The 49077-nt window shown below is 36.1% G+C and carries 56 protein-coding genes, 1 pseudogene and 1 riboswitch; of the genes and pseudogenes, 39 read left to right on the plus strand and 18 right to left on the minus strand.

Translation table 11 applies throughout. The features are described from left to right. The first annotated feature begins 352 nt into the window (after nucleotides 1-352). The 6 genes and pseudogenes from moaA (at nucleotide 353) to mobB (ending at nucleotide 5161) form a co-directional block, all read left to right on the plus strand. Nucleotides 353-1369, plus strand: coding sequence for a GTP 3',8-cyclase MoaA (moaA, locus tag H7K77_RS03810; protein WP_186576393.1), 1017 nt, complete (start codon nucleotides 353-355; stop codon nucleotides 1367-1369). Between the two features lie 27 nt (nucleotides 1370-1396). Then, nucleotides 1397-2410, plus strand: coding sequence for a MoeB/ThiF family adenylyltransferase (locus H7K77_RS03815; protein WP_186576394.1), 1014 nt, complete (start codon nucleotides 1397-1399; stop codon nucleotides 2408-2410). 62 nt (nucleotides 2411-2472) lie between these two features. Next, a pseudogene (locus tag H7K77_RS03820) lies at nucleotides 2473-3700 on the plus strand (molybdopterin molybdotransferase MoeA); the annotation flags it as partial. Between the two features lie 15 nt (nucleotides 3701-3715). Further along, complete coding sequence (locus tag H7K77_RS03825) at nucleotides 3716-4189, plus strand: molybdenum cofactor biosynthesis protein MoaE (protein WP_186576396.1); 474 nt, start codon at nucleotides 3716-3718, stop codon at nucleotides 4187-4189. Further along, nucleotides 4186-4419, plus strand: a complete 234-nt coding sequence (gene moaD / locus H7K77_RS03830; RefSeq protein WP_186576397.1) for a molybdopterin converting factor subunit 1 — start codon at nucleotides 4186-4188, stop codon at nucleotides 4417-4419. The genes H7K77_RS03825 and moaD overlap by 4 nt, the downstream gene beginning before the upstream one ends. A gap of 244 nt (nucleotides 4420-4663) precedes the next feature. After that, the gene (mobB, locus tag H7K77_RS03835; RefSeq protein ID WP_186576398.1) at nucleotides 4664-5161 is read left to right on the plus strand and encodes a molybdopterin-guanine dinucleotide biosynthesis protein B; all 498 of its coding nucleotides are present in this window, start codon (nucleotides 4664-4666) and stop codon (nucleotides 5159-5161) included. On the opposite strand, the gene H7K77_RS03840 is transcribed toward mobB, so the two are convergent. Then, nucleotides 5158-5883 carry a Crp/Fnr family transcriptional regulator gene (locus tag H7K77_RS03840; protein ID WP_186576399.1) on the minus strand — a complete coding sequence of 242 codons (726 nt, stop codon included), beginning with the start codon at nucleotides 5881-5883 and terminating at the stop codon, nucleotides 5158-5160. The genes mobB and H7K77_RS03840 overlap by 4 nt on opposite strands. A gap of 168 nt (nucleotides 5884-6051) precedes the next feature. Here H7K77_RS03840 and H7K77_RS03845 point away from each other — a divergent pair, with 168 nt between their 5' ends. Together H7K77_RS03845 and H7K77_RS03850 are read left to right on the plus strand one after the other, a co-directional pair. Then, nucleotides 6052-6633 carry a molybdenum cofactor guanylyltransferase gene (locus H7K77_RS03845; protein WP_186576400.1) on the plus strand — a complete coding sequence of 194 codons (582 nt, stop codon included), beginning with the start codon at nucleotides 6052-6054 and terminating at the stop codon, nucleotides 6631-6633. A 13-nt stretch (nucleotides 6634-6646) separates the two neighbouring features. Then, the gene (locus H7K77_RS03850) at nucleotides 6647-7030 is read left to right on the plus strand and encodes a YbaN family protein (RefSeq protein WP_186576401.1); all 384 of its coding nucleotides are present in this window, start codon (nucleotides 6647-6649) and stop codon (nucleotides 7028-7030) included. A 119-nt stretch (nucleotides 7031-7149) separates the two neighbouring features. Here H7K77_RS03850 and H7K77_RS03855 read toward each other — a convergent pair whose 3' ends face one another. Beyond that, on the minus strand, nucleotides 7150-7656 hold the full coding sequence (locus H7K77_RS03855) for a phosphatidylglycerophosphatase A family protein (protein ID WP_186576402.1): 507 nt from the start codon (nucleotides 7654-7656) through the stop codon (nucleotides 7150-7152). Between the two features lie 208 nt (nucleotides 7657-7864). On the opposite strand from H7K77_RS03855, the gene H7K77_RS03860 reads away from it, so the two are divergent. From H7K77_RS03860 to thrB, 4 genes are all read left to right on the plus strand, one after another. After that, nucleotides 7865-8842, plus strand: coding sequence for a protein kinase family protein (locus tag H7K77_RS03860; RefSeq protein WP_186576403.1), 978 nt, complete (start codon nucleotides 7865-7867; stop codon nucleotides 8840-8842). 230 nt (nucleotides 8843-9072) lie between these two features. Further along, on the plus strand, nucleotides 9073-10365 hold the full coding sequence (locus H7K77_RS03865; protein ID WP_186576404.1) for a homoserine dehydrogenase: 1293 nt from the start codon (nucleotides 9073-9075) through the stop codon (nucleotides 10363-10365). A gap of 3 nt (nucleotides 10366-10368) precedes the next feature. Beyond that, nucleotides 10369-11430, plus strand: a complete 1062-nt coding sequence (gene thrC, locus H7K77_RS03870; protein ID WP_186576405.1) for a threonine synthase — start codon at nucleotides 10369-10371, stop codon at nucleotides 11428-11430. After that, nucleotides 11427-12332 (plus strand): homoserine kinase, encoded by a 906-nt coding sequence (thrB, locus tag H7K77_RS03875; protein WP_186576406.1) that lies wholly within the window; start codon nucleotides 11427-11429, stop codon nucleotides 12330-12332. Before thrC ends, thrB begins: the two co-directional genes overlap by 4 nt. Before the next feature lie 156 nt (nucleotides 12333-12488). On the opposite strand, the gene H7K77_RS03880 is transcribed toward thrB, so the two are convergent. Next, nucleotides 12489-12722 carry a NifU family protein gene (locus tag H7K77_RS03880; RefSeq protein ID WP_235988825.1) on the minus strand — a complete coding sequence of 78 codons (234 nt, stop codon included), beginning with the start codon at nucleotides 12720-12722 and terminating at the stop codon, nucleotides 12489-12491. 180 nt (nucleotides 12723-12902) lie between these two features. On the opposite strand from H7K77_RS03880, the gene H7K77_RS03885 reads away from it, so the two are divergent. The 4 genes from H7K77_RS03885 to H7K77_RS03900 all read left to right on the plus strand — a co-directional run bounded on the left by H7K77_RS03885 (nucleotide 12903) and on the right by H7K77_RS03900 (nucleotide 14862). Continuing rightward, complete coding sequence (locus H7K77_RS03885; RefSeq protein WP_186576407.1) at nucleotides 12903-13229, plus strand: YuzD family protein; 327 nt, start codon at nucleotides 12903-12905, stop codon at nucleotides 13227-13229. Nucleotides 13230-13311: 82 nt separating this feature from the next. Continuing rightward, entirely contained in the window at nucleotides 13312-13548 is a 237-nt protein-coding gene (locus tag H7K77_RS03890; RefSeq protein ID WP_186576408.1) for a YuzB family protein, read from the plus strand. 32 nt (nucleotides 13549-13580) lie between these two features. Continuing rightward, nucleotides 13581-14438 carry a diaminopimelate epimerase gene (gene dapF / locus H7K77_RS03895; RefSeq protein WP_186576409.1) on the plus strand — a complete coding sequence of 286 codons (858 nt, stop codon included), beginning with the start codon at nucleotides 13581-13583 and terminating at the stop codon, nucleotides 14436-14438. Between the two features lie 64 nt (nucleotides 14439-14502). Then, the gene (locus tag H7K77_RS03900; protein ID WP_186576410.1) at nucleotides 14503-14862 is read left to right on the plus strand and encodes a HesB/IscA family protein; all 360 of its coding nucleotides are present in this window, start codon (nucleotides 14503-14505) and stop codon (nucleotides 14860-14862) included. Between the two features lie 108 nt (nucleotides 14863-14970). Here the strand turns inward: H7K77_RS03900 and H7K77_RS03905 are convergent, their stop codons facing one another. Beyond that, nucleotides 14971-15804, minus strand: coding sequence for an MBL fold metallo-hydrolase (locus tag H7K77_RS03905; protein ID WP_186576411.1), 834 nt, complete (start codon nucleotides 15802-15804; stop codon nucleotides 14971-14973). 121 nt (nucleotides 15805-15925) lie between these two features. Continuing rightward, nucleotides 15926-16912 carry an NAD(P)/FAD-dependent oxidoreductase gene (locus tag H7K77_RS03910; RefSeq protein WP_186576412.1) on the minus strand — a complete coding sequence of 329 codons (987 nt, stop codon included), beginning with the start codon at nucleotides 16910-16912 and terminating at the stop codon, nucleotides 15926-15928. 261 nt (nucleotides 16913-17173) lie between these two features. Between H7K77_RS03910 and H7K77_RS03915 the strand changes: the two genes are divergently transcribed. The 3 genes from H7K77_RS03915 (at nucleotide 17174) to H7K77_RS03925 (ending at nucleotide 19900) form a co-directional block, all read left to right on the plus strand. After that, on the plus strand, nucleotides 17174-18388 hold the full coding sequence (locus H7K77_RS03915) for an NAD(P)/FAD-dependent oxidoreductase (protein ID WP_186576413.1): 1215 nt from the start codon (nucleotides 17174-17176) through the stop codon (nucleotides 18386-18388). Nucleotides 18389-18817: 429 nt separating this feature from the next. Next, nucleotides 18818-19129 carry a YuiB family protein gene (locus H7K77_RS03920; RefSeq protein WP_186576414.1) on the plus strand — a complete coding sequence of 104 codons (312 nt, stop codon included), beginning with the start codon at nucleotides 18818-18820 and terminating at the stop codon, nucleotides 19127-19129. Between the two features lie 81 nt (nucleotides 19130-19210). Beyond that, on the plus strand, nucleotides 19211-19900 hold the full coding sequence (locus tag H7K77_RS03925) for a 3D domain-containing protein (protein ID WP_235988826.1): 690 nt from the start codon (nucleotides 19211-19213) through the stop codon (nucleotides 19898-19900). A gap of 67 nt (nucleotides 19901-19967) precedes the next feature. Here H7K77_RS03925 and H7K77_RS03930 read toward each other — a convergent pair whose 3' ends face one another. The 3 genes from H7K77_RS03930 to deoD all read right to left on the minus strand — a co-directional run bounded on the left by H7K77_RS03930 (nucleotide 19968) and on the right by deoD (nucleotide 21916). Next, nucleotides 19968-20441, minus strand: coding sequence for a divergent PAP2 family protein (locus H7K77_RS03930; protein ID WP_186576415.1), 474 nt, complete (start codon nucleotides 20439-20441; stop codon nucleotides 19968-19970). A gap of 235 nt (nucleotides 20442-20676) precedes the next feature. Continuing rightward, nucleotides 20677-21063 (minus strand): hypothetical protein, encoded by a 387-nt coding sequence (locus H7K77_RS03935; RefSeq protein ID WP_186576416.1) that lies wholly within the window; start codon nucleotides 21061-21063, stop codon nucleotides 20677-20679. A 145-nt stretch (nucleotides 21064-21208) separates the two neighbouring features. Next, nucleotides 21209-21916 carry a purine-nucleoside phosphorylase gene (gene deoD, locus H7K77_RS03940; RefSeq protein ID WP_186576417.1) on the minus strand — a complete coding sequence of 236 codons (708 nt, stop codon included), beginning with the start codon at nucleotides 21914-21916 and terminating at the stop codon, nucleotides 21209-21211. A gap of 274 nt (nucleotides 21917-22190) precedes the next feature. Between deoD and H7K77_RS03945 the strand changes: the two genes are divergently transcribed. The 3 genes from H7K77_RS03945 to H7K77_RS03955 all read left to right on the plus strand — a co-directional run bounded on the left by H7K77_RS03945 (nucleotide 22191) and on the right by H7K77_RS03955 (nucleotide 24306). Then, nucleotides 22191-22454: a phosphocarrier protein HPr gene (locus H7K77_RS03945; RefSeq protein ID WP_186576418.1), complete on the plus strand. Its 264-nt coding sequence runs from the start codon at nucleotides 22191-22193 to the stop codon at nucleotides 22452-22454. A 177-nt stretch (nucleotides 22455-22631) separates the two neighbouring features. Continuing rightward, on the plus strand, nucleotides 22632-23120 hold the full coding sequence (locus H7K77_RS03950) for a cation:proton antiporter regulatory subunit (RefSeq protein WP_186576419.1): 489 nt from the start codon (nucleotides 22632-22634) through the stop codon (nucleotides 23118-23120). A 13-nt stretch (nucleotides 23121-23133) separates the two neighbouring features. Further along, complete coding sequence (locus H7K77_RS03955) at nucleotides 23134-24306, plus strand: cation:proton antiporter (protein ID WP_235988827.1); 1173 nt, start codon at nucleotides 23134-23136, stop codon at nucleotides 24304-24306. Between the two features lie 39 nt (nucleotides 24307-24345). Here H7K77_RS03955 and H7K77_RS03960 read toward each other — a convergent pair whose 3' ends face one another. After that, complete coding sequence (locus H7K77_RS03960) at nucleotides 24346-24726, minus strand: kinase-associated lipoprotein B (protein WP_186576421.1); 381 nt, start codon at nucleotides 24724-24726, stop codon at nucleotides 24346-24348. A gap of 95 nt (nucleotides 24727-24821) precedes the next feature. Between H7K77_RS03960 and H7K77_RS03965 the strand changes: the two genes are divergently transcribed. Both H7K77_RS03965 and H7K77_RS03970 read left to right on the plus strand, forming a co-directional pair. After that, on the plus strand, nucleotides 24822-25043 hold the full coding sequence (locus H7K77_RS03965; protein ID WP_235988828.1) for a hypothetical protein: 222 nt from the start codon (nucleotides 24822-24824) through the stop codon (nucleotides 25041-25043). A gap of 674 nt (nucleotides 25044-25717) precedes the next feature. Further along, a complete protein-coding gene (locus H7K77_RS03970; RefSeq protein ID WP_186576423.1) occupies nucleotides 25718-26299 on the plus strand; it encodes a superoxide dismutase family protein in 582 nt (193 codons plus the stop codon). A gap of 30 nt (nucleotides 26300-26329) precedes the next feature. Here H7K77_RS03970 and H7K77_RS03975 read toward each other — a convergent pair whose 3' ends face one another. Both H7K77_RS03975 and H7K77_RS03980 read right to left on the minus strand, forming a co-directional pair. Then, nucleotides 26330-27493 (minus strand): MalY/PatB family protein, encoded by a 1164-nt coding sequence (locus H7K77_RS03975; RefSeq protein WP_186576424.1) that lies wholly within the window; start codon nucleotides 27491-27493, stop codon nucleotides 26330-26332. An 81-nt stretch (nucleotides 27494-27574) separates the two neighbouring features. Next, the gene (locus H7K77_RS03980; protein ID WP_186576425.1) at nucleotides 27575-28429 is read right to left on the minus strand and encodes an alpha/beta fold hydrolase; all 855 of its coding nucleotides are present in this window, start codon (nucleotides 28427-28429) and stop codon (nucleotides 27575-27577) included. A gap of 385 nt (nucleotides 28430-28814) precedes the next feature. Between H7K77_RS03980 and yugI the strand changes: the two genes are divergently transcribed. Further along, entirely contained in the window at nucleotides 28815-29219 is a 405-nt protein-coding gene (gene yugI / locus H7K77_RS03985) for a S1 domain-containing post-transcriptional regulator GSP13 (protein WP_186576426.1), read from the plus strand. 63 nt (nucleotides 29220-29282) lie between these two features. On the opposite strand, the gene H7K77_RS03990 is transcribed toward yugI, so the two are convergent. Then, nucleotides 29283-29522 (minus strand): DUF378 domain-containing protein, encoded by a 240-nt coding sequence (locus tag H7K77_RS03990; RefSeq protein ID WP_186576427.1) that lies wholly within the window; start codon nucleotides 29520-29522, stop codon nucleotides 29283-29285. Nucleotides 29523-29712: 190 nt separating this feature from the next. Here H7K77_RS03990 and H7K77_RS03995 point away from each other — a divergent pair, with 190 nt between their 5' ends. After that, nucleotides 29713-31059, plus strand: a complete 1347-nt coding sequence (locus H7K77_RS03995; protein ID WP_186576428.1) for a glucose-6-phosphate isomerase — start codon at nucleotides 29713-29715, stop codon at nucleotides 31057-31059. Nucleotides 31060-31210: 151 nt separating this feature from the next. Continuing rightward, nucleotides 31211-31612: a YugN-like family protein gene (locus tag H7K77_RS04000; RefSeq protein WP_186576429.1), complete on the plus strand. Its 402-nt coding sequence runs from the start codon at nucleotides 31211-31213 to the stop codon at nucleotides 31610-31612. Here H7K77_RS04000 and H7K77_RS04005 read toward each other — a convergent pair. Both H7K77_RS04005 and H7K77_RS04010 read right to left on the minus strand, forming a co-directional pair. Beyond that, nucleotides 31604-32605 carry a potassium channel family protein gene (locus tag H7K77_RS04005; protein WP_186576430.1) on the minus strand — a complete coding sequence of 334 codons (1002 nt, stop codon included), beginning with the start codon at nucleotides 32603-32605 and terminating at the stop codon, nucleotides 31604-31606. The genes H7K77_RS04000 and H7K77_RS04005 overlap by 9 nt on opposite strands. Nucleotides 32606-32751: 146 nt before the next feature. Beyond that, nucleotides 32752-33300 (minus strand): thioredoxin family protein, encoded by a 549-nt coding sequence (locus H7K77_RS04010; RefSeq protein WP_186576431.1) that lies wholly within the window; start codon nucleotides 33298-33300, stop codon nucleotides 32752-32754. Nucleotides 33301-33442: 142 nt separating this feature from the next. Here H7K77_RS04010 and H7K77_RS04015 point away from each other — a divergent pair, with 142 nt between their 5' ends. Together H7K77_RS04015 and H7K77_RS04020 are read left to right on the plus strand one after the other, a co-directional pair. Further along, a complete protein-coding gene (locus H7K77_RS04015) occupies nucleotides 33443-34534 on the plus strand; it encodes a M20/M25/M40 family metallo-hydrolase (protein ID WP_186576432.1) in 1092 nt (363 codons plus the stop codon). 78 nt (nucleotides 34535-34612) lie between these two features. Next, a riboswitch (FMN riboswitch) is annotated at nucleotides 34613-34761 on the plus strand. A gap of 149 nt (nucleotides 34762-34910) precedes the next feature. Further along, on the plus strand, nucleotides 34911-35498 hold the full coding sequence (locus tag H7K77_RS04020; protein ID WP_186576433.1) for an ECF transporter S component: 588 nt from the start codon (nucleotides 34911-34913) through the stop codon (nucleotides 35496-35498). Nucleotides 35499-35704: 206 nt separating this feature from the next. On the opposite strand, the gene H7K77_RS04025 is transcribed toward H7K77_RS04020, so the two are convergent. Together H7K77_RS04025 and H7K77_RS04030 are read right to left on the minus strand one after the other, a co-directional pair. Continuing rightward, the gene (locus H7K77_RS04025) at nucleotides 35705-36091 is read right to left on the minus strand and encodes a hotdog fold thioesterase (RefSeq protein ID WP_186576434.1); all 387 of its coding nucleotides are present in this window, start codon (nucleotides 36089-36091) and stop codon (nucleotides 35705-35707) included. 63 nt (nucleotides 36092-36154) lie between these two features. Next, nucleotides 36155-37102: a 1,4-dihydroxy-2-naphthoate polyprenyltransferase gene (locus H7K77_RS04030; RefSeq protein WP_186576435.1), complete on the minus strand. Its 948-nt coding sequence runs from the start codon at nucleotides 37100-37102 to the stop codon at nucleotides 36155-36157. Nucleotides 37103-37349: 247 nt separating this feature from the next. Here H7K77_RS04030 and H7K77_RS04035 point away from each other — a divergent pair, with 247 nt between their 5' ends. The 6 genes from H7K77_RS04035 (at nucleotide 37350) to H7K77_RS04060 (ending at nucleotide 44403) form a co-directional block, all read left to right on the plus strand. Further along, nucleotides 37350-38738: an isochorismate synthase gene (locus H7K77_RS04035; RefSeq protein ID WP_186576436.1), complete on the plus strand. Its 1389-nt coding sequence runs from the start codon at nucleotides 37350-37352 to the stop codon at nucleotides 38736-38738. Further along, nucleotides 38739-40484, plus strand: a complete 1746-nt coding sequence (menD, locus tag H7K77_RS04040) for a 2-succinyl-5-enolpyruvyl-6-hydroxy-3-cyclohexene-1-carboxylic-acid synthase (RefSeq protein WP_186576437.1) — start codon at nucleotides 38739-38741, stop codon at nucleotides 40482-40484. 4 nt (nucleotides 40485-40488) lie between these two features. Continuing rightward, a complete protein-coding gene (gene menH / locus H7K77_RS04045) occupies nucleotides 40489-41295 on the plus strand; it encodes a 2-succinyl-6-hydroxy-2,4-cyclohexadiene-1-carboxylate synthase (protein WP_186576438.1) in 807 nt (268 codons plus the stop codon). A 19-nt stretch (nucleotides 41296-41314) separates the two neighbouring features. Then, complete coding sequence (gene menB / locus H7K77_RS04050) at nucleotides 41315-42133, plus strand: 1,4-dihydroxy-2-naphthoyl-CoA synthase (RefSeq protein WP_186576439.1); 819 nt, start codon at nucleotides 41315-41317, stop codon at nucleotides 42131-42133. A 238-nt stretch (nucleotides 42134-42371) separates the two neighbouring features. Further along, on the plus strand, nucleotides 42372-43847 hold the full coding sequence (locus H7K77_RS04055; protein WP_186576440.1) for an o-succinylbenzoate--CoA ligase: 1476 nt from the start codon (nucleotides 42372-42374) through the stop codon (nucleotides 43845-43847). Nucleotides 43848-43869: 22 nt separating this feature from the next. Then, a complete protein-coding gene (locus tag H7K77_RS04060; RefSeq protein ID WP_186576441.1) occupies nucleotides 43870-44403 on the plus strand; it encodes a GNAT family N-acetyltransferase in 534 nt (177 codons plus the stop codon). A 37-nt stretch (nucleotides 44404-44440) separates the two neighbouring features. Here the strand turns inward: H7K77_RS04060 and H7K77_RS04065 are convergent, their stop codons facing one another. Next, nucleotides 44441-45691, minus strand: a complete 1251-nt coding sequence (locus H7K77_RS04065; RefSeq protein ID WP_186576449.1) for a Y-family DNA polymerase — start codon at nucleotides 45689-45691, stop codon at nucleotides 44441-44443. A gap of 278 nt (nucleotides 45692-45969) precedes the next feature. Here H7K77_RS04065 and H7K77_RS04070 point away from each other — a divergent pair, with 278 nt between their 5' ends. After that, the gene (locus H7K77_RS04070) at nucleotides 45970-46812 is read left to right on the plus strand and encodes an ABC transporter ATP-binding protein (RefSeq protein WP_186576442.1); all 843 of its coding nucleotides are present in this window, start codon (nucleotides 45970-45972) and stop codon (nucleotides 46810-46812) included. A gap of 51 nt (nucleotides 46813-46863) precedes the next feature. Here H7K77_RS04070 and H7K77_RS04075 read toward each other — a convergent pair whose 3' ends face one another. Continuing rightward, nucleotides 46864-47118: a DUF6154 family protein gene (locus H7K77_RS04075; protein WP_186576443.1), complete on the minus strand. Its 255-nt coding sequence runs from the start codon at nucleotides 47116-47118 to the stop codon at nucleotides 46864-46866. A 172-nt stretch (nucleotides 47119-47290) separates the two neighbouring features. Here H7K77_RS04075 and H7K77_RS04080 point away from each other — a divergent pair, with 172 nt between their 5' ends. From H7K77_RS04080 to ytkD, 3 genes are all read left to right on the plus strand, one after another. Continuing rightward, nucleotides 47291-47599: a hydrolase gene (locus H7K77_RS04080; protein WP_186576444.1), complete on the plus strand. Its 309-nt coding sequence runs from the start codon at nucleotides 47291-47293 to the stop codon at nucleotides 47597-47599. A gap of 187 nt (nucleotides 47600-47786) precedes the next feature. Then, nucleotides 47787-48407, plus strand: coding sequence for a hypothetical protein (locus tag H7K77_RS04085; RefSeq protein WP_186576445.1), 621 nt, complete (start codon nucleotides 47787-47789; stop codon nucleotides 48405-48407). Between the two features lie 21 nt (nucleotides 48408-48428). Continuing rightward, nucleotides 48429-48905, plus strand: coding sequence for an RNA deprotection pyrophosphohydrolase (ytkD, locus tag H7K77_RS04090; RefSeq protein ID WP_186576446.1), 477 nt, complete (start codon nucleotides 48429-48431; stop codon nucleotides 48903-48905). The last annotated feature ends 172 nt before the right edge of the window (nucleotides 48906-49077 follow it).

A 49077-nucleotide genomic window follows, 5' to 3' on the forward strand; every position in this document is an offset into this window, starting at 1 on the left:
GACTCCTGTGGGAAAAGCAACAGGTGAAGACCCCACAGGAAGCGGGTTTCTTCCGAGGAGGCTGAGGCGTTGCCCACGGAAAGCAACTGCCCGGAGCGGAAATCAACGTTGCACTCATCCTTTTCAAGCTGAACATTACACTATGACGGATTTTATCTCAAGTATGAAGTTGAAGGATATTGTATGGAGTGTAAAATTATAGTGGTTAAGTAAGTTAACTAAACAATAAAGAACGTTGCTACCTTTGTGGCAACGTTTTTATCAAAAATTATCTGTAATTTATTTGATGAGGATGACTGGTCCTTCCTGGTACTTTGGTTACAGAAAAAATTTAGGTAATAGGAGAGATCCCATGACAAAACCAATGTTACAAGATAAATTAGGGCGCCCACTGCAGGATTTGCGAATTTCGGTGACGGATCGTTGTAATTTTCGCTGTACGTATTGCATGCCAAAAGAAATATTTGGTAAAGACTTTGCCTTTATGCCTAAGGACCATTTGCTGAGTTTTGAAGAGATTGAACGGCTAGCAAGAATATTTGTTGATTTGGGTGTTAAAAAAATTAGATTAACTGGTGGGGAACCGTTATTAAGAAGGAATCTACCAGAATTAATTCAAAAGCTAGTAATGATTGACGGCTTAGAAGATATTGGTTTAACTACGAACGGTGTTTTGTTAGGGAAGATGGCAGAAAAACTCAAGACAGCAGGACTAACAAGAGTAAATGTCAGCTTAGATGCACTGGATGATGAATTATTCCAATCTATTAATGATAGTGGCATTAGTTCTAAGCGTGTCTTAGAAAGTATTGAACAAGCTCAAGCAGCGGGGTTAGAAGTTAAAGTGAATATGGTTGTCAAAAAAGGGATGAATGATCAGGAAGTAATCCCAATGGCGAAGTATTTTAAGGAGAAAGGAATTACGTTACGATACATCGAGTTTATGGATGTTGGCCAATCAAATGGTTGGGATTATAGTAAAGTAGTTACAAAGAAACAACTCTTTGAGCAATTAAATGAGGACTTTCAACTGGAACCAGTCGATCCAGCTTATCTTGGTGAGGTAGCAAAACGATACCGCTACAAAGGAACAAATAGTGAAGTAGGCTTCATTACCTCTGTATCTGAGTCATTTTGTTCGAGTTGTACACGAGCAAGAGTCGCAGCAGACGGCAAATTTTATACTTGTTTATTTGCTTCAGGCGGATTTGATTTAAAAGAAGTTATAAGATCAGGTGCAACAGACGAAGAGCTGAAAGATACGATTATTCCTACATGGAAAGAACGAGGAGATCGCTATTCAGATGAACGTACCGAGGAAACAGCAAAAAATAGAAAGAAGATAGAAATGTCATATATTGGTGGTTAGAGAGTCATCAAAGGGGGGGATTTATAAATGGATGATAGATATTCACGGCAAACGTTATTTAAACCGATAGGGAGCAGTGGTCAAGAAAATATAGTAAATAGTCATGTTCTTATTATTGGCTGTGGTGCATTAGGATCGGCAAATGCAGAAGCTCTTGTACGTGCTGGAGTAGGGCGTGTGACTCTGATCGACCGGGACTATGTCGAAAATAGTAATTTACAACGTCAGCAGCTTTATACAGAGAAAGATGTGCTTGGTCAGTTGCCCAAAGCTATCGCTGCAAAAAGGCATTTGAGTTTAATTAATGCTTCAGTTGAAGTTACTGCCCATGTTATGGATGCTACTAGCCATTCCCTTGAACCTATCCTTAACGATGTAGACGTAGTCATCGATGCAACAGACAACTTTGACATTCGGTTTATCATGAATGATTTGATCCACAAACATAACATTCCATGGATATTTGGTTCTTGTGTTGGAAGTACCGGGATGAGTTATACCGTACTACCTAAAGAAACACCATGTCTCCATTGCCTATTAGCTGCTGCGCCAATGTTTGGAGCAACATGTGACTCAGTTGGAATTATTTCGCCAGCTGTTCAAATGGTTGTTGCCCATCAGGTAACAGAGACACTCAAACTAATAGTAATGGATCGTTCGTCATTACGGAATAAATTAGTTACGTTTGATTTATGGAATAATCATTACCAAACTATTAAAGTAGGCCGTGCGAAAAAAACAGATTGCCCTACCTGTGGGGAAAATCCTACTTATCCTTATCTTAACTATGAGGTACAAACAAAGACTGAGGTTCTTTGTGGACGCAATACGGTCCAGATTAGAAGTGGCCTAAAAGAACAGTCTTTAGAGAGCTTGGCAAAACAGTTGGAAAAAATTGGTCCGATTAAGCTTAATCCATTTTTGTTATCAATCGAATATAGAACTTATCGAATAGTCTTTTTTAAAGACGGTCGTACGTTTATTCACGGAACAAATTCTATTGAAGATGCAAAGAGAATATATTATCAGCTAGTAGGATAGGGAGGCAAATCGTGGTAGAACGAAGGAAACCAATTAAAATCAAAGAAGCAGTCGAGAAAGTGATGAGCAATGCTAAACCCGGTAAAGTCATTCATCTACCAATTGAAGAATCTTATGGACATATATTAGGAGAAGATTTAATAGCAGATCACGATGTGCCCGCATTTGACCGATCTCCCTATGATGGGTTTGCCATCCATTCTAAATCAACCTTTCATGCATCTAGGGATAAACCAGTGGAATTAGAGGTTGTTGGGGAAATTGGTGCAGGAAGTGTGTTCAACGGACATGTTGAGGAAGGGCAAGCAGTTCGGATCATGACAGGTGCACAGATTCCAGACGGTTGTGATTCGGTTGTGATGATAGAACTTGTTAAAGAGATTGATCGAAAGACGATTGAGATAAACCGACGATTCAAAGCAGGCGACAACATATCGTTCCAAGGAGAAGACACGAAAAAGGGAACAATTCTAGTTCGAAAAGGAACATATATTAATCCTGGGATTGTTGCATTACTAGCTACTTTTGGTTATAAAAAAGTCCCAACAAGTTCTATGCCTAATATAGGAATTATCGCAACTGGTAGTGAATTATTAGAAGTAGAGGAAGAATTAAAACCAGGTAAAATACGAAACAGTAATGCCTACATGATTCAGGCACAAATTGTTAGGGCAGGAGGTAATCCCTTTTATCTAGGGCAATTTAGTGATGACTTTTCAATCTGTTTGGAACATGTGAAAAATGCGTTAGATAAAGTGGACTTTCTTATTACCACCGGTGGCGTATCTGTTGGTGATTATGACTATCTACCAGCCATATATGAAGAACTAGGTGCAAACGTGTTATTTAACAAAGTTGGGATGCGTCCAGGTAGTGTGACTACTGTTGCTGAGAAAGATGGGAAACTACTGTTTGGATTATCTGGCAATCCGTCTGCTTGTTATGTCGGTTTTGAACTATTTGTTAGGCCTGTTATCCGAACTTTTTTACAAAGTAAATTTGCCTTTGTTAAACGTGAAAAAGCTTTACTCGGTTCAGATTTCATGAAACCGAATCCTTTTGATCGGTTTGTAAGAGCAGATCTAACCTATCAAAATGGAAATCTATTGGCTACACCAACCGGCTTGGACAAGTCCAATGTTGTTTCCTCTTTAGGATTAGCAAATAGCCTTATTGTGTTACCGGGGGGGACAAGAGGCTATCAATCTGGTACAAAGGTGGATGTGCTTTTACTAGAAGACCAAAGAGGGACGACAATGGACAACTTTTTATCATATGAGAAAAGAAGGTAGGGAGGTTATCGATTTGTCTGAAAAACTATTTAATGTACAAGAAAAGCCTATACAATTAGAAGAAATCGTTAAAAAGGTGGAATCGAGTAATGCAGGTGCTATTACTACCTTTATTGGAACAGTAAGAGAGTGGACGAAGGGGAAACGAACTGTTTATTTAGAGTATCAAGCATACGTTCCTATGGCGGAAAAAATGCTCGCTCAGATAGGTAGTGAGATTCAAGCGAAATGGGAAAATACAAAGGTTGCCATAACACATCGGATTGGTCACTTAGACATTTCAGACGTAGCTGTTATTATCGCTGTTTCTTCCCCTCACCGGAAAGCTGCATACGAGGCAAACGAATATGCGATCGAGCGTATTAAACAAATTGTTCCGATTTGGAAAAAAGAACAGTGGGAAGATGGAGAAGCATGGATTGGAGATCAATTAGAAAGGGTAGCCTATCAGGAAGGAAAGCCTAAAATAAAGGATGAGGATCGTTGATAAATTTATTGTTTTTTGCTCATTTACAAGAGGAAATTGGGAACGACAAGATAAAGCTAGAGACTGATAACATTACGGTCAAACAATTAAAGGGCATACTAAAAACTGACTATAATCTAAGTCAGATGGATCAGGTCATGGTTGCCATTAATGAAGAATATGCATTAGAGGATGATATAATAAAAAGTGGCGATACAGTAGCTTTAATTCCACCTGTCAGTGGTGGGTGAACTTAACTTTTCACATGCTATTTTATTGAACGAATATGAAACTAGTAAAAGCACAAAACTAAATAAGTAAATAAAAGGCTAAACAGTAGTTATCGACTGCTGATTAGCCTTTTGATTTTTCTTCAACAGACAAAAATTCTAGTGATCTAAGTCTAAGCAGTATAGTGCGTGACATATTTCACTACACATTACAGAAAAACTGATAGAATAGAACGAGAAACACGGATGGAAAGTAGGGATATCAATGAAAATCATCCAGGTTGTTGGCTATAAAAATAGTGGTAAAACTACAGTTTCCAGTGGGATAATAAAGATGCTTACGAAAAAGGGGTATAGAGTAGCTTCTTTAAAGCATCATGGACACGGTGGAGTTCCATTAGGACTTGAGGATACAGACAGTGAAAGACATCTTAGGGCGGGTTCTGTTCTTGCTGGTGTGGAAGGTGAAGGACATTTAAATTTAAGTGTGCAAGATATGGATTGGAATATGGAATCGTTAATTGGAATCTATAGAGCCATGCATACAGAAATATTGGTGATAGAAGGGTTTAAGCAACACAACTTTGGCAAAATTGTGTTGCTAAGGAATCAAGAAGACAGTCATTTATTAAATAACTCCAGTAATATTAAGGCAATTCTTGCAGAAGAAACACTCGAAAATGTAACACACCCAATCTTCCATAATAATAACGATTTATATAATTGGGTGGAGAATAATCTTTCTATTTTCAAAAATCATTAGAAAATATTACACACTTCAATTGGGCAGTTCTCACAACCAATTTCATCTCTAAGAAACTGTATATCTTTAATTGTTATTTTTCCATCTTCATCAATATAGATGATATCAAGTTTTCGCAATTCACTAAGCATACGATTAACACTTTCTCGGGTTGCAGCACAAAACTTACCTAATTCCTGATTAGTGAGGATCATCTCGATTTCAATGCCGTCCGATGTTGTATTACCATAGCTATTTGCTAGACGAATCAGAGTAGAATATAATGCACCCTTTTTACCATTCAGCAATAGGTCACGTATTTTAGACTGAAACTTACGCATATGGTTACTGACCCATTTCATAAATTCGATGGTAAGTTGGCCATTTAGAGCTAGCTCTTTCTCTAATTTAACTCTATTAACGACTAGTACTTCTCCATCTTCCAGGACTTTACCGCTCAGCAAAAATTTGGGATCATCACAAAACAATGTTAGTTCACCAACTATATCATTGCTTTTACAAATGCGGAGTGAAAGTTCTTTCCCCTCTGAGGTAATTTTGCCTACTTGTACTAACCCAGATTTTAAAATATAGATCTCTTGTGCTTCCATACCTTCCTGAAAAAGATACGTATCTTTATGGATTTTTTTTGACACTCCAAGCTTTTCTAATAATTGTCGTAATTCATCTGATAGATAGTCTTGTTTAGTTATTTTTTGTTTTTCAAGTAAAGCGGTTTGCATTGGGATCACCTCTGAACTTTTATATACCATTTGGTGTAAAAACTATATAAACTTATTTTAACACTCAATTTATCTTATATTAGTAATTGAAACTTACAATATTGTGACTTTTGTATATCAATAAGATTTATATTGTATGCTAAAAGCTAGAAAGGAAAGTGCTATAAGATGACTTATACTATTGTCGGAGTTCTAATTGCTGGAGGGGAATCTAGGCGATTTGGATCTCCAAAGGCATTTGCAACAAGAAAAGGCTTACCATTCTATCACTATTCGAAACAAGCCTTGGAAGTAGTATCCGATGAGGTTATTATAGTTACAAGCAATTTATTAAAAAACAGTTTTGAACGGGACCAAGATAGCGCACATATAATTTGTGATTGTAGCGAGTTTAGTGGTGACGGGCCATTGGCTGGAATTTATACAGCAATGCAAGAAGTTCAGTCAGAGTGGTATATGGTGTTACCAATTGACATACCTTTTATTGATTCACTTGTAATGAAGGAAATCGTGGCAAATAGGCATGGACTATGCGAGGCCGTTATTCCGTTAGTAAATGGAAGAACCCAGCCATTGATTGCTCTCTATCATTATTCAGTCAAGGAGAAAATTGAAAAGCAATTAGTGGAGAATAAAAAATCACTAAAGCAATTACTAGAGCATTTAAAAGTAAATTATATCGAGATCGAGGATGAAAAATCATTTGTAAATATCAATACCAAGGATGATTTCGGTAAATACGTGGACTAATGGAGAGATAGAAATGACAAGCGTTAGAAAAGTTATTCTTATTATTTGTGGCTTGGTTTCGTTATTAATGGGTGTACTAGGCATTATTTTACCGTTACTACCAACGACTCCCTTTTTATTATTATCCGCGTATTGTTTTGGTAAATCTTCTAAAACCTTACATGATTGGTTACTGCATAATAAGGTATTTGGTGACTATATTAAACAATTTCGTCAAGGGCAAGGGATACCACTGCGTGCAAAGGTGATAATATTGCTTATGTTATGGGCAAGTGTCATTTATTCTATTGTAATGATCCCCTTTTTATTGGTGAAAATTATGATGGCAACAACGGGTATATCGATATCGTATTTTGTGATATTTCATAAACGTTTTCGAACTAAAAAACAAATCTAAACCAAAAACCTGAGAGTAATAGTCTCTCAGGTTTTTTTGATATAAGAAAGTATAAAAATCAGAGATGTCTAGCTTCGGGCGCCTACCCCTTGAGGCCTGTGCTTTTCTTATGATAAAGGTTAGGAATCCATTTCTTGTTCGTGTGCTGCACCATGCGCCAATCTACTAGAGGCAGCTGCTGCAATTGCACCAACGATATCATCAAGGAATGTATGACAATCTCCACTACTTTTATCATTTAATTTCTTTAAAATTCCTGGCTTCTGTTTATCGATATAACCGTAGTTTGTAAAACCTATTGATCCGTACACGTTTACGATCGAAAGAGCAATGATTTCATCGACTCCATAAAGACTCTCATCTGTTTCAATTGTTTCTTGTAAAGGAGATTCCAACTTTTTTTGTTCAGCAAGTACATCTAATTGTATGCCCGTTAAGATAGCGTTTTGTACTTCTCGTTTCATTAATACACGATCAACATTCTCACGACAAATATCCATAGACAAGTTGTCATGATATTTATGTTGCAAGTAGTAGACCAATTCAGCCATGTCGTCCACAGTAACACCACGTTCTGTTAACCATGCTCTTGCTTTTTTCTCTAAATCAGATTGACTTCGACTCATTTAATCACACCTTATAATATATTCTACTCTTTAGTATACCCATCGTGTATACGTATCAATCAACTTGTTCGATTCAGTTTTTTTATATTAATTATTAGAATGGTTTCATAATATGAATATATCAGGTATTTTTTCGTTTTACTGAATAGATATAGAAGTACAAATAATTGTAACGTAGACTTAGATTGTTTGAAAAGGGGAGATAGATGTGTTAGATGTTATCGCCAACTATGTAGAAAATTTCCACGGTGAAAAAACAAAGATAGATGGACACGATGGATATATTCAGGATAATACGGTTTATTTTGTTTTACCCAAATTGCATGATGAGGTTATTCATTATGAACAGAAGACGGTTAGTGACTTTTTGATAGATCAAGGTCTTGATAATGTCGTCACACCATTACTCAACTTTCAGGGTCAAATAACCACTCAAGTTAATCATACAGAGTATATAGTATGTAGTAGTAATTTAAAACGTGACAATCGAAACATACTTGTAGATGGCCAATTAATGGCAATACTACATAAATCAGGAGCTGAGTATCCATATGAACCCCAATACTTATCAAGTTATGGAAAATGGAAGGATTTATGGCAAAATAAAATAGATTCCTACGAAGGGATTTATCTAAACAAAATAAAAGAAAGGCCTGTTACAAAGTACCAAAGATTATTTATTGATACTTTTCCATATATAATAGGACTATCTGAGAATGCACTACAATACTTACAAGAAACGGAAAGTGAAAGAAGATACCACGAAGGAGATCAAGGTACAATTGTATTTCAACGTTATGCTAACCAGTTGCACAAACCTTATATATGGTCGCATGAGTTAACGTATGATCATCCGGTGAGAGATATTGCTGAATATCTACGTCCGCGCTTATTAGACAGTGACTCTAGAGTAGATGAATTGAATACCTTTTTTACGGAATATGAAAAGGTGAGGCCACTTTCTATATTTGGTTGGCGTTTGTTATATGCAAGGCTTCTATTTCCTGTTCATTTATTCGATTTGATGGAAAAGGGATTATCTTCAACTGATACAAATGAAGAGATGTATCGTAAATATAAACAAATTTTAGAGGAACAGCAGAATTATGAAAAAAACGTTCGACATCTATTTTCTAATATAGGGATCGATGCCAATAAATTAGAGATTCCTGAACTTGATTGGTAAGGTACAAAATTGACTAAGAAAAACTGTAGACATTTGCGTGTTCTGATGTCTACAGTTTTTCTTTTTTCTGTGTTATTTCCGTTTCAGATAGATTATACTAGTTGTTAAGTTGCTTGTACTTTTCAGAATTTTGGGCAAATGATCCTTGATAAACCATATATGGAGCGGTATAATGTCCACTATAGATAAACATATGTACTCTTTAAACATACAGAGGGAGGCGGCCTAGCTTGAAAGAAATAAACGTAGGATTGTGCGGTCTTGGTACGGTAGGAACTGGCGTAGTAAAAATACTGCAAGATCACGGAAACGAGATAAAATATAAGGTAGGTAGTGAGATTACTGTAAAAAAGGTCCTTGTCCACGATATAAATAAAAAGAGAGACGTGGTAATTGATCCAGAATGGTTAACTACAGATCCTAAAGAACTAGTTGATAACCCAGAAATTGATGTCATTATTGAAGTGATGGGTGGTATCGAGGATACTAACTTACTCATGGAAAGAGCATTAAAAAACAAAAAACACATTGTTACGGCAAACAAAGATTTAATGGCAGTCCATGGCCAACAATTACTTAAGTTAGCAAAGGCAAATAATTGTGATATTTTTTATGATGCTAGTGTAGCTGGAGGTATCCCTATTTTGCGTTCGCTATCGGATGGTCTTGCCTCGGATAAAATTCAGAAAATTATGGGAATCGTGAATGGAACAACTAACTATATATTAACGAAAATGACAGATGATCAATTAGATTTTGATCCTGTTCTAAAAGAAGCACAAAGTTTAGGTTTTGCAGAATCAGATCCAACTTCGGACGTAGGTGGTTTGGATGCTGCAAGAAAAATGACTTTACTAGCGAATTTAGCCTTTAAAATGGAAATAAGTTTAGATGATGTAGATATCTCAGGAATTACCGATATTTCACAAGAAGATATTGCCTTTGCAACGAGCTTAGGTTATACAATTAAGCTGATAGGTATTGCATCTATACAAGATGGTAAAGTAGAGGTAAGTGTAGAGCCAACTCTTTTACCTCAAGACCATCCACTTGCAATGGTTAAGAATGAGTTTAATGCGGTTTATGTGTACGGTGAAGCAGTTGGTGAAACGATGTTTTACGGCCCTGGTGCTGGTAGTTTACCAACTGCAACTGCAGTTGTTTCTGATCTGATGGAGGTAATTAAAAACATTAATTTAGGTATAAGTGGGAATGAATATGTTACGCCACAGTTTGAAACACAACTAAAAACAAACAATGAAATTTTCACAAAGTACTTTGTTAGAATGGAAGTTGATGATGAAGCTGGTACTTTCCAGAAGATCACTAATATTTTTTCAGATGAAAAGGTTAGTTTTGCTAAGATCTTACAGCTTCCAGGTAGTAAAAAAGAAACCGCCGAGATCGTAATGGTTACACACCAAATTAGTAAGCAACAATTGATAAATAGTCTTGAAAACTTAAAAGGCTTATCTGTCGTTAATAGAATTATTAGCTACTATAGAGTAGATGGGGAGGAATAGAAAATGTCATATCAGGGATTATTGCATCAATACAAAGAACATTTACCAGTAAATGAAAATACTCCTAAGTTAAGCTTACAGGAAGGTAACACACCATTAATTAAACTAGAGAAGCTTTCCGAATTGCACGGAATCAATGCCTATGCCAAGGTCGAAGGGGCAAATCCTACGGGTTCGTTTAAAGATCGAGGAATGGTGATGGCAATGGCTAAAGCTATTGAAGATGGTGCTAAAGCTGTTATTTGTGCATCAACAGGTAATACCTCGGCTTCTGCTGCAGCATTTGCAGCGCGTGCAGGACTTAAGTGTATCGTCGTTATTCCAGAGGGTAAAATTGCTCAAGGTAAATTAGCACAAGCTGTTATGTATGGAGCTGAAATTTTCTCGATAAAAGGTAATTTTGATGATGCGCTCAAGATTGTTCGGAAATTAGGAGAAACAGGTGCTGTTGCGCTTGTGAATTCTGTAAATCCATACCGAATTGAGGGACAAAAAACGGCTGCATTCGAAGTATGTGATGTTTTAGGGAAAGCACCAGAATATTTGTTTATCCCTGTAGGTAATGCTGGGAACATCACGGCATATTGGAAAGGATTTAAAGAGTACCATGAATTAAAACAAACTGGTTTACCAAAGATGATGGGATTCGAAGCTAGCGGTGCAGCTGCTATCGTTCATGATCGAGTATTTGAAAATCCTGAAACAGTCGGAACAGCGATTAGAATCGGTAACCCTGCAAGTTGGCAAGGTGCAGTGAGTGCCAGAGATGAATCGAATGGAGCAATCGATGAAATCACAGATGAAGAAATGATTGAAGCATATCAATGGATTGCTGCTAATGAGGGTATTTTTGCTGAACCTGCTTCTTGTGCATCAGTAGCTGGTTTATTTAAAGCACTTAAACAAAACAAAGTGGAAAAAGGTTCGACTGTTGTAACAGTTCTTACTGGTAATGGACTTAAAGATCCTAATACAGCTATTGATTATAGTGAAGTAAAACCACGTGTATTACCAAATGATGAAGAAACGGTAATGCAAGAAATCATGGGTAGTGTAGTGGTATGAGTTGGGTAATAAAAGTACCATCCAGTACGTCAAATTTAGGGGCTGGTTTTGATTCTATTGGTTTAGCACTAAATCTTTTTTTAGAATTAAAAGTCACTAAATCTGAATCATGGGAATTTATCCCTGGTTCGGATTGTCTAAATGATATTCCAACTGGTAAGGATAACTTAGTTTATCAGATTGCGGAGCAGGTTGCTGTTAAGTTTGATAAAGGTCCTTTATCACCTTGTCGTGTAGAAATGAAGAGCGATATTCCTCTAGCAAGGGGACTGGGCAGTAGTGCAACTGCAACCATTGCTGGGATAGAACTAGCAAACGTTCTGTTAGATTTAAATCTATCGCAGGAAGAAAAGTTAGACATTGCAACCAATATTGAGGGACATCCAGATAATGTAGCTCCATCGTTAATGGGAGGCTGCGTTATCGGGCATTTCGATTATGAGGTTAATTGGATAAAAGCAAAAGTAGAAAATGTAACATTTGTTGCGATCATACCTAATTTCGAATTGAAGACGAAAGAAGCAAGAGCAGTTTTACCAAGTACATTTAAGTATCAGGAAGCTGTGCATGCTAGTAGTATTGCTAATGTAAGTGTAGCGGCTATTTGTCAAGGAGACTGGGAGTTATTAGGGAAAATGATGAAAAAGGATTTATTTCATCAACCTTACCGTAAATATCTAATTCCTCACTACGAAGAGTTGGAAGCTTATCTAGAGGAATCTGTCTATGGAACGTTCTTAAGTGGAGCAGGGCCTACCATGATCGCAATTGTTAATAATATTAAGGTAGAAGAACTTTTAAATAAATGGAAAGCTGACTATTCTCAATTCGAATGGTTACCACTTCAGGTTGAAAATGAAGGCTCTATGACAATGGAACTAGATGTACCAATAAATAGATAGTAAGAAATTGTAATGAAGAAATAGCATACCTTTTGAATAGGTATGCTATCTTCATTTATGTCCATTGATACCTATTTAGGTTAGGTTTAATTTGATTAATTACCAATAATAAAAAGCTTCTCATAAACGAGAAGCTTTATCTATATTGGTTAGTTATTAAAATACTTGTTCGATTTCAGTGATTCCAGGTACTTCAGCCATAAGAGCTCGTTCAATACCAGCTTTAAGCGTGATTGTTGAACTTGGGCAATTACCACATGCTCCCATAAGACGAAGACGTACAATGCCACTGTCTACATCTACTAATTCTACATCGCCGCCATCACGTAATAAAAATGGACGTAATTTATTCAAAACCTCTTGTACTTGTTCTGTTTGTTCTTGCATCATCCATCTTCTCCTTTCTAAACACAATTTTATTATAAAGGGTTTGCTTTAAAAAATCTATGATTTAAATCACTATGTTCATATGGTACTTTTATTGTATTGTACTGCATATTATTTTATCTTTAAATAGACGTTTTGTAAAATATTAATAATTATAGAAATGAAAAAGATGGAGGTTAAGTATTGGTTAAAAGGATAAAGTTAACTGTATATGGATCTAAACAAATTTGTGCAAGTTGTGTTGGCGCCCCAAACTCTGTTGATACTTATGAGTGGTTGCAAGCGGCAATATCACGTAAGTATCAGGATGAAATAATCGATTATCAATACGTAGACATTAATGAACCTCCGGATAGTAAAGAACATATAGAATTTGTAGAGGAAATCTTGGAGAATGATCTATTTTATCCGATCATTTTAGTGAATAATGACATCGTGGCAGAAGGGATACCTCAACTGAAAAAAATAACCCAAGCATTGGAAGAAGAGGGGATTTTATTACGAGCATAGCCATATCTATTCTTAATTGTAATATGTTAAGATAGGCTTATGACTAGGGGATTCTTCCTTTTTAGATGAAAAGGAGATTAACATGTATCCAGTGATAGAATTTTGTATTAATAATTTGGTTAGCGGATCACAAAAAGCAAAAGAGGAACTAGAAAAGGATCCTGACCTTGATGTTATAGAATATGGATGTACGAGCTTTTGTGGCATATGTTCACAGTTTTTATTTGCAATAGTTGATGGGGAGCCAATTATGGCCGATACCCCGGATGAGTTAGTAGATAAAGTATATGATTTCTTAGAGGAGAATGACTTAATCTAAGAAAAAAAGAAAAGTACAAGTTGGGGGTAACTATGAACATTCCTTTTACGAAAATGCATGGACTAGGAAATAGCTATATCTTTGTAAACCTATTTGAATTTGAAATAAAGGAAGAAGATCTTGCACCACTTGCTGTTGCAGTAGCCGATAAAGATACAGGTATAGGCTCGGATGGTCTGATTCTCATTCACCCAACTGAGCAAGCAGATGTAGGGATGCGTATTTTTAATAAAGATGGGTCAGAAGGTAAAAATTGTGGCAATGGTCTAAGATGTGTTGCAAAGTATGCTTTTGAGAATAAATTAATAGAGAAACGTATATTTACAATTGAAACGAAGGCTGGAAACGTAACAGCCGAAGTTCATGGTGACAACACAAATGTTCATGAAGTAACCGTAGACATGGGTCATCCCATTTTGAATCGTTCTGATATACCTATGAAAGGGCATAATGATGATATGGTCGTATCAGAACCATTTGACGTTTTAAATGAAAAACTTTCTGTTACTACTGTTTCAATGGGGAATCCTCATGCTATCTTTTTTGTTGATGACATAGAAAATGCTCCTCTAAAACGCTTAGGTTCTGTCATTACTAACGATCATCGATTCCCTGAGGGAGTAAATGTGGAATTTGTTGAGATAATATCAGATAGAGAGGTCCATTTTCGTGTATGGGAAAGAGGATCTGGTATAACGCAAGCGTGTGGAACTGGTGCTTGTGCAGCTGTAGTGGCAGCTGTTTTAAATGATCATTCTAATAAAGGTCAAGAAGTATGTGTTCACTTAAGTGGTGGAGATTTATTTATTACTTGGGCAGGGGATGGTCATGTATGGATGCGCGGTGCAGCAACTACTACGATAACAGGAAAATTTCATTGGCAAGCTTGAAGGTTGAACGACTAGTAAAAACTTTGTATACTAGATAAACAAGAAATAATGAGGAGGACTATAAATGGTTCTTAATATTACGGACAATGCAAGTCTTCAGATAAAAGAAATGATGAAAGAAGAGAGTCAAGAGAATGTACGTCTTCGTTTCGGAGTTAAAGGTGGCGGATGTAGCGGTCTTTCTTATTCCCTAGGGTTTGACTACGATGTTAATCAAGAATTAGATATGGTAGAAGAAATTAACGATATCCCTGTTATTATTTTTAAACAAGATATCCCCGTTATTGAAGGAACAACTATCGATTTCAAACAAAACATGATGGGCGGCGGATTTACGATTGATAATCCAAACGCCATTGTATCTTGTGGTTGTGGATCTTCTTTTAAAGCAAAGGAAAGAGAAGGTACACCTGAGAGTTGCTAATTGTAAAGTCCTTGGCTATCTGGCCAGGGACTTTTTTCTAATTAATTTAAACTGTAAAAAAAATACGAGCGCAAAATAAGCCCGACTACTCATCGGGCTTATTTTGTATTAGTGAACAAATCGTCCATGCTCCGGTATTGCTATGGAATCAAAATCGGTACTCAGTTTGTCTAACTCGTTTGTTAACGTATCGCCAGACATGGGTAAACCATGGCCTGTAATTGCTACGCTTGGTTTCAATTTGTTGAGCTTCTTTACTGACCTCCAAGCTGCATCCCAATCTGTAGTGAAATATTTCGGTGGACCACTAATTTCTAGTTTTTGGGTCATTACCTTGTATAGTGATTCTTGTTTCACTGTTACAAATGCATCACCCGCAACCAATGTTTTATCTTTCTCTCTGAACAAGGAAATATGTCCCTTTGTGTGACCAGGTGTATGAATCCATGTCCAGTCTGGTAAAAATGGAACAGAGTTATTTTCAGGTAATGGTTTTACATGTTGTTCAAGGTCAATACTATGATTGGGAAATAACGGTGAAACTTCCGAGATTAATCCTCCATCAACAGTAGGATCACCTTTAGGATAAGACTGTTTTCCAGTAAGGTAAGGCATTTCCAGGGAATGTGCGTACACTGGCACATTCCAATAATTTACTAAATCAGTAATGGAACCTACATGATCAAAGTGTCCATGTGTTAATAGGATTGCTTTTGGAGGATTATCGTCACCAAATCGCTGCTCTGCCTCGTCAATAATTTTTTGTGAGGATCTTGGCATGCCAGCATCTATTAACACCCATTGGTTCGTTTTTGGGTCAGTTATATAAATGACATTTACGATTTGAGTTGGCAAATAATAAACACCATCTGATATAGTTTGACCAATCCCACTAGTAATACTTGTTACAGGAATTACTCTATCCTCATATATGTTTTCCATCTTTTCCTCCTTGGAGATACAAGTTGGGAATGTAAAGATCATTCCTTACTAATTTATCTCTAAGTACTAAAAAATATCCAAATAAAAAAAGAACTGAGGATTACTCAGCTCTTAATTCGTACTATTCAAACATGCTAGTCGAGTGTTTTGGTTGGACTCTCGCATCGGGATCAAGGTAAGCTTTGGCATTATTAATGGCTGTAGGACCTTCACCAAACCCAGATGCAATTAAATTAACCTTCCCAGGATAAGAACAAATATCACCTGCTGCATAGATTCCTTCTAAATTTGTTTCCATTTTCGAATTAACTACGATACTGTTTTTATCAATCTCTAAGCCCCAATTTTTAATTGGACCAAGCGAGGAGATAAAGCCATAGTTAACAAGGACTGCGTCAACATCGATGGTTACTTCGTTTTCCCCTTTAACCTCTTCTAACACTACTTTGTCAATTTGATCTGTTCCGATTAAAGAAGCAGGAACGAAAGGCGTCATTACACGTACTTTAGAATTCATTAATTTCTCAACACTGTGCTCATGTGCCCTGAATTTATCTCTTCGGTGTACAAGGGTAACTTCTTTAGCAATAGGTTCCAACATAAGGGCCCAATCAACAGCAGAATCCCCACCACCGAATAATACCACTTTTTTATCACGGAACTTCTCCATGTTATTGACGAAGTAATGTAGGTTCTTATTTTCAAATACCTCTGCACCATCTACAGGAAGCTTTCTTGGTTGAAATGCACCATTTCCAGCTGTAATAATTAGTGTTTTTGTATAATGTGTCTCTTCATTTGTTGTTAATTTAAAAGATTTATCTTCTAAACGTTCGATTGTTTCAACAGATTGGTTTAAAACGATTGTTGGTTTAAATAAATCTGTTTGTTCTTTCAAATTATTAACTAACTCTTGAGCACGAATTTTTGGAAATCCAGCTATGTCATATATATATTTCTCTGGATAAAGTGCACTTAATTGCCCACCAATTTGTGGGAGACTTTCAATTATTTTAACGGAAGCTTGTCGTAAGCCACCGTAAAAAGCAGTAAATAATCCAACGGGTCCAGCCCCGATAATGGTAATATCGTAAACGTTATCAGACATATGTATAATCCTCCTAATAATCATAAACATAAGATGGTAAATATTTTAACATAGATTGTTTCATAATGGATAGATTATGCACAGTAAGTTATTTTGAAAATTTAGAATATAACTAAAATTAACAGAAAGCTTGAAAATTTGACACCAAACGACTAAGATAAGCAATAGGTCAAATATTACAAATTTGTGACAACTATATCGTAGTACGTGAAATTTATCACGATATTTTAAAAATAAATAAAATAAATGGAAGTGATTGAATTGAATAAACCAAAGATACTTATCCTTGGGGCGGGATATGGTGGTTTAACTACAACTGTTAAATTGCAAAAAAAACTCGGTGTTAATGATGCTCATATTACACTTGTAAATAAACATGATTACCATTATGAGGCAACATGGTTACATGAAAATGCTGCTGGTACATTACATCATGATCGAAGTAGAGTGAAAATTAAAGATTTACTTAATAGTAGTAAAGTTAACTTTGTTCAAGATACGGTTGTTGCTATTAAACCGGATGAGAAGAAAGTTGAATTAGAAAATGATGTGCTTGATTATGATTATTTGGTTGTAGCATTAGGATTCGAAGCGGCGACGTTTGGTATTCCAGGATTGATTGAAAATGCCTTTACGATTGGAAGTATTAACCAAGCAAGGTTAATCAAACAGCATATCGAGTACAACTTTGCTATGTATAATAACGAACCTGAGCCGAAACAAGAAAGATTAAATATTGTCGTTGGTGGCGGAGGCTTTACTGGAATCGAGTTTCTTGGTGAAATTGCTAATAGAATTCCTCAACTTTGTGAAGAGTATGATATTGACCGTAGCAAAGTAAGAATTATAAACGTTGAGGGAGCTCCATCGATTTTACCAGGTTTTGATCCGCAGCTAATTGAATATGCCATGAATTCTTTAGAATCAAGAGGCGTGGAATTTAAGTTAGGTGCGCTTTTAAAAGAATGTAAGCCAGATGGGATTGTAATTGAAAAAGATGGTGAATTAGAGGAGATTCCAACCGTCACCACAATTTGGGCTGCAGGTGTACGAGCTAATAGTCTTGTTGAAAAGTCCGGACTAGAACATAACCGTGGTAAAGTAGAAGTGAAACCAGATCTACGTGCGCCATCACATGAGGATGTATTTGTTGTGGGTGACTGTGCATTAATCTGGAACAAAGATAATGACAGACCATATCCTCCAACTGCACAAATTGCAATGCAAGAAGCAAGTGTATGTGCACATAACCTTGCAGCTTTAGTTAAAGGTGGAGAACTAGATAACTTTGAATTTAACAACATGGGAACTGTTGCCTCACTAGGGCATGGCGATGCAATTGGTGTGATCTTAGGTGATAAGAAGTTATTCGGTTGGTCTGCCTCTGTTATGAAAAAGATTATTGATAATCGATCATTATTCAAAATTGGTGGAATTGGACTAGTTCTTAAAAAAGGAAAGTTTAATATATTTTAATGAAAAAAAGACTTGATTCGTTAAGGCTTAATTAGCCTAGAATCGAGTTCTTTTTTTGTAGTTTATGAAATTATAAAATCTGCTAAATGTGGATAACCTGCATAATTAGCCTCGTCCAGCTCCGAGAGCCAGCGACTAGCGAGACTTCCCTCGCCTTCGTACAATAACAATTCAACGCTTAGTCGAATTTCCGAAATCACTTTGTTCACCGTGTTGCCTTTATCTCCTACGGCTCAGTCCAAATGTTTTCGGTGGGACGAGTAACCGCAGTCCCAGTCCGTACGTCGCTTACCTGCGCTCTGTGCTTTTGTTTCTTAAAGTACTGGATTACTATTAATTGTTGTTTCCTATAAAAGAGATTGCTTGCGCTTTTCTAGTTATCATAATAGAATGATTTGGACATGAAATTTTTGGCAAAGGGGAAAGAACATGATACAGTTGGTCGTTTCTGTTGTATTATTTTTCGTATTGTTTTTTGGTTTATCTTTCATTTTAAATATGCTCTTACGAAGAACATGGATTATGGCGTTTATATTTCCAATCGTGGTTCTTTTAATTGTTGATACATTTCCTATCTCAACTTACTTTACTGATCCAGTCTCGGCATTTCAAATTGTTGGAGACCGATTTGTAGGATTAAAGGTTCATGATGTAGTTATACTTCTATCAGGACTTTTAGGAACAATTGTATCGGGAATTGTAATTAAAAAATTACGCAAAAGCGGATATCAAATGTTCTAATCTCTAATTGAATTAAAATCTATAATGTATAAAACCTTTTTATATTGGAAATGATGACACCCAGAGAGGTGTTATCAGATTATGAAAAAGTTATTAAAACGAATTACAATGACTACACTATTTTTAAGTGCGCTCTATACTACTGTTTTGAATGTATCAAATGTTTCCGCAGCGAAAATCTCTACCGATGATAATTATCAGTACACGGAGGAGCAATCGATCGTTTATGGGGTCCAGCCAATAAGTAAAGTCACGCTTGAAAAGAAGGCATTGAATCATAAGCAAGCTAGAACAACCTATATTTCTAGTCAACAAGTAGATGGTCCTAAAACATTAGAAGATACAATAAACCTAGATAAATATCCTAGCTCAGTTGTAACTGCAACAGGGTATACTGCTGGTGTAGAATCAACGGGTAAAACACAGGATCATCCAGAATACGGAATTACCTATTCTGGTGTTAAAGTTAAAAGAGATATTTATTCTACAATAGCAGCAGATTTGGATGTTTATCCTATTGGAACGATTTTGTATGTTCCGGGGTATGGATATGGTGTTGTAGCTGATAAGGGTGGAGCCATTACAGGTAACAAGATTGATTTGTATTATCCAACTGTTGAGCAAGTATATGAAGAGTGGGGTAAGAAACAGGTTGAGGTTTACCTTATTGAAAAAGGCGAAGGCCATTTAACCGAAGAAGTACTTAATAGTTTAAATGAAACCGAGGCACTGCAAGTATTTAGAGAACAATATAGAAAAGTTAAAGAATAATGAAACGGAAGCCCCCTTTGAAATAAGGGGGCTTATGTATGCACTTATATAAGCTTGTCATTTCATTCTAAAATAAGGGGTAGATTAGTAAAGATAGTATAATGCCAGTTATACCACCAAAAAACACTTCAATTGGTTGGTGGCCTAACAACTCTTTTAGTTCTTTCTGTTTTTCATAAACACCCTTCTTAGACCAATCTTTCGCCTCTTCAATAAAATAATGAAAGTCCTTTACTAGCATGTTCAGAATGATAGCTTGTTCACCAGCGTGTCTTCTAACTCCGGAGGCATCAAACATAGTTATAATACTAAAAATGCAGGAAACAGCAAATAATCCGGAAGAGACACCATGATCAAGACCGATCCCCGTTGTCAATGCTGCAACTGCAGCTGAGTGGCTACTGGGCATTCCCCCCGTGCTAAAAGCAAGGCCGGGTTTAAATTCCCTAGTGGCAATATATTGTATCGGAATTTTTACTACTTGTGCAAAAACAATAGCTATAAGCGCTGCCCATAATGGGAAATTCGAAAACAATTCCACTAACTTAACATCCTTTCTCTTAGTTGTATTATTAACGATAGCTTACCCTTACATAAAATCGTTAAACTAATAAAGTAACAAGATTTTTTTTGATTATAACATACTAAAATAAAGAATGTATTGTGATTGATACGGACGAGAAAGGATCTTTACAGTGATTTAACAGAACAGGACAATCTAACAAGTAAATGCGTTGTCTAATACATAATTGTCCCGTTCCGCATTATATCTGACACTACCATTGTAAAGCTAGAGTAAGTTTGCAACATTCGATATTATCTACCTGGTTAATTAAAAGTAATCGAATTCCATCTGGGTTATAAGTAACGTCAACAGGTCTTGTTATACCAACATCTTTTATATATTCCTTTACTTTTTCAGTTTGTGATTGCTGAGCAGCATTCATGATGTTTACTGCAAAGCTATCAGAGTTAGAGAATGCATGGATTAACTTATCTGCATCTTCCATAAGTGGCTTGAATGCTTTTGCGCTTTGTTGTAGGCGAGATGTATCCACTTCTGGATATGGGGATGGGTTTCTAGTTGAATAAGCTTTTCGATTACAAATGGCATATGTTGGCTTATGATAATGATGGGCTGTACTGTACACATGATAATTCATTTAAGGGCCTCCCTTTTCATTTGCTCTTTTTTCGTGTTGTTGCTCAAAGTGCTTTTTATAAAATATGTAAGGCATTCTTAAATAGTGTTCACAACATTTTAGCTCAAAAAAAAAGACCACAGAAATCGTGATCTTCTCAACTAAATTATTTTATAGCTGCATCTAATGCTACTTCAATCATGTCATTAAATGTAGTTTGGCGTTCTTCAGCTGACGTTTCTTCACCAGTGATCATGTGGTCAGATACAGTCAAAATGGATAACGCTTGACGATTAAATTTGGTTGCTAGTGTGTACAGTGCAGTCGTTTCCATCTCTATAGCTAATACGTTATATTTATCTAATAGCTCCAATAATTCTGGTACATTATCACGGTAGAAGCTATCGCTAGTAAAGACATTACCAACTTTTAGTTTTAAGCCTTTTTCAACACCAGTGTCATAAGCATTTTTTAACAAATCAAAGTCAGCAGTAGGAGCAAAGTCAATTCCACCAAATACCATTCTGTTCATTTGTGAGTCAGTGGAAGAGGTAGAAGCTATAATGACATCTCTTACCTTAACGTCTTTTTGAATCGCTCCGCATGTTCCTACTCGGATTAATTTTTGTACATCATAGCTTTGAATTAATTCATTAGCATAAATAGATATAGAAGGTACTCCCATACCTGTACCTTGCACTGAGACTCTTTCACCTTTATATGTGCCTGTGTAACCATACATCCCTCTGACTTCATTATAACAAGTTGCGTCTCTAAGGAAATTATCAGCTATATACTTTGCTCTTAGCGGATCACCTGGCAAAAGAATTTTATCAGCTATATCGCCTTTTTTTGCTCCAATATGTACACTCATTTTAATGTCCTCCTTAAATGGGTTTATACCATAAATTAAAGTATCATAACATTAGCTAGAAAACAAATGGCAACCCTAGTATTATCTATAAATACCATTCATATAATAAATAATGAAATCGTTTTAAAAAGTATTGCTTTTTTATTCCTAAACGTTATTATTTCGTATATAATAAGTTTAGTGACGTAAATCACATAGAAATAGTATTGTACTGTTTCTATCATTACCATACATGCTTTAGCAGTTTGTTTTTACTTAAGGGAGGAATAATAAAATGAAAGAACAGAAATTTACGATTACGGATGAAACAGGAATTCACGCAAGACCTGCTACTTTGCTAGTAAATAAAGCTGGTCAATATGAATCTCAAGTTGAGCTTCATTACAATGGCAAAGCTGTTAATTTAAAATCTATCATGGGTGTTATGTCACTTGGTGTACCCAAAGGTGCCGAAATTACAATTACGGTTGAAGGTACTGACGAAGAGCAGGCTTTAGAAGGCATTGCGGACACAATTAGAGAACAGTTAGGTGAATAGTAAGTAAAAAAGCTAGTTGATATTTATCTTCTAGCTTTTTTATTTTACCTCTAAATAGGATTTATAATCGTATTTGTAATATAAGTTATTATTAGCTAGTATTAACTTGTAGTATCTTATATGAATACAATGCCATAGGATTTCTATTAATTAAGTGTTGAAGAGGTGTTTTAAATAATGAATGTATCTGTTTCACAATTGCCAGGTATTGGTCAAAAAATTACTTTAAAGACTGCAGAGGACAGTATGCTTGTCGTAATCGTGCATCATACAGGGAAGAGGGAACTTTACTTTTTTGATGATGCTGATAGTGATGAAGCTGATTTTGCTATGGATTTAACACCTGATGAAACAAGGGAGTTAGGCGCGCAACTTTTAGGTGCGACTTATCAGCCTGTTGATGCAGACCAGTTAAAAATGTTTAAGAAACAAATTGTAATTGATTATATTAAGCTTTCAGCGAAATCCCCGATTGCGAATCAATCATTAGAAGAATCGAGTATTAGAAATAGAACAGGTGCTACCGTGATAGGGATTGTTCAAGGTGGAGAAATGACAGCCATTCCAGATATAAATAGAAAATTGGAACCAGGAGACGTCCTAATGGCTATAGGAAAAAAAGATCAAATTTTAGACCTTGAAGCGCTTTGTAAAGGAGAGGAATGATTTTATTTTGCATATGGATTTTCCAACACTGCTAGGAGCGGGATTAGTATTACTTGGCATTTTCTATTTAGGTTTTTTAAGTCTAAAAATTAAATTTCCGAGTGTTATTCTTTATATCTTATTTGGTGTAGTTTTAGCGGATAGGTTGTCCCATAACGAATTACTCGAATTTTCTAGTGAGATAGGAATTGTATTACTATTTTTTATTCTAGGGCTAGAGTTTAGTATTAAAAGGCTGGGCTCTATTGCTGTTAAGATTTGGCCATCAGGCTTATTAGATGTTTTCTTAAGTTTAGGCATTTCAATGTTAATTGCAATATGGTTTGGGATGGATCCTTTTAGTGCATTTATAGTTGGTGGAATAGCATATGCAACAAGTTCATCTATTACAGCAAAATTGTTGGATGACAAGAGTCGTATGGCAAATACAGAAACAGAATTCATGCTTGCTATTTTAATCTTTGAGGACCTCATCGCACCAATAATTATTGCCGTGCTAATTGGGTTAAATGCAGGAGGAGAATTCCAGTCATCAGATCTCCTGATCGTACTAGGTAAGGTTGTTGCATTGGGAGCATTTGCAATAGTACTCAGTAAAACAGTCTTTAAACATTTTGATAGGCTATTAGATAAAATCGAGGATGAAGATTTTAAAATTGCTTTGTTAGTTGGGATAGCAATCGCTTTTGGAGGATTAGCTTTATACTTAGGACTTTCAGAAGTACTTGGTGCATTCTTAGCAGGAATGATGTTAGCAGAGATTGGGAATATTCAACGGGTAGAACATGTTGTTATTCCAATAAGGGACTTGATGTTGCCAACCTTTTTTGTGTTTTTCGGTACTTCCATTAACTTAGGTGATGGATTACCGATGCCATTATTTCTTCTTATTCTTTTAGTCTGGTCAGTGATAGCGAAAGTATTAGTAGGAATAATAGGTGGCCGCTGGTACGGGCTTTCCAAAAAAGTTTCTTTAAGAGCGGGTTTATCATTATGTGCAAGAGGTGAATTTTCAGTAGTAATAGCAAGCGTTGCAGCTGGAACAGTGAAAATCATTGGTGGGATTTATGTTGTAGCAGCAGCCGTTATTGGAATGCTTTTATTTGATCAAGCGCCCAAAATAGCAAACAAAGTATATGGAAAAAAGAAAAAAACAAATAAGGATCTACGTGTACCTGGGACTTAGTAAAGCCTGCCTCGATTTAAAAAGGAGGCAGGTACGTGTTTATTTGAAATATTCATTTTCTAATTGATCTATACTTGCTAGCGCTTTTTGATTAAATTCTGAATCCTTCTCTTGAAGTTTAGATCGTAGTTTGTGAATAGCATCTTTTAAAGATTCGTTAAAGCTTGGAACTGTATCTGAATAAGGATGAACAGCAGATTTAGAAACGTTCATTTTTTCTTGATAGCTAAGTGCTTTTCTTTGATGAAAAAAGACACCTTCTGTTTCTCCAAAGTTGTGAAGATCACCCTGTAATGGATGTTTCACTACGGCGAGTACTTTTATTAAATATTTTTCCCCGCGGTCTTCCATCACTTCACCAATGTACGAACCTGATCTATAATGCGCACGTACGATATCACCGTTTTTAGCGTCATCCATGTTTTAACCTCCAAGTTTTTTTGATACTATTATCATGCCAAAGCATGCGAATTAGTACAAGTATTTTAACTGTTAGACTGGAATAGTTAAAACGGATGAAAACGCAAATTTTGAAAAATAAGGAAGTGGTAACTATGATGGAGTTTCTTTACTTTCCGGAAGATAAAACCAAATATATCCCTGCAGTATTATCGTTACTTATCTTTGCAATAGGTGCTGTGGTTACGATGTATTTGATTCATAAATCATCCAAGAAAGAAGAAAAGAGATTTAATGATCAATATGAAATTCAGAAAGATACCGAGCGTAATTCTTAGGGGATTGTTTGTAGTTCCAACATTTTATTTTAATTATTTTGTTGCTTTTTTATTGCATAGTTGAGATAAAATCATTAGCAATTGCATTCTTTAATTAACTGAGTGCAAAAGCGACGCTGTAGATTGTGACTTGAAAGGAATTCTAACGTCGCGAAATTAGAAAAACTATAAGAATTCGCTTCGTTAGAGGGCAGTTAACGTCGCGAAATTAGAAAAACTATAAGAATTCGCTTCGTTAGAGGGCAGTTAACGTCGCGAAATTAGAAAAACTATAAGAATTCGCTTTGTTAGAGGGCAGCTAACATTGCGAAATTAGAAAAACTATAAGAATTCGCTTTGTTAGAGGGCAGTTAACGTCGCGAAATTAGAAAAACCATAAGAATTCGCTTTGTTAGAGGGCAGCTAACGTCGCGAAATTAGAAAAACTATAAGAATTCGCTTTGTTAGAGGGCAGCTAACGTCGCGAAATTAGAAAAACCATAAGAATTGCTTCGTTATATCGCCTATCTTATTTCTAACTGGAGAGTCTATGGAAAATGCAAAAAGTAATCAATCTTATAATAATTTAAGAAATAGGGTGGGATGGACTATTTTGATGCTAATGCTTCTATGGTTATTGTTTGTTTTTCTTGGCAATACTAGTTTTGTAAAGCCAAGAAAGGGAGTTTTCTACCATGAGGAGAAGCATATCTATTTGGATTATTAGTTTATGCATTTTTTTAGTTGCATGCCAAACCGATGAACGAACACCAATAGATGTTACCATGTATAATATTTCTAATGATGCCATCGGTACTGCAACGTTATCTGAGCAACCAGATGGGGTTAAGGTAAAACTATCACTTGAAGGGTTAGAAGAAGGTTTTCATGGTATTCATGTCCATGAATATCCTAAATGTGAAGCACCTGACTTCAAGACGGCTGGTAATCATTTTAATCCAGAAGGAAAAGAACATGGGTTAATGCACCCGGAAGGTTCTCATTTGGGTGATTTACCTAATATAGAAGTAGATTCAGATGGGATAGTTGAAGCAGAACTGACATTAAGCGGAGCAACACTAATGGATGGTAAAAATAGTCTGTTAAGACAGGACGGAACATCACTTATCATTCATGCTACTAAAGATGACGGCATTAGCCAACCAGCTGGAGAGGCAGGGGAAAGGGTAGCTTGTGGTAAAATATCCTTGGATGAGAAAAATAGTAATCCTCCTACTGATCCAACCGAATCGAATAAAGAAAAAGAAGAGAAATAGGTACAAGATGTACCCTATTTCTCTTCTTTTTTACGAATTTATTGCGGTCAAGATACGTTTGATACCTTCCTTTACAGTCACTGTTGGACAGGCGATGTTCATTCTCATGAATCCTTCTCCTTCTTCCCCGAAGCTTTTACCGTCGTTTAGTCCGACTTTTGCTTTTTCTTGCATAAAGTTCTTTAAATCATCATGTGTTAGACCTAGTTTGCGACAATCCATCCACAAAAGGTAAGTTCCTTCAGGTGGAACGATAGAAATCTCTTGTCTATCCTTAAAGGCATCAATTACTAGTTGTTTATTTGTTTCTAATACGGAAAGCAATTTTTCTAGCCAGGGCTTACCGTGTTGATAAGCTGCATCTAATGCAGTTATCCCCATTGTATTTAACATTGTCAATCCTTGTTTCTTCAAAAAATCATTTATCTTCTCCCTAATATTCTTATCAGCAATGACCGCATAAGATGCTTGAAGACCAGCCAAATTAAAAGTTTTTGTAGGTGACATACAGGTTATCGTCTGTTCGTTAATTTCGTCTGATAATGAAGCTATGGGAATATGGAAGTTACCATCAAAAATTAAATCTGCATGAATCTCGTCTGAAAAAATGGTGACATCGTGTTTTTTACATAGTGCAGCCATTTTAGCGAGTTCTGGTTTAGACCATACTCTTCCAACGGGATTATGTGGGTTACATAAAATAAAGACTTTCACACCTTGTTTCAACTTAGCCTCGAAATCTTCAAAGTCAATCTCGTACCGATTATTCACTAATTTAAGAGGGTTCGTCACCAATTTTCTATCATGGCTACTCACTAGATCATAAAATGGCGGATACACAGGAGTTTGGATCAGAATCCCATCGTCTACGTTAGTTAAAGCTTGGACGGCGATATGTAAGGTAGTAACGACTCCAGGGCTGTATATGAGCCATGACGGTTTAATCTGCCAATTATGCCTATCCTGAACCCAATTAGAGATTGTTTTGTGTAAGGCGGTGTCCGTGTATGTGTAACCAAAAACCCCATGCTCAGCTCTCGATACTAAAGCTTCTGTTACAGCATTTGGTGTAGGAAAATCCATGTCAGCTACCCACATAGGCAATACATCTTCAGAACCGTACAAAGAATGGACTAAATCCCATTTTACAGAACGGGTTCCTTTACGGTCTGGTACATTCTCAAATAATGTCATCATTTAATCCCCCTTTTCATGAGTCCATTATATAGAAGAGTATCAGGGATTGGAAATAGTTGAATTTGATCCTTACCTTAACTAATCAAGGTGTGAATGATTAAGGACATCCCCTGCTTTTATGCAATCACAAATGACATGTGGAACTTCTTCGGGTAATAAATGTCCAGCATTTCGAAAGGTACATAATTCAGCATTTGAAAGATCCCTGATAAGTTGATAAGCTATTCTAACAGGGAGGATCTCATCTTTCTTTCCCCAAAAGATACTACATTCTGTTTTAATTTCATGTAGGTGGTCTTCTTTTAAATCTCCTTCTCTGTCCCTTACCATTTTTGCAAGACAAGCATATATCTTTTTGTCAGAAAATGGTTTCTTATACTGATTTAACATCTCTTCTGTTATCATGTCATCATTATAAAGGGACTGCCGAATCGTATGGTAAACACCTTTTCGTTTCATTAATTTTCTAATAAAGGTTGTAAAAAAAGGCAGGGAACTTACGAAATAACTCAGTTTATCTGACTTTTTCATGTAACTTGATGGTGCAAGTAATATGAGCTTTTTTATTCTATCTGGATAGTGATACGCACACGTTAATGCAATTTGGCCTCCCATTGAATGACCTACTAATTGTGCCTGTTTGATGTTGTGTTCATTCATAAAGTGAATGATTAAATCGGCCATATTTTTATAGGAGTAAAGAAAGGTGTTAATGCGATCACTATCACCAAATGGTGGCAGGTCAAGGGTAATAATATTATAGTTGTCAATTAATAATGGGATCATCTTCCGGAAACTATATTGAGATGAAAGAAATCCGTGGACAAAAATTAAATACTCTTTACTTGAATGATCTCCTGTTTGGTGTAGTTGGTAACATATTTTGCTTCCCTTATAGGATATATATTTGTTTTGAGCATTGTTGTTTGACATAGAAGATTACTCCTTTATTGCATTCACATACTGTTAATAAGAGAAATGAATTAGTAAAAAGTATTTCTTTTATATAAAAAAATAAGCAAAGCGATGGTATCGCTTTGCCTCTCACAGGGGGAATACGAGAAAGTCTTACACTAATGAGTATTACCGAAAAATTACAAGTTTAAACCAATTATTTAAATGAATTCTAAATATAATTTTTGCCTTTAAGTTCTTGTATGTGCTAAAATTAATAATTGCGTATATCCTTATTACTACTCCAATATTAATCTGGAACAAAAATATAAGGTAGTTAACGAATCGGGAGCTAAAGCCTCTGGGCAAACTAGAGGTGACGTAACACAAAAAAAGTATTGAAAAAAGTCGGGAGATGTTCAACATGGCAGAAAATTTTACTGAAGGTCAAGTTATTGAAGGAAAAGTTACAGGTGTTCAGCCTTATGGAGCGTTTGTAGCTCTAAACGATGAAATACAAGGCTTGGTTCATATTTCAGAAGTAACACACGGATTTGTTAAGGATATTAATGAATTTCTTACTGTAGGAGATGAAGTAAAGGTTAAAGTTCTTTCTATAGATGAAAAAAGTAATAAATATTCTCTATCTATTCGCGCTACAGAAGAGGCTCCAAAACAAACAGAAGCAAAGCCTAAGTCTAAGAAAGTGAAACAACAGTCTACTCAACAAACTCAGTCAGATGTAGAACCAGGGTTCAATACGTTAAAAGACAAATTGAACGACTGGATTAAGCAATCTGAAGAACGTGAGAATACGTTTAAGAAGTAATATAGGAAAAGGCCTTTCGGAGTAAAATTCCGAAAGGCCTTTTTTGTATCAAGCTAAGCTATTCTATCGCTCAGCTCTAGGTTCTCTGCGATCTGCTAACTCTTCTGATGGTTTAAACAGAAGTGAAAGACAGATTAGCCCACTAATACCAACTAGTGTGTATATAACTCGCGCAAAGGCACCGCTTTGTTCACCGCCACCGAAAAGGGCAGCTACTAAGTCAAACTGAAACAAGCCAATAAGTCCCCAATTAATGGCACCTATAATGATTAGTAGTAAAGCTATGCGTTTCAAAGCACTCATGCACGCTTCCTCCTTATGTTCCATTAATACATCGCTCTAATAAAAACGATGCTTCACTTTTATAATGACTAATTTTAGATAATTTATGTATCGGACTAACGAAATGAAATAATTCGTGCACTTCTTCACTTGATTTAAGTAGTAGGTTTAGGTAAATTAAAAGGGAGATTATAAATATGGAGGGTAAATAATGACACATGTCCGTTTCGAGTATGGTAAAGCGTTATCTTTCTTTGGTGAACATGAAGTAGAATATTTAAAAGAACCAGTAAAATTAGCCCACCAAGCTATACATAATAAAACAGGTGCTGGTAGTGATTTTCTAGGTTGGGTTAACTTACCAACTGATTATGATAAAGAGGAATTCAGCAGAATTAAAAAATCAGCAGAAAAGATTAAAGCAGATTCCGATGTTTTACTTGTAGTAGGTATCGGGGGTTCTTACTTAGGTGCACGCGCAGCTATTGAGATGCTAAATCATTCTTTTTACAACGAATTAGCAAAAGATCAAAGAAAAACGCCTCAAGTATTTTTTGTTGGTAATAGTATCAGTGCACCATATATCAATGATTTGTTTGATTTACTTAAAGATAAAGACGTTTCGGTTAATGTAATTTCTAAAAGTGGTACAACAACGGAACCTGCGATTGCTTTTCGTATTTTCCGCAAGTTCCTTGAAGAAAAATATGGTGTTGAAGAAGCAAAAGGTAGAATTTATGCAACAACAGATAAAGCAAAGGGTGCTTTGAAAACTTTAGCAACTGAAGAGGGCTATGAAAGCTTCGTTATTCCTGATGATGTTGGGGGCAGATATTCTGTTTTAACAGCTGTGGGACTTTTACCTATTGCGGTAAGTGGTGTTGATATTGATACAATGATGGAAGGCGCTCAAAAGGCTCAACAAGAATTAAGTGAAGATGATATTGCCAAAAACCCTGCCTATCAATATGCAGCTGTTCGTAATGTTCTTTACAACAAAGGTAAAACTATTGAGATGTTAATTAATTATGAGCCAAATCTTCAATATTTTGCGGAGTGGTGGAAGCAACTTTTCGGTGAAAGCGAAGGGAAAGATTTTAAAGGAATCTATCCATCTTCTGCAAACTTCTCAACAGATTTACACTCATTAGGTCAATATGTTCAAGAGGGCCGCAGAGACTTATTCGAAACAGTTCTACATGTTGAAGAGCCGAAGTCCAATATCACACTTGAAAAAGAAGATCAAGACTTAGATGGACTTAACTATTTAGCAGGTAAAACAGTTGATTATGTTAATGAAAAAGCATATCAAGGAACGATGCTAGCTCATACAGATGGACAAGTTCCAAACTTAATTGTTCATTTACCAAAGCTTGATGCTTATACTTTTGGGTATGTTGTATACTTCTTTGAAAAAGCATGTGCAATTAGTGGCTACCTTCTTGGCGTTAATCCTTTTGATCAACCAGGTGTAGAAGCGTATAAGAAAAATATGTTTGCATTACTTGGGAAACCAGGATTTGAAAAAGAAAAAGAAGAGCTTGAAAAAAGACTTTAATATAAAAAGAAACGGTGATTTGGAGGAAATTCCTAATCACCGTTTCTTTTTTGAATTCGTTACGTTTCTTTATTATCTAGTGTAATTAGAAACATAAAAAAATTCTAGAAGGGTATAGTAAATGTAAACAGCAAAAGGGAGTTATTTATCTATGATTCCAATTTCTTCAAGTTTAGAAAATAAAGTGTTTCCGTTATATGAATTAGAAAAGCAGCTTAAACCACTCGGCTATGTTGTTGGTGGTAGCTGGGATTACGATGAGGGTGCGATGGATTATAAAATGGCAGATGAGGATGGATATCAATTTTTGAGAATACCATTCAAAGTGGAAGAAGGAATGCTTGACTCACCAGGAGCGATTGTTCGTTTAGGAGCTCCTTTTATCTTAACCCATAAGTATCAAGATGATGTAGAGGCTCATGCGGATAATGGTGTTTTGCAAGGATCCGTGAATCAGTTTCAATCTCCAATTGACCCTGATTCAGATGTCCCCACTAAATATGTTGAAAAAGGCAAACGATTAATAGAACAAATAGAAAATATGCTAATGTAAACTTTTTAAAAATATTAATACATCACCAGTTTTAAGTTTACATTCAGGAGGAGGGTTTAACCAATACTCTCCTTCTCTTTTCATTCCAATAAGAAGTTTCTGTCTAGTTAATTGGTCTGTTAAACACACGTGAAATGTTTTACCATGTAAGTGATCAGGTAAGACATCCTGGGTAAACTGTTGATTTGCTAGTACATCTAAAAGCAACTCAAAAGGTTTCACAGGAGTTTCTCTATAAATTTCCCTGAAAAATAATGTACTCATAAAATCATTGGAACGGATCACCGTATCTGCTCCAGCTCGTTTTGCATTTGAAATTTGCTCTTTAATTAATATTTCCGTTATGATAAATAAATTAGGATTATTTCCTCGCATTGCTACCGTTGATAATATACTTGATTGATCTGCCTCTTGTTCTTGTTTGGATGGATCGGAAGTTATAATCGCATATCTAGCTTCCTTAACATTCGCTTTACTCAATACGTCATCCTCTGCTGCACTACCACGAATGAAATGAATATGGCTTTGTCTGTAAGATAAATTTGAAAGGGTTCTATCTATTAAGACAATCTGTTCTTCTTTATCGTGCTTTAGGATCATATCAATCAATTGTTTTGTCCGTTCATTCCAACCAACTAAAATAATGTGATTTTTTCCTCTATAGCCGACTTTTCCTTCAGATAAGTCGTGTTCACGCTTGATAGTCCCAGCTGATATAGTAGCCATATAAAAAGTAATTAGTCCACCACCTGTCAAAATGAGAAGGATTGCAATCATTTTCCCAGTAATGGTTAAGGGGACATAGTCACCATAACCGACCGTGGAACCTGTAATGAAAGCCCACCAAACGCCATCGAAAATAGAAGGAAAATGGGTTGGTTCAACAAAGTGTATCATAACCCCAAACAATATCATTATTAGAAAAACAGTTGATATAAGCCTAAATAGAATAGGCATACGAAAATATACTTGTAAAAATCTATGTAAATACATTTAGTTTTCACCTTTTTGTGTTTTTGTTATTGAGTATGGCCAAAACTTTATTTATATATAATTTAGATATCAAAACTTAATAAAAAGTATTGTTAGCGATTATATCTATAAAAAAAAAACAGCCCAACCTTGGACTGTTTTTTTTATTAAGAGAGGGCTTGCTTTAAACTTTGGTAGACCTCGTCCCAAAAATCAGTATTTTCTCTATAAGCTTTAGTAATAAACGTGAATAGTTCTTTTTGCTTTTCCTCAAAATCTGCTGCTTCTTTGTCAGGTAGACCAGCTCGAGAATTATCGATGAAATCTTGAATTTCTTTAGCGCGTGGTCCCCATTTTGCTACTTCTTCTCCGTCATTATTAATAAAAATGAAGATTGGAATAGATCGTGCTGTTCCATTTGTTAAATATTGATCCATTAATTCTAGGTTTTGATCTCTAGGTAATAGTTTAATATCCATATTTGTTTCCTGTGCAATTCGGAACAAGATTGGCACATTCATCATTGCATCGCCACACCAATCCTCAGTAATGACAATACCTCTTAACTTTTTGTCTCGAAGCTTATTGAAGAAGGCTTCATCTTGTGGTAGTAAAAAATTATCATATACATGAAGAAGGTTTTCTTTATGTTGTTCCATAGATTCAATATATTCATCTGGATCCATACCTTTTTTAAACCATTGTTCTAAACTCATTAGTTCTCACTCCTAGTTTTGAAATTTTATTGGTGAGTTTACAGGTGTTGCTTAGCTCTAAATATAGTCTATATAACATAACTAAATAAGTAAAAGTTTTGGTCTTAGTACGATATATTTATTAAATTCGTAACTTTTTGATATGATAATAACAGATTTAAAGGAGGTCATACATTTGGAAAAAGAGAGATTAGATTTTTTATTGGAATTATTGAAAACACCATCACCGTCTAGTATGGAAATGGAAATTCAAAAGAAATGGATTAATTATGTTAAGCCATTTGCTGAGGAAATCATCACAGATAATGCTGGTAACGCAATTGGGGTACTTAATAAAGATGCCGAATTTAAAATTCTCTTAGCAGGTCACTGTGATGAAATAGCATTAGTAGTAAATCGTATTGATGAACAAGGCTTTTTACACTTTGATAAAATGGGGGGAATCAACCCAAAAGCCGCAGTAGGCATGAAGGTGAATGTACTTGGTACACATCAACAGATTAAAGGTGTGATCGGTGTTAATGCACAGCACCATGGCGGTATTAAAGGTGATTTTGACTTGGATGAATTATTCATCGACTGTGGAGCCAAGTCAAAAGAGGAAATGGAAAAATACGTTCAGATTGGTGATTTAGCTGTTTATGATCGTGAGCCAGAAATGTTAATGGATAGATACATAGCTGGTAGGGGTCTGGATAATAGAACGGGAGCGTTTATTGTTGCAGAGGTTCTAAGAAGACTTTCTGAAAAGAATTTAAATGTAGGTGTATATGCTGCAAGTACCGTAAACGAAGAGACAAATATGGGTGGTGCTTATTTTGCAGCAGCAGGAATTGAGCCAACGGTAGCTATTGCTTGCGATGTTACATTTGCAACGGACTATCCTAACGTTAATAAAAATAAATATGGGGATGTTCGTTTAGAGAAAGGGCCAGTTCTTGCAAAGGGTGCACCAATTAATATAAAGATGAATAAGCTTCTAGAAAAGGCTGCCCGTTCATTAGACATGGCTGTTCAATACGAATTAACACCGAGGATGACAGGAACGGATGCAGATAAAATGCGTTTAACTGGACGTGGCGTCCCAGTTAGTTTAGTATCATTACCATTGAGGTATATGCATTCTCCAGTGGAAACAGCTAGTATCAAAGACATTGACGAGGAAATTGAACTACTTGTAAAAATGATTGCTGATCTTTCTGGATCAGAGAGTTTAAATCCACTAGAGGACTAAGTTAGTTAAAACATTCACAAAGTTATACTTCACAAATTTTAATTAGCATAGTATAATAAAACTATAATTTAATATCGATTCTATCTTCGGGGCAGGGTGTAATTCCCGACCGACGGTGATGAGTGGTTTACCACTCTTAGTCCGTGACCCGCATTAGCAATGCTTTTGCGGTGGACCTGGTGCAATTCCGGGACCGACAGTTAAAGTCTGGATGGGAGAAGATAAGGAGCAAATAAGGTATGTTTTTTGATACCTTTATTTCCTGATACATGTATACCCTAAAGCCCCATAGGTTTTAGGGTTTTTTGTCGTTCAGGTGCTCTCCCTTCATCAAATGCAAGATTAGAATCGATAAAAGATGAAGGAGGAATAGATGATGCAAAACAATAAGACGCAATCATCAAAATTGTTAAAACTTATACTTTTCGCTTTACTAGGTACGATCTCTATGTTGTTAATGTTCTTGAAGTTCCCACTACCGTTTTTGCCTTCATATCTAACAATAGATTTTAGTGACGTGCCAGCTTTATTAGCAGCATTGTTGTTTAGTCCGGTTGCTGGTGTCATAGTTGAGTTAGTTAAAAATCTGTTACATCTTATCATTGGTGGAGGAGAACCTGTTGGTGTAGCTGCGAATTTCTTAGCTGGTATATTGTTCGTTGTACCTGTTTCCGTTCTATACCATAAGTTCAAAGGTGTTAAGAGCCTTGTTTCGGGTTTAGTTACTGGAACAGTAGTGATGGCAATTGGCATGGGAATATTAAATTATTTCTTAATTTTACCAGCTTATAGCTTATTTATGGGAATGGAAGAAATGGCTATTCCTACTGTTAAATGGGCTACAGTAATTGGTGGTATTCTACCGTTTAATGCGATAAAAGGTGTCATAGTTGGGGTATTATTTGTTCCTGTATTTGCGAAACTCCGACCTTGGCTTGAAAAGAAACGATTAACATTAAATTAAATATGAAAATATAAAAAGGCTATCGTCTATTGGACGGTAGCCTTTTGTGATATTGTTCAGAACGAAAGGAGATATCTGCACTAAATCTACCCAATCGTCGCGCTTTTTCGAATGGAAAGGATATATCTGCATTAATCCATCCCGATCGCTGCGCTTTTTGGAATGGGAAGGAAAAATCTGCACTAATCCAGGTCAAACGCTGCGCTTTAGCCCTTAATCGGGACTACTGCAACGGTACATCTTGCTATTGATATAAGAGCTTCTTGCTCATCCATAATTTTAATTTCCCAAACCATTGTGTTTTTACCTATATGGATTGGTTTTGCCAATCCTCTGACCCATCCATCTCTTTTACTCTTAATATGATTTGCGTTTATTTCTAATCCGAAGATATGGAATTTGGTAGTATCTACATTTAAGGAAGCCCCAATGCTTGCAGCTGTTTCCGCTAATGCAACACTTGCACCGCCATGTAAAAAGCCCATTGGTTGATGTGTTCTTTCATCAACTGGCATTTTTATCTTAACTAATTTTTTGTCTAAAGATTCTATTTCCATCCCTAATGTATTCATCAGTGTTTTGTCAAAGTTCATAATAATCCTCCTACCCAGTACTTTAGAAAATAAGAAAAACGACAAGTGCCGATCCACTTGTCGTTATAAAGATAAAGGAATAAATATTTGAATTAAGAGCGATATTCCTAATAGAAAACCATAAAAGGTATTTGTTTGAGCGGTCGCCTTCATGGCAGGCATCATTTCTATGTTTGTTGATTTGTTTTTAAAACCGTTCACCGCATTAATTGCCTTTTTAATACTAAGAAAAGCAATAAGTGACCATATTGGTAGTAATCCGAAAATGATAAAAAGGACTGTTGCTACATAACTAGCTGTAAAGCTTCCTGCCAATAAGGCAACTGCATTCTTTTTTCCAATGAGGATTGCAATTGTCTTTCGGCCATTTTCTTTGTCTCCATCTAGGTCGCGAATATTATTTGATAGTAAAATGGTTCCGATAAATATAGCGATCGGTATGGAAATTAAAACAACTTCAGGTGTAATCGTTAATGTCTGGATAAAATAGCTAATGCCTATAATAATGGTGCCCATAATAAATCCCGAGAAAAATTCCCCAAATGGTGTGTAAGCTATCGGGTAAGGTCCACCAGTATAAAGGTAGCCTAGTAGCATGCAAACCAATCCAATCGCACATATCCACCAACTTGATTCTAGACAAATATAAACACCTAATAACATTGATAATGCAAAAAATAAGAGTGCTAGGTTTAATACAGTTTTTGGTTTAACACCATCACGTACAATTGTTCCACCGATACCAACTGAACGTTCATTATCTAACCCACGTACAAAATCATAGTATTCATTAAACATATTTGTTGCAGCTTGAATAAGCATGGCTGCTACTAACATCGCAGCAAATAGCAAAAAGTTAATAGAACCATCTAAAATTGCTAACATTGTTCCTACAAAAACGGGAATAAATGAAGCCGTTAATGTATGTGGTCTGAGCAGTCTCCACCAGACATGAAAGCCTGGCTTTTCATTTAAGCTAGCGTTTAATGTATTCTCCTCAAGCGATTGCATTGAAAGTTCTCTCTCCCTTACTAACCCCTAGAAATGCGAGTAATATCATATTAAGTTTATGGAATCAATCGTATAGTGTCAAATTATCTTTAACATTTATTTGTATGTAAATAGTACCAATAGTTGAGAAACCTAAAGAAAGGGAATAAAATAGTATAGAAAAGCATTATTAATTTAAATTAGTATTGGTTTATAATATAATGAAACTCGCTTATAGTAATGCCCTATTTATATTGGAGGGTTTTTGATGATTCAAACAGAAGTAAAGAGTCTGGAAGAGGCTCTAGATGAAGCAATAGTTATGGCAAAAACAAAACAAGCACCACAACTGTTAAGTATATCCGAACAAATAGATAATGTAGAACCGATTGCGTTCTTCACTAAGGCAGACGATATAAAAGGGGATCGTGTCTTTTGGTTAAGTTCAGAAGATGAGTTTTATCTCGTTGGGGCTGGACAGGCCTATTCGATTAAAGCTGATTCAGATAGATTTGTGGAAATGGAGAAGCAGTGGAATAAACTACTTTCGGATGCAATTATTATTAATCCTTACAAGCTTCCAGGTACTGGTCCCATTGCCATTGGAGGATTTGCATTTGACCCTCTGAAAGAACAAACAGCATTATGGGACCATTTTGGAGGCAGCCTGTTTAGGGTGCCTACTTATTTGTTAACGGTTATAGACGGCTTTTGTTATTTAACAATAAATATAATTGTTCATAAAGAAGATCATGCTAAACAATTATTATATACAATTAATAAAAATAAACAGCATTTACTAAATGATCATTTCACCTTACCAAAATCCCCCTCTATCACGGCAAAAGAAGAGGTTAATCCGCATACTTGGAAACAACTTGTTCTAAAAGCAACAAAAGAGATCAAAGACGGGCAAGCCAATAAAATTGTTTTGGCTAGAGAAATGAAAGTCAAGTTTGAAAAAGATGTAGCAATTGCTCCCATTGTTAAGCAATTGATAGATACGCAAACAAATAGTTATATTTTTGCTATTGAAAATGAGCAAACTTGCTTTATAGGGGCTACACCTGAGAGGTTGGTTCGTGTTGAAGATCAAAAGCTTTTGTCTACTTGTCTGGCAGGGACTGCACCAAGAGGAAAGACATTAGAAGAAGATATCCAAATAGGCCAGTGTTTGTTAACCGATCCGAAAAATCGAGAAGAACATGATTTTGTAGTTAAAATGATTAGTAAGGCTATTTCTGATTATTGTGAAAATATTAATGTACCGAGTGAACCAATAATTTATCCCTTGAAAAATCTACAACATCTGTTCACTCCTGTTAAAGGAACGTTGAAGAAGGGTAACAGTATCATCGATATAGTTAAACAACTGCATCCAACGCCTGCATTAGGCGGATTACCTAGGGGGAAATCACTAACTTTTATACGAGCAAATGAAGAGTTGGATAGAGGATGGTACGGGGCTCCTGTCGGGTGGTTAGACGCATACGAAAATGGAGAGTTTGCTGTTGCGATTCGGTCCGCGTTGTTGCGGGGAAGTCAGGGCTCTCTCTTTGCAGGTTGTGGTGTTGTAAAAGATTCCGATCCTGAGGCTGAATATCAAGAAACTACTATTAAATTTACACCAATGCTATCAGTTTTAGGGGGAGAATAAATGGAATACACTGAAAAACTAACAAGATATGTAGCCAATTTTGTGGATGAGTTATTCAGAAGTGGACTCTCCAATGTTGTCATTTCCCCTGGTTCAAGATCTACTCCATTAGCATTAACTTTTGCAGAGCATCCAGATATTACCCACTGGGTAAATATGGATGAACGTTCTGCTGCTTTTTTTGCTTTAGGGATGGCTAAACAATCGAAACAACCTGTGGCGCTAATCTGTACCTCTGGAACTGCAGCGGCTAATTATTACCCTGCTATTGTGGAGGCGCATTATGATCGAGTGCCACTAGTTGTATTAACTGCTGATCGACCTCATGAGTTGCGAGATGTTGGAGCCCCTCAGGCTATCGAACAAATTAAAATGTATGGGGATTATGTCAAATGGTTCCATGAGATGGCCCTTCCTGAAGCGACAGATTTCATGCTTAAGTATGTGCGTGGTAAAGCGTCTAGGGCAGTACATAATGCTGTTCACGGTAATCCGGGACCAGTCCATTTGAATTTTCCCTTTCGTGAGCCACTTGTACCAGTTTTCACCTTAGACAATCTATGGGGAGACGTATATCAAAATCGTGCTTTTCATTCTAACTACATTGGAAAACGTTCATTGGAAAACGTTCAATTAGATGAAATAATTTCAGCTCTAAGAAATTATAAACGTGGTCTGATTGTATGTGGACCGCAAAATGATGCTGGCCTTGCTAAGGGAATTGTTGCATTAGCAGAAGCTTATGACCTTCCAATTTTGGCTGATCCACTATCTCAATTACGAGCAGGCAAACATAGTAAAGCAAACATTATTGAATGCTATGATTCGATATTAAAAAGTAAACAAGTACGTGAACTGCTAGAACCTGAATTTATTATCCGGTTTGGTGCTATGCCAATATCGAAACCATTTTTATTGTTACTAAAAGAGAACGAGCATGTTAAACAAATTATTATCGACGATGAAGAAGGTCATAGAGAGCCCACCGGTTCATCGGCACAATTTGTATATGCTGATCCATCCAAGTTATGTGAACAATTAGTTGAATACAAGATGAACTTTGACTTGGATTGGAAGGAAATGTGGATTGGTTTAAATAAATCTACGAGCAAGCTTTTATCTAAAGATGAATCTGATCAAGAGTTGTCAGAAGGAGGAACTGTTCGTTATATATCAGAGGCTATTCCAAATGATACGACATTGTATGTTGGGAATAGTATGCCTGTTAGAGATCTAGACACTTTTTTCCTGGTAAACACCAAACAAATTACTGTATTGGGTAATCGTGGTGCGAATGGGATCGATGGTATCACATCTAGTGCACTTGGTGCTGCAGCACTTGGTAAACGTGTGACTCTTTTGATTGGAGATTTATCTTTTTTTCATGACTTTAATGCGTTATTGATTGCAAAACAATATCATATTAACTTGACAGTAGTACTAGTTAATAATAATGGTGGAGGGATATTTTCCTTTCTGCCTCAAGCAAAGGAACAATCGGAGCATTTTGAAGTATTATTCGGAACGCCGCTTAATATTGATTTTAAACCTATCATCACGATGTATAATGGAGCATATCATGTACCAAACAATTGGGATGAGTTCAGTAAGGCCTTAACGGAAAGTTATGATCATGCTGGTTTAACGGTTATCGAAGTACAAACAAACAGACAAGAAAATGTTCATTGGCATCAAGCGAAATGGAGCAACATTGAAAAAATACTGCTTGAGCAATTAAAGGGGTGAGCAGATGTATGTTTCGACAAAAAACGGTGATTATTGGGTAGAAACGTCTGGAGAAGGAACTCCGATACTTTTGTTACATGGGTTTACAGGTAGTTCTAAAACATGGGACTTGTTTGTGGAAAAGTGGAAAAAAGCGTATAAATTAATTGTACTTGATCTTCCAGGACATGGTAAAACAAACATTGATAAGCTAGTGAGTATGGAAGATTGTTGTGCAGATTTAGAGACGATTCTTAATGAGTTAAACCTTGATAAGGTGAATTTACTAGGCTATTCTATGGGTGGGAGAACCGCTCTATCTTTTGCCATGCTATACACTGAAAGAGTGGCCTCTGTCATTTTAGAAAGTGCCTCTCCTGGACTAGCTGAATCACATGAGCAGATTTCCAGACAGGCTAAAGATGAACAATTAGCTGCGTGGATGGAACAAAATGAACTTTCCGATTTTGTTAAATATTGGGAAAATCTCGATTTGTTTAAAACGCAAAAGAAATTAACATCTAACGTTCAAGCTAATATCCGTAGCGAGCGTCTAAATCAATCTAAACAAGGGTTAGTTCATTCCCTTAGAGGGATGGGGACAGGTAAACAGCCTTCTTGGTGGGATCAGTTAGCTAACTTCTCCTTACCTGTGTTAATCCTTGTTGGACAGGAAGACGATAAGTTTGTTAAATTAGGGAAACATATGGATGAATCCCTAAAATATAGTCAATATAAGGTTATTAAAAATGTGGGTCATGCAGTTCATGTGGAACAACCTGAAATTTTTGGTACAATAGTAAGTGATTTTATTAATCAATTAAGTGAATAGTGAAATGGAGGATATAATGATGACAGTTGAATGGAATAGTGAACGTAGCTATGAAGATATTTTATATGAAACATATAATGGGATTGCTAAAATAACTATTAACCGTCCGGAAGTACGCAACGCCTTTCGTCCTAAAACAGTAAATGAGTTAATTGATGCCTTTGCGTATGCAAGAGACGATTCCAATATAGGTGTTATTGTGTTAGCTGGAGCCGGTGATGATGCTTTCTGTTCTGGCGGTGATCAAAAGGTACGTGGGCATGGAGGATATGTTGGGGATGACCAAATTCCACGCTTGAATGTGCTAGACTTGCAAAGATTAATTCGGGTAATTCCGAAGCCGGTTATTGCAATGGTGTCTGGGTATGCAATCGGCGGTGGTCATGTTTTACATATTGTTTGTGATTTAACTATTGCTGCTGACAATGCTATCTTTGGCCAAACAGGTCCAAAGGTTGGTAGTTTCGATGCTGGATATGGTGCGGGGTACCTTGCTCGTATCGTTGGACATAAGAAAGCACGTGAAATTTGGTTCTTATGCCGTCAGTATAATGCTCAAGAAGCGTTAGACATGGGATTAGTAAATACGGTTGTTCCATTAGATCAGCTAGAAGCAGAAACAATTCAATGGTGTGAAGAAATGCTAGAAAAATCACCGACTGCACTTCGTTTCTTAAAGGCTTCTTTAAATGCAGATACAGATGGTCTTGCAGGACTTCAACAAATGGGTGGAGACGCAACTTTACTTTACTATACTACTGATGAAGCAAAAGAAGGACGAGATGCATTTAAAGAAAAGCGTAATCCTGACTTTAAACAATTCCCACGCTTTCCTTAATTCATGTAATTCATTCAGAGACCAATCACTTTTGTGATGGTCTCTATTTTACTATTAGAAACTATGACCTGACTTTTTAATTAGTAAAAAGAGCTCTTTAGATGGTCTATTAAAGTTTTAAGCAAAGTGGCCATCAATGTATAAGGGATTTTATTTTGAAAAGCGCTGGATTTAATGAAACAGAAAAGGATTATATTTTATATATGCAAAATGGAATATGTGAAAGGATTCGATATGGATGGCAGAGATTATCCCTCATTGGTTGGATAAACAAGCAGCATTATCGCCAAATGAGCTTGCACTTGAAATTCCTGACAAAGAAACACTAACATTTAAAGAGTTACAAGAGCGATCACAATCATTTGCTAGAAAGTTAGCTGGTATCGGAGTTAAGTGCGCAGATCATGTAGCTATTTATGCTCATAATTCGAGTGAAATGGTGGTGATGATTCATGCCCTTTCCTATTTGGGAGCAGTTGCAGTTTTATTAAATACAAGGCTAGCAGTTAAAGAAATATCTTTTCAACTAAACAACGCAGAGGTTGGTTATATTCTTACCGACGTAAGCTTACCATCTGATGTATTTGACTTTACTGCTCCTATCTATTCTGTTGAAGAAGTTCATCAATTAAATGAGGAAGTTGTGGAACTTTTAGGTGAAATTAACCTTGATGATTTGTTTACTATTATTTATACGTCTGGTACAACAGGAAAGCCAAAAGGTGTCCAACATACATATGGGAATCATTGGTGGAGTGCAATCGCCTCTGCGCTTAATTTAGGTATAGATAATCGTGATAAATGGTTAGCTTCTTTACCGTTATTTCATGTTGGTGGGTTATCTATATTAATAAAAAGTGTTATTTATGGTATGCCAGTGTATCTACTTGAAAAGTTTGATGAACAAGTCGTTCATAATGGTATCGTAAATCAAGGTGTAACGATTGTCTCCGTCGTTTCGCTGACTTTGCAACGACTTGTAGATGTTGTTGCAGAGAGTAATCAGTTCTATCCGTCTTCCTTTCGGTGTATGCTTTTGGGTGGGGGACCAGCACCGGAGCCACTATTACAAAAAGCCAAATCACTTCAAATTCCTGTTTATCAAACGTATGGGATGACGGAAACTTCTTCACAAATTGTAACGCTTAGCCCGAGAGATGCGTTAGATAAGCTTGGATCTGCTGGCAAGCCTTTGTTTCCTGCTCAGTTAAAAATTGTGCTGGAAGGCGAGATAGCTAATAACTATCAGGTTGGAGAGATTCATGTAAAGGGAGCAATGGTTACGAAGGGATATTTTAGAGCAGAAGATGCAAACCGAAGTGCTTTCGATCATAACGGATGGTTGGCCACTGGTGATATGGGTTATGTCGATGCAGAAGGTTTTTTATATGTAATGGATCGACGGAAGGATTTAATTATCTCTGGTGGAGAAAACATTTATCCTGCTGAATTGGAAAGTGTCTTATCAGGATGTCCAGGTGTTAAGGACGTAGCTATTGTTGGTAAGATAGATTCAACTTGGGGACAGACTCCCGTTGCTTTTGTAGTGGTAGAGGAAAAAGAAATCGTAACAGCAGACGAGGTTATTAGTTACTGTAGCAAATACTTAGCAAAATATAAGATTCCAAAAGAAGTGTACTTTTTAGAACAACTTCCAAGAACTGCGTCTAATAAAGTAATTCGTCACCAATTAAGTAAATTGTTAAATAACTAAATAGAATTTAGGGGATGAGATTTTGAGTTATACAGAAAAGGGTGTAACCATTAGACCTATTGTGGAAGGAGACCTATTTAAGCTGTGGGAAATGGTTTATAAAGAAGCATGGCCAGAATGGAAAAACTGGGATGCGCCTTATTATGAACATAAACACATTCCTAAAGAGGAATTCCTTGCAAATAAAACGTGGGTAGAACAAGAGGATCGATGGGCTATCGAAATAGACGGAGATATAGTTGGTACAGTTGGTTACTATTGGGAGCATAAGCCTTCAAATTGGTTAGAAATGGGTATTATTATTTATGATACTAAATTCTGGAATGGTGGCTATGGTACAATAGCATTAAAAATGTGGATTTCACATTTATTCAGTACACTTCCTTTGGTTCGAGTTGGTTATACAACATGGTCTGGAAATGAGCGAATGGTGAAGGTAGGAGAGAAGATTGGGATGACTATGGAAGCACGCCTTAGAAAATGTCGGCTCTACAACGGTGTTTACTATGACTCCATTCGTATGGGATTGTTACGTGAAGAGTGGGAATTAAGATGAAGACCTTGACTTGTCGTCTAGGTCTTCATCTTATTTACTATGCTTTATGCCCACCAATTTTCTTGCTTCGTTCGAGCGTAACACCAGAATTAGTAAAGCTTGTAGCTCGTAACAGGGCAGTAGGGCCATAGCGTGCTCTAACCGCATCCATTACATAACCGATATCTTTTCTTTTTGTTCTATCTTCAAATAAATCAAGCTGTGTTTCTTCATCGTCATATAAGTGATCTAAAGTAACAAACACACGTCTAATTTTACTTTTACCATCATAAAACTCTTGAAACAGCTGAATACAAATATTGTATATATCCATCGTAATATTGGTTGGTAAATCAACAGAGCGTGACCGACTAAATCCACCACCTGTTTCTTGAGAATATCCGATTCCAAGATGGATTGTTCTGCCAGCTTGGCCTGCTGTTCTTGCTCTTCTACATACTTCTTCAGCTAGATCGAGCATACAAGCAAATACTTCCTCGTCATCATAATCTCGTAACAACGTGATGCCGTGACCAAATCCTTTTTGTGATTGTTTTTCAAAATTTCCAATAACAGGGCTAAGGTCGACTCCCCAAGCATGCCAATACAGCTGTTCTCCCATAACTCCGAATCGTTTTTTTAATCGTTCTAGGGAATAGTTAGCAAGTTGCCCTAGGTTGACTATTCCCATTCGATTAAGGTTACGCATCATTCGTTTTCCAATTCCCCAAATATCTTCAATCGGCGTCGGCCAAAGTTTTGCTTTCACATCCTCATAGCGACATTCCGCAATGCCATCTTTTTTCGCATATAGGTCCATCACAACCTTGGCTAAAAATTTATTATCACCTATTCCGATTGAACATGTTAGGCCCATTGTTTCAAGTAACTCATTTTTAATAAGTTTTGCTATATTCCAACTACTTCCGTAAATTTTCCCTAGCCCATTAACAGTTACCCACACTTCGTCGACAGAGTATTGATGAATCGCTTCTTTTGGAACAAATTGATTAATCAATTTGGTTATTTCTACGGATACTTTTAAGTAATCTCCCATCTTAGCTTCTACTACATGTATGAGAGGGTCATCAGGTAAATCGAAATAACGACTAACATTTTTAACACCATGTTTATTTTTTAACGTAGGCGATGCTGCTAAAATTATGCTTCCAGACCGATTTTTATCACCAACAACTGCTAGCATAGTTGTCATTGGATCAAATCCCCTTTTAACGCATTCTACGCTAGCATAAAAGGAGCGCATATCAATACAAAGCACATCATTTCTAGGTAAAGCAGTATAATCAATCATAAATTCAACCTCATATAAAAAGAACACTTGTTCGCTTTTTTTGTATACTCAGTATATCGCGATTAACTATTTTTTAAAAGTGACAAAACATTCCAGTTACATATCTGTGAATAAATATTGAAATGCCAATCATTTTAATTGATAAAGATTCTCAAAATCATTGACTTCACATTCAAAACCCAATAAACTAGTTGTATAAGTTTAAAAAAACTAACCATCGATTTAACATATAAAATTGTTTAAAAATCGCAAGCCTCGTAAGGGAGAGATTGCAAATGGAAACATTAGCAACGAGAGATTTGACGCTAGGATATGGAGAAGATATCATCATTGATGATTTGAATATTGAAATTCCTAAAGGTGAGATCACTGTCTTTATCGGAGGGAATGGATGTGGAAAGTCCACATTGTTACGTTCTATGGCTCGTCTCCTTAAACCAAAAGAGGGCGGGGTTGTTTTGCATGGAGAAGATATTGCGAAATTACCAACAAAGGACGTAGCGAAGCAGCTAGCTATTCTTCCACAAAGTCCTACAAGTCCAGAAGGATTATCAGTCGAGGACTTAGTCAAACAAGGTAGACATCCGTATAAGAGTATATTTAAAAAGTGGTCACAAGAAGATGAACAAGCAGTCAATCAAGCGTTAAATGCCACTAATATGTCTGCGTTGAAAGATCGAGCAGTTGATTCTTTATCAGGTGGTCAACGCCAAAGAGCATGGATTGCCATGACATTAGCACAAGGCACGGATACGATTCTTCTAGATGAACCAACAACTTATTTAGACATGACACATCAAATAGATATATTGGACTTATTATTTGAACTTAACGAGCGCAATAATAGTACAATCGTTATGGTATTACATGACTTAAACCTTGCTTGTAGATACGCACACAACATTGTTGCGATAAAAGATAAAAAAGTGTACGCACAAGGAAAGCCAGAAGAAATTATAAATTGCAGCTTAGTACGTGACGTATTTCAAATGAATTGTGATGTTACATATGATCCAATGTTTGGTACACCAATGTGTATCCCGCATGGAAGAGGGCGTTGCTTAATTAAAAAAGCAATGACTGAATCATATGGAACACCATCATCCAAAGTAAATTAACTAGTAAAACCTCATCTTATGATGGGGTTTTTAATTTTGAGCGAAAAGCTATTACTGCACTTTACGCCAATTCAAATCATCTTCAAAATTAGAAGTTGGCTGTTCCAATCTTTCCACAAGACTTTGACTAAGATGCCGCCCCAGCATATCGTTCAGTTCTTCTTTAGAAAGGCTTTTGAAAACCTCCAAGATATCCTGGTGATCCATCTGTTCGAGAATAGATTGTATAAATAACTGTAGTGAATCATTTTCATTTTCGTTGAAATGACGTAAATAACGTTGCAAAATATCATCAGCAAAACGCATGAACAACATTCCTTTCTATTTAAAAATTTTTTTTTTTTTAAAGTGGACGTTTGTCCATTATTGGATGTTTCTTTTACCTAAGCCTTCTTGTAACATACCATATGCAAAAAAAGTGAAAAGTTGTTCATAAATAAAAAGTAATAGAGAAAATTAAAGGGTAGGAGGGTGAAAGATGGAAAAGAAAAAGTATTATGTCAATATTGGTACACAAGAGATATCCCAAGTAGAGTTTGGTAATAACAATGACTTCATCATTCATGCAAATGATGAAGAAGTGTTTTTATTAAGAGAGAAAATGAATGAGATGTATAATGCTGACATGAATGGATTTGTTCGAGCTCATATTCCGTATGTTCCCTATCATAATGACGAATCTAACGACAATTATGATGATGGATTAATTGATGCTTTTAAAATGATCCATGATTTAGGAGATGGGAAAACCAGAGAACATATTGAAAGTATGAACATATTAGATTGATCTTTCCTTAACCAAAAGGAATCTTCTAACAAATTAGTTGTCCCTTTCCATAAAGTGAAACCTTTCACAGAAAATTTCTGAAACATTCATCTTAGTAAATACGTCTATTAACTAAGATAGAATGAAAAGAAGTTTAAATCTAGGACAAAAAAAGGTAAATATAATATAGATGTGGGAGGGGCAATTAATGAAGAAAATAACGATATCTGTCATAACTACTTTGGTAATAGCTTTTTTACCTTACTTTATTTTTTACTATAATCAAGCTCCGGTCGACAATCCAATTATGGAAGTAGGAGTAAATTCTGCTACATTTCCTGACGTAGAAAAAGAAGAAAATCGTAAATCCAGTGACCATCCGTCCATGTTTGTAAGCGCTCAAGTACAAACGACTACCTTACAAGAACAGGAAAATACAGAAGAATTGTCTCATGATGTGATCGTATCGATAACGGATAAATTTATGGATACTCTTGTACAAGAGGTTGATGATCATTATAAAGTGCTTCTATTTCATACAAAGAGTGAACTAATAGAAGCATTTTCATCTATTGCATCTAAAGAAGTGGCAAGTAAATATATAGATATTTATTATCAGGAAAAAGAAAATGGTCTCTATATCATTGCAACAGAAACACCACCATGGTTTGAAAAAAATAGAATCTATGAGAAAATAAAACTAGGGGATAATAGGGTAAAGGTAACACAGTCTAATCAAAACGAAATATTTGGTGAATATAATATAGATTTAGAATTCACCTACAGCAACGAATGGAAACTAACAAACATCACCACTATTAAGTATTAGAATAAAAGGTAGCTGAAAAATATGAAAATATTCCATGATTATTATAATAATCAAGTAAAGTTGTCGTTCGATGATCATCCGTTTCATAAGGAGCCAAAGCACGTTTGGGTGATTTGTCGATGTGACAATAAGTGGTTATTAACGAAACATAAGGATAGAGGGTTAGAATTCCCTGGTGGAAAAGTAGAAGAAGGTGAAACTGCTGAGGAAGCGGCAGTTAGAGAAGTAAAAGAGGAGACAGGTGGCATAGTGGAAAGCCTTAAATATGTTGGGCAGTATTATGTAGTTGGTAAAGGCGGGAATATTGTTAAAAACATCTATTTTGCAACTATTGACACGATAACTAATCAGCCTACATACTATGAAACAGACGGCCCTGTCTTATTGAATGAATTACCAGATCAATTGCAAGTTAATCCTGACTTTAGCTTTATGATGAAAGATGATGTATTACCAACTAGCCTAGAGCAAATTTATGCATTATCCGATTTCAGCTAACCTCAGACTCCTAGGTAGAGTGTGAGGTTTTTTAATTACGAAGGCTCTTTTCGTAACGATTGTGCTTTGTCATATTTTGTATAAAATACGAAGTAACTTATGAGGTGCCGCTACGGAAACTCACTTCGCTTTCCGTGGGCTCGCGCTGAGCCTCCTCGGTCGCAAAGAACAC

The sequence above is a fragment of the Aquibacillus kalidii genome (assembly GCF_014280935.1).
Lineage (GTDB): Bacteria > Bacillota > Bacilli > Bacillales > Amphibacillaceae > Aquibacillus_D > Aquibacillus_D kalidii.

What these genes read in the sequence shown, in the direction of transcription:
- moaA (WP_186576393.1), top strand. Translation starts at nt 353, where the DNA reads ATGACAAAACCAATGTTACAAGATAAATTAGGGCGCCCACTGCAGGAT.
- H7K77_RS03815 (WP_186576394.1), top strand. Translation starts at nt 1,397, where the DNA reads ATGGATGATAGATATTCACGGCAAACGTTATTTAAACCGATAGGGAGC.
- mobB (WP_186576398.1), top strand. Translation starts at nt 4,664, where the DNA reads ATGAAAATCATCCAGGTTGTTGGCTATAAAAATAGTGGTAAAACTACA.
- H7K77_RS03840 (WP_186576399.1), bottom strand. Translation starts at nt 5,883, where the DNA reads ATGCAAACCGCTTTACTTGAAAAACAAAAAATAACTAAACAAGACTAT.
- H7K77_RS03845 (WP_186576400.1), top strand. Translation starts at nt 6,052, where the DNA reads ATGACTTATACTATTGTCGGAGTTCTAATTGCTGGAGGGGAATCTAGG.
- H7K77_RS03850 (WP_186576401.1), top strand. Translation starts at nt 6,647, where the DNA reads ATGACAAGCGTTAGAAAAGTTATTCTTATTATTTGTGGCTTGGTTTCG.
- H7K77_RS03855 (WP_186576402.1), bottom strand. Translation starts at nt 7,656, where the DNA reads ATGAGTCGAAGTCAATCTGATTTAGAGAAAAAAGCAAGAGCATGGTTA.
- thrC (WP_186576405.1), top strand. Translation starts at nt 10,369, where the DNA reads ATGTCATATCAGGGATTATTGCATCAATACAAAGAACATTTACCAGTA.
- thrB (WP_186576406.1), top strand. Translation starts at nt 11,427, where the DNA reads ATGAGTTGGGTAATAAAAGTACCATCCAGTACGTCAAATTTAGGGGCT.
- H7K77_RS03880 (WP_235988825.1), bottom strand. Translation starts at nt 12,722, where the DNA reads ATGATGCAAGAACAAACAGAACAAGTACAAGAGGTTTTGAATAAATTA.
- H7K77_RS03890 (WP_186576408.1), top strand. Translation starts at nt 13,312, where the DNA reads ATGTATCCAGTGATAGAATTTTGTATTAATAATTTGGTTAGCGGATCA.
- dapF (WP_186576409.1), top strand. Translation starts at nt 13,581, where the DNA reads ATGAACATTCCTTTTACGAAAATGCATGGACTAGGAAATAGCTATATC.
- H7K77_RS03900 (WP_186576410.1), top strand. Translation starts at nt 14,503, where the DNA reads ATGGTTCTTAATATTACGGACAATGCAAGTCTTCAGATAAAAGAAATG.
- H7K77_RS03905 (WP_186576411.1), bottom strand. Translation starts at nt 15,804, where the DNA reads ATGGAAAACATATATGAGGATAGAGTAATTCCTGTAACAAGTATTACT.
- H7K77_RS03910 (WP_186576412.1), bottom strand. Translation starts at nt 16,912, where the DNA reads ATGTCTGATAACGTTTACGATATTACCATTATCGGGGCTGGACCCGTT.
- H7K77_RS03920 (WP_186576414.1), top strand. Translation starts at nt 18,818, where the DNA reads ATGATACAGTTGGTCGTTTCTGTTGTATTATTTTTCGTATTGTTTTTT.
- H7K77_RS03925 (WP_235988826.1), top strand. Translation starts at nt 19,211, where the DNA reads ATGAAAAAGTTATTAAAACGAATTACAATGACTACACTATTTTTAAGT.
- H7K77_RS03935 (WP_186576416.1), bottom strand. Translation starts at nt 21,063, where the DNA reads ATGAATTATCATGTGTACAGTACAGCCCATCATTATCATAAGCCAACA.
- deoD (WP_186576417.1), bottom strand. Translation starts at nt 21,916, where the DNA reads ATGAGTGTACATATTGGAGCAAAAAAAGGCGATATAGCTGATAAAATT.
- H7K77_RS03945 (WP_186576418.1), top strand. Translation starts at nt 22,191, where the DNA reads ATGAAAGAACAGAAATTTACGATTACGGATGAAACAGGAATTCACGCA.
- H7K77_RS03950 (WP_186576419.1), top strand. Translation starts at nt 22,632, where the DNA reads ATGAATGTATCTGTTTCACAATTGCCAGGTATTGGTCAAAAAATTACT.
- H7K77_RS03955 (WP_235988827.1), top strand. Translation starts at nt 23,134, where the DNA reads ATGGATTTTCCAACACTGCTAGGAGCGGGATTAGTATTACTTGGCATT.
- H7K77_RS03960 (WP_186576421.1), bottom strand. Translation starts at nt 24,726, where the DNA reads ATGGATGACGCTAAAAACGGTGATATCGTACGTGCGCATTATAGATCA.
- H7K77_RS03965 (WP_235988828.1), top strand. Translation starts at nt 24,822, where the DNA reads ATGAAAACGCAAATTTTGAAAAATAAGGAAGTGGTAACTATGATGGAG.
- H7K77_RS03970 (WP_186576423.1), top strand. Translation starts at nt 25,718, where the DNA reads ATGAGGAGAAGCATATCTATTTGGATTATTAGTTTATGCATTTTTTTA.
- H7K77_RS03975 (WP_186576424.1), bottom strand. Translation starts at nt 27,493, where the DNA reads ATGACATTATTTGAGAATGTACCAGACCGTAAAGGAACCCGTTCTGTA.
- H7K77_RS03980 (WP_186576425.1), bottom strand. Translation starts at nt 28,429, where the DNA reads ATGTCAAACAACAATGCTCAAAACAAATATATATCCTATAAGGGAAGC.
- yugI (WP_186576426.1), top strand. Translation starts at nt 28,815, where the DNA reads ATGGCAGAAAATTTTACTGAAGGTCAAGTTATTGAAGGAAAAGTTACA.
- H7K77_RS03990 (WP_186576427.1), bottom strand. Translation starts at nt 29,522, where the DNA reads ATGAGTGCTTTGAAACGCATAGCTTTACTACTAATCATTATAGGTGCC.
- H7K77_RS03995 (WP_186576428.1), top strand. Translation starts at nt 29,713, where the DNA reads ATGACACATGTCCGTTTCGAGTATGGTAAAGCGTTATCTTTCTTTGGT.
- H7K77_RS04000 (WP_186576429.1), top strand. Translation starts at nt 31,211, where the DNA reads ATGATTCCAATTTCTTCAAGTTTAGAAAATAAAGTGTTTCCGTTATAT.
- H7K77_RS04005 (WP_186576430.1), bottom strand. Translation starts at nt 32,605, where the DNA reads ATGTATTTACATAGATTTTTACAAGTATATTTTCGTATGCCTATTCTA.
- H7K77_RS04010 (WP_186576431.1), bottom strand. Translation starts at nt 33,300, where the DNA reads ATGAGTTTAGAACAATGGTTTAAAAAAGGTATGGATCCAGATGAATAT.
- H7K77_RS04015 (WP_186576432.1), top strand. Translation starts at nt 33,443, where the DNA reads ATGATAATAACAGATTTAAAGGAGGTCATACATTTGGAAAAAGAGAGA.
- H7K77_RS04020 (WP_186576433.1), top strand. Translation starts at nt 34,911, where the DNA reads ATGCAAAACAATAAGACGCAATCATCAAAATTGTTAAAACTTATACTT.
- H7K77_RS04025 (WP_186576434.1), bottom strand. Translation starts at nt 36,091, where the DNA reads ATGAACTTTGACAAAACACTGATGAATACATTAGGGATGGAAATAGAA.
- H7K77_RS04030 (WP_186576435.1), bottom strand. Translation starts at nt 37,102, where the DNA reads ATGCAATCGCTTGAGGAGAATACATTAAACGCTAGCTTAAATGAAAAG.
- H7K77_RS04035 (WP_186576436.1), top strand. Translation starts at nt 37,350, where the DNA reads ATGATTCAAACAGAAGTAAAGAGTCTGGAAGAGGCTCTAGATGAAGCA.
- menD (WP_186576437.1), top strand. Translation starts at nt 38,739, where the DNA reads ATGGAATACACTGAAAAACTAACAAGATATGTAGCCAATTTTGTGGAT.
- menH (WP_186576438.1), top strand. Translation starts at nt 40,489, where the DNA reads ATGTATGTTTCGACAAAAAACGGTGATTATTGGGTAGAAACGTCTGGA.
- menB (WP_186576439.1), top strand. Translation starts at nt 41,315, where the DNA reads ATGACAGTTGAATGGAATAGTGAACGTAGCTATGAAGATATTTTATAT.
- H7K77_RS04055 (WP_186576440.1), top strand. Translation starts at nt 42,372, where the DNA reads ATGGCAGAGATTATCCCTCATTGGTTGGATAAACAAGCAGCATTATCG.
- H7K77_RS04070 (WP_186576442.1), top strand. Translation starts at nt 45,970, where the DNA reads ATGGAAACATTAGCAACGAGAGATTTGACGCTAGGATATGGAGAAGAT.
- H7K77_RS04075 (WP_186576443.1), bottom strand. Translation starts at nt 47,118, where the DNA reads ATGCGTTTTGCTGATGATATTTTGCAACGTTATTTACGTCATTTCAAC.
- H7K77_RS04080 (WP_186576444.1), top strand. Translation starts at nt 47,291, where the DNA reads ATGGAAAAGAAAAAGTATTATGTCAATATTGGTACACAAGAGATATCC.
- H7K77_RS04085 (WP_186576445.1), top strand. Translation starts at nt 47,787, where the DNA reads ATGAAGAAAATAACGATATCTGTCATAACTACTTTGGTAATAGCTTTT.
- ytkD (WP_186576446.1), top strand. Translation starts at nt 48,429, where the DNA reads ATGAAAATATTCCATGATTATTATAATAATCAAGTAAAGTTGTCGTTC.